This is a genomic window from Leptospira sanjuanensis (genome assembly GCF_022267375.1).
In the GTDB taxonomy this organism is placed as follows: Bacteria; Spirochaetota; Leptospiria; order Leptospirales; family Leptospiraceae; genus Leptospira; species Leptospira sanjuanensis.
This window is the reverse complement of sequence record NZ_JAIZBH010000003.1, coordinates 1-57,671: the sequence shown is the minus strand read 5'-3', so window position 1 is coordinate 57,671 and position 57,671 is coordinate 1. Positions and strand designations below refer to the sequence as shown.

Sequence of the window (57,671 nt, the reverse complement as noted above, 5' to 3'; positions counted from 1 at the left end):
TTAACGTCACGCCGGAACCTGAAAAAGATTATTCGTATTTAAAAAAACAGACCGGAACTCTCACGTTCCCCGAAGGAACAGTCTCTCGAGATGAACTTGAGAGCGCAGACCAAGAGATTTTTGACTTTCTCGCACTCGACTGGAACCGGATCTATCTTCAAGAAAGAAATAAAGCGTCGATTCTCGGATACGTTGCGGAATACTTGTTAGGAAAAGGAGTCGAGGAAGAAGAGCTAAAGGAAATGACCTTGCCTGAGTTCTCCGAAACCGCAGTCGCCCACAACTTACCCGGACTTGAAGACATTGACCTCCTTTCCGAAGAGGTAGGACTCACAAAAGAACAAACTTACTCTCTTCTTTACGCGCAAGGTCGGGGAGCTGAGTGGCTTGCAATATATGACAAGAATGGAGAGCGAAAAGGAAAAGCCTACGAACTCATAACAAAAATGTATCGCAGGCAAATCGCGGAGGCATTGGCAAGAAACGCAACCGAAGAAGAAATTCGTTCGTTGATGATCTCGCCGGATGATACGGAAATCAAAGAAGCACTCGGACTTTTTGAAGAGGGAATTTCGGATTCATTAAGACAACGTCGTGAACGCCGCTATGAGAAACTTGTAACAGATCATCTAAACAGAGATATGGCCCGGTTTGCATTTACGGAGGTTCAAATCAATTTTAATAACGGAAAACTTCTCTATCTCGCAAATGAAAGAACTACACCGTCGTATGTAGGTTTCGGCGGTGGTAACTACTAAACCACATTTGCATACTGACACACACTATCCGGTGACTTGCGACAAATGCCGGGAGTTTAAAAAACTCATTGCCAGAGTCTTTCCTTCCGAAGCGCATCTAAAAGATAAAAAATATATGGCAAGTCTTGGTCTTACCTATTTAGGTGGGGACAAGTTTTCCGGTGATCCATTAACGGACATTGCCGTTTGGCCCGGAAAGAACAACGCTAATTTAAAGTTTTCCGAATATACGTTTTGTTGTCCGGTTCATCCGAATTGCGGACATGAATATTATGAAATCAGTTTAGAGGAGATAGAAGACGAGCCGGACGATGAAATTTCAGAAATCTTTCGAGAAGGCCGCGCGAGAGATGCAAACCGAAGACTTGTAACGGACCAGCAGTACAAAGAAAACGTTGAGGCAAACGAGGAACGAATCAGGCTTGAAAGAAAATACGGACCGATAACGAAATCTGGAGTAATTTTTTCCGTAGGGGTCTGGGAGGAACCTACGTGTTGCCAAGAGCCGGAAGAAAGTTCCGAGGAATGGCTCACAAATTATATTCAGTGGAAAATACAGACTATTTAATCGGAACCATTAAAAAATACGTGCCTTGGAACAGAGACGAGAATAGAGGCGGATTCGGGTTTATCGTATCAAACGGACGCGAATATTTCTTTAACGCGAAATATTCCGAAATCAAAGACGAACACCTAAAAAGTGGACTCAATGTATCTTTCGAACTTCGTAGAGGCTACGACAAAAAACGATCTGAGTTTGTAACGCAAGCAACGCGCATTCAATACTGTTGAGAAGATCCGGCAAAGGGGGGCAAACCCCCTTTTCAATCACAACCAAACCCAACGTTTTAACTCCTCTAACAAACGAGGAGATGATCGATCGCAGAGGAGAATCGGCACTTTGGTTTAGGCTTACGCCCTGTCCTTGTCCGGTTGAGGAAAGAATTCCCGATTGCCGGTTTTGTTTTGAAGGTTGGATCCGGAGTTTTCAGGAAACGTTAGAAATCTCCGAAGAACTCGCATACAAAGTCGAAGGAAACAAAGTCTATACACGCTTTGCACCGATCCGGGAAGTAGATAGTGCAATTCTAATATCCCGCGAAACTCACAAACCTCTTTCGATTAAAAGAATCCATGACGAATTTATCGAAGTCGAAGAGACTCTAAAATATTGGAACAGTGTTCTATTAAAATACAAAGTGAGTATGCTGGAAGAGATATATCTCGAAGGAATTTGCGAAAACGAATACGAAGTTTTTCCAAAAATGCCTTTGGGGGCAATCGCTCACGTTCTCGAAGCATATTCGGCACCGGAAGGCCAAGAACCCGAAAAGTTAGACGTTACCGGAAACACATTTAACTCCGTTGTTTTTGCAAGAAGAGTTTCAGGACTTGTCCGGTTAAAGGTCTCGTTTTTTAACGCGGTAAAGGTCGGATACAAGACATACCGCGCGGAACCTGATTCGAGAAAGATATTCAGCGGCAGCCAAAACACTTTTTTTGACGGCGATCTGATGGGAGTCATTGGAGCCGGGTATCGTATGGGTGAGGGTGATATAATAACGCTTCTTGTTTCGACTCTCAGGCATTCCGAATTTATTCCGTTTCAAAACTCGACTCTCGATACAGTTTCCTACTCACCGATTCAAAACATCGATCAGGTAGTTTCAAAAGGCAGAAACGGCCTTATATATCACAAACGCGGAAAGGACTTTATTCTTTTTGGAGATTCAAAGATCCAGTGGCTTACCGATAAGCCGAGAAACGGTTATTCTATCATCTACGACTATCACCCGACGTTTCGAGTTTCAGGGTTTCTCGAAGGTGGTTCCGGAGAAGACCGGGACAAACCGAAGATTTTCAAGATGAAACCTATACCGAATCTAAACGCGCGCGGAATAGCCGGACAATAAAGGAAAGAAATCGAAAATGAATTTCAAAAAGATACTTAAAGAAAAACTCGAATATCTAAAAACAAACTTAGGGAAGAAACTCACTTACTACGCATACGTTTTCCTCTTTCATACAAGACTTAGGCTCGGACTACCAGTTTATCTTTACGGGATGATGAAAATTGCAATCGAATCTTGGAGATACAAAATTAAATTTCGAACCGAAGTTCCCGGTCAATTGATGGTTCTTCACTACAATCCGAATGCGGTGAAAGACCCAGTGAGCTTTGTAAAAAGAATCGAAGACATGGTTGTAAAACCGTTTCGCTTTCTTCACCGAGTCAACCCGGTAGTTGTGATTATTCCCTACGGATCAACATTTCAAGCAGGAAGTTTTAAGGGCTTTGTAAGATCCCTCGATCGCGATCAATTACAAGCTCTAAAAACTGCTCTTTACGAAGACAAAGTTCCGCCAAAGATCGAAATCATTTCCGGAAGTGAAGCGGCGTAATCGAAATTCTTGGAAGTCTTAGAAAAAGACGATATAAATTCCGAACTCGCTGAAACCATCCTTGATAAAGTTCATCTTGCCATGTCCAAGGAAAATCCGGACTGGCAAGACTGGGCAATGGAGGACGACGGAGAGGATTGGAAGGAATATGAACTCAACACTCTTTCAAGAAACGGACTTCTTTTTGTTCTTCGAAATTCAAAAAAAGAACTCACTCCCGAGGCATGTACAAAACTCGCAAAAGAGTTTAAAGATCTGGGTGCAAAATTTCTTTCTGATTTCCTAATCCAAAAATCTAAATTCTCAAAAAAGAAAGAAGCAGCCGAAGAAGAAATTCAGACTAAAAAGTCCGAAAGTCAAAACGCGTTTTCGAACGTTTTGAAAGCTAGACCTACACCGGCCCAGATCCTTGCGGGAAACTACAAAAAAACTCATATTTCGGTTCAAGGAATCCCGATTACGATCGAAAACAAAAAAGGATCTTACCGGACAGGGACCGATCCGGACGGAAAATCCTGGAGAACCAAACTCGTCTACGACTACGGATATATTAAAAGAACAACCGGAGCCGACGGCGATCACGTTGACGTGTTTGTCGGTCCTGACAGTGAGTCGAGAATTGTTTTTGTAATCAATCAGAGAAACAAGGACGGATCTTTTGACGAACACAAATGTATGATCGGTTTTCACGACGAGAAAGCCGCGCGAATCGCATACCTAAAAAACTATACCAAGAATTGGAAAGGGCTTGGATCTGTGATTGCTCTTACTGTTCCACAATTTAAAGAATGGATTTCATCAAACTATACAAAAAAAGAATTAAAAGAACCAAGAATCGAGTTTCTAAAATCAAAAATCTCAAACCTAAAAGATTCTTTGAAATTTATTTCAAAACCTCAAATCAAAAATGAATCCACAATTGAAGTACTAAAAAGTTATCTTCAATTTGAAGAACGGGAAACTTTATCTGAAGTTGAAGAAAATGACGAATCACTTTTACTTGAGATCAGAAAGTCGATTCAAGAAACTAAATCCTCATTTAAACAAATCAAAAAAGCGGATCTTGGGCGACCGAGTGAAATGGTAGGAACTGAACACCGTTGGAATGACGGAAAAACACACAGAAAGGAAATAGACGGCTGGTCTATCGTTTCCGAGAAAGAACTAAAAGAAAAAGATGAGATCAAGAAAAAACGAAAACGAGTTTCCGAGAGAAAAGAAACGACTCCAAAAAAAGGACACACGTTCCCGACAAAACTCCCTTTTTCCAAAATCAGAACGATCGCGCAGTACACGGATAAAAAAGACTATGATCGTAAAGAGATCGAAAAACTAAAAAACTTAATCAAGAATAACGGATATGATCCCGCGTATCCCATGTCTGTGGATCGAAAAGACGGACAATGGACCGTCGTCGCAGGACACCACAGATACGAAGCGGTAAAGGAACTGATTGCAGAGGGTGAACTTCCAAATCATTTCGAGATCCCGGTCGTCGAAAAAGAGTTTGCTTCAAAAAACGACCGGCTGGCCGCTCAAATATCTGAAAATCAAAGGCGTTTGGTCCTGGCAACCGACGAAGCTCGCGCCTATTCGGAAATGGTCAAAGAGGGATGGGACGCCAAAAAAATCTCTGAGAAATTAGGAGTGAAAGTCGGGGATGTGAATAAACGTCTCGCGTTGAATAACCTTGCACCAGAACTTTACTCACTTGTTCACAAAAAAGACAAATCACTCCCGCTCGGAATTGCAGAGGTGATCGGAATGTTTGCACTGGACGCAAACGAAAAACCGAATCATACCATGCAAATCCGCGCGTTCAAGTGGTATGTGGAAAACCGTTCGAAATATGGGACAAGAGGTGCGAGTGTTCTCCAAAACTATATCAAGGAACTAAGGTCCGGTGAGTTTGAAAACTTTGATTTTGATTCGGTCGCATCAAACATACAAAAAGAAGCTCTTAAAACGATCGGCTCCACAGAAAAAGCAAGTGCAAATCGTAAAATGCTAGAGGTGATGCTCGACAATCTTACAAAAACATACAACCGAGTGTTAGGAGACAACATAACAACCCTTTCCCCGGATGTTGCCAAAGAACTAGCGGCGTCACTTGCTTTGACCGCAGACAAAGGGGTGGAATCGGTTTCCGTACTTGGTCGACTCGGGGTCATTATACAAGATTTAACTCATATAAAAAATTCGATTCAAAATCAATTAAAGGGATTATCCGATGATTCAGAAATTCCCATGTTATTCGCAAGGGCTTATCTTTTGGAATTGGATAACGCGATCGAACTCACAAATGTATTGAAGTCATCGTATTCGACTGAAATAGCAGCATAACCAAAATCTAAAACCCTTTGTTGCCTGAAGGGAAAAGACACCAAACGAGAAGGACAGAAAGGAAAGTTAGAATCGCGAAATATTTGATTTTTACACCGCGATATTTTTCTTTCAAATCTATAAAAGTCGCAAAAATCGCAAAATTCAAAATACCAAGAAACGGGAACGAGTAAGGAAACGAAGAAATTTGTCTGTTTTCAAATTCAGACAAATTTAAATACAAAAATACAGGAAATTCAAGAAGTAAAAGAAATTCTAAAGGATAGGAAAAAATCGAATTCTTTTTTCTAAAAAATGCGTAAATTAAAAATATAAGTGAAATGGGAACATGGTAATAAAAGAAAGACAAGGTATATTCATTTTCGTTCATTCTAGTTTGATTCCTTTTCGAATCATCTCAACAGTTAGCATCAAAAAGATTTTCTAAAAAAAAACATTCATATCTCAAACAACGGCTCCGATACGTTTCTTTGTTTTATTCTCCGTTTGGAGATTAAGCCTTGAATCCTGAACCGTTTAGACATCATCCGGAAGTATTGAGACTCCGCGCGCTTTTTACCGAAGGACTCTATTTCCAAAAACTGAGTCACAGAGCCTTCGACGAAATATTTCAAAGCATTGACCGAACCTTTGTCGATCGGGACCGTTTATTAGAATTTATCGTTAAAGAGGATCTTTTAGGAGATTACGAAAAATTCCTTCAACATGGTAGTCAGGGGTTAGAACCCTGACTTGAGTTTTACTTACTTTTTGTAAAAAAAGAAGATAACTTCAAAACCTAAAAATGCGAATTTTAGCGAATCAAACGGCCTATTTTCGTTTCTCTTAACGATACTAAAACAAAATACAGGAATCTCCTCGAAACAAAATGACCAATAATTTCGAAAGATGATTCTCCAGCGCGAATTTCCAAAAAGGGAAATCGTTGAAAATCTTCCAAACCGAAGAAAAGAAAACGGAAGTGAGATTTTTTCAATCGCAGAAATCATACGGTAAATTCCTCCGCGAGCTTTTTGGACATTTCCACGTAATTCAAAACGGACTTGAAAACGGTTTCTAAAATCTCGTTCTGATTGTCGTTTGTGTGAAAAAGAGAAAATGCCTGGCTTGACATTTGGTGAAAGATAAGTTCCTTATTCGAAGTAGGATATGCCCGAACGACGACGTCGGCTTTTTTTAAAAGCCCTTTAACGAAATTAAACGCGTCTTTGGACGCATCTTCCTCTTTTTTTCCTTTGCTTCTAGATACTTGACTGAGTTGTCCGATCTGTTGAAAAATTAAATCTTGATTCAATGTTTTTGCGCCTCCGCAACAACTCATAATTTAACTCCAACGCCCTATCGGACAAGACTCTGACCTTACTTTTGTTTTGAGTCTTACAAAACAACTGCAAACAGAACACCTTTCGGATAGAAAACTCTTTACGAGAAGCGAACATGAAAGACAGTGATCAAGCCTTTCGTCTGAAAATTTCGTATTCTTCTTTTTAATCAGTGATTAACTCCATATTCTTCCGGGGACTTGGTAGGTTTGGACTAGTTTCCATTGGAAAAATTCATATTTGTAAACACGATAACGGGTAAACCAATTTGGAATCGTACACGTATTGCATGAGTTTAAACAACATGTTACCGTGCAACACGGAACAAATGCAGTGCCACCCACCCAGCAAAGACCAATACTAACCGAGCGAGAATAGCCACCCGGACAAGAAAGGCAGTCAAACCAAGGGCCGCGCTGGAAACAAGAGTTTGTCCCGCCGCAGGTGTTACAGTCTGTAACGGAAGAACCGAAATCAAGATGAGCATCAACGACATGCCAAAAGTCTCCAACAGAATAACTTCCCGAAGGGAAAACGTCGTATCTGTTGGAACCGATGTTCCCCGACCAGTGACCGCTTGCTCCTGGAACAGGAGAGGCAGGTCCACTAGACGGGGTTATGCGAAAGGGAGCCAGGTACCTCCGTTGTCCTTAGACCAATAGGCAAAGTTTCCTTGCGTCCTCACTCTAAAATTTGCGGCGTCGTATCCGAGTGATGGAGTTGTTTTAATAAAATCTTTCGTTTCAAGATGGTTGTAGATCCAGTTGATCGCGGATGCAAGGGACTCGTTATCTTCGATTCCTGGATTTAGAGCAACATCGATTCCGATAAGTTTCGGATCATATACGGGAAGAGTTCGAGTAACGTTTGCAAGTGGTCCACCAAGTGAAGATTTTCTGTATGATAAAAGACCGATCCGGTTTGAAGATACGGAAGAAGCTGGGCTTGTCGCAGACCAATTTTCATAAAGGTTTGTCCGATAGGTTTTTCTTGTAGGTTTTGCGGTAGGTTTAAATCGTTCCGTTACAGAATCAAAAATAGGAACTGCTTTCTCGTCTGTGAGAGCCGTTTCAAATTCAAATTCAAAATTCCCCTCAAGTGCTTCAAGGTTCGGAGAAAGATTTAGTTCGGGTACAATATACACCGCGTCCGTATCGATGATAATCCCGGATGAAACCTTAATTGTATTCGAATTGTCGAATGACGTTTCAAACCCGATCGCCGTTTTTTCGTTTCTTCCGATCGTTGCAAGAATGGAAGAAAGAATCGCAGGTATCGCAGAGTTTGAACTTTCAGCACCTGACATCCGGTTTATATCCTCAGCCGCAATTTTTTGAAACTGATTTTGATAGTAGAATTTTACCTCGTTGTTTGTGAGTGGGATTTGTGATTCAGGCATTGTTTCTTTCTCCGATGTAAACGCCGGTTCCGGCGGCAAGAATTCGATTGAGTTCGGTGATTTGTGTGTCAGAGATTTTTTTAAAATCATCGACGATGATATAGGTCACAAGACGGTCCGGGGTGACGATAGAGGAGACGGCCTTTGTTCCAGGGCCGGGAAGGGTAAGACCTAGGTCTGTCGCGGAAATCTCGGATGCAAAACCTAACTCATCGCACCGAAGAACGGCGAAGTCGGGAAGTGGAAAGAGTTCCGCAATTTTTGTAAGTGTGAGTTCGTTTGAAAGAACGTATCCTAAAATGTATCCGACAAACTCCGGATCATTCATTCCGGGAGGACGTTCGATTCCTAAAAACTCCGCCCACTTAACGAGGAAATGACCTTCGGCCTCGGTAAGAATCGCGCAACGTGTTGCAAGTTCTTGGTAACGGAGGTGCCATTCGATCGCGTTGTATGTCGCACCTTTGTTTATATCGTTGATATTCGTGACAGAAAGTTCAGGTCTATCCGTGTCACCAAAAAGAACTTTAAAAACCGGATCGGTTTCGTTAAACTGCGGAAGTCTTGAGAGAAGTTTGTTTGAGGTCACGCGGGATTTACCTTTGAAACAATACCTGAAATAAATCCGCCGGAGGTTCCTCCGGTTCTAGGAAGATAATTGGAAGGAACGGAAATGTCGGTTAGCGTTGGAACTGGATTTGGTATTGGATCGCTTGCAAGTTTTCCGTAGAATTCAAGAACATGAACCTTGTAAAAGTCGGGGTGCGCTTTTAGAATTGTTCCTTCGATTTGTTTTAAAAGTACATCGAAACCGACGGGGAGTGTATTCAGATAGTTTGTGATTTTGTTTGTCGCAATGGACAACGCATCATCCAAAGAAAGAAAGGACGTATTCAGAATTTCTAATTCGAATCTTACACTGATTCCGATAACTGGAATTTGAAATACACAAACTTGAGTTCCAGCCGCCGCGTATCCAGGAAAATTAACAGGGTCTTTTAGATCCCCTTCGATTGTTTTTTGAACCAAGTCTAGAAGCGTTTGCGGTGGGTTTGAAGTTCCGTCGGAAACAAAAATGTTAATCCAGCCGAGTTCTCGCTCACCCGAAACCGGATTCACGTTTGTTTTAAGTTGTGCTCCAGCGATTCCGGGAATCGAAATTACCGCGGTATAGATTCCAAGAGGTGTTGAACGACCCAAAGAAATAATAAAATCGCGGAATCTTTTTAGACGGGACTCTTCGGTTTCTTTGTTTGTACCTCCGGAGAAGTCGGACGGATTCCAGACTCTTGTATTAGGTGGGAGTTCAATATTTAAAGTTCCAAGTCCCTCCGTCGTGTTGATCGAAAGTCGTCGGATATTGTAGTCAACACCTGGCTCGGTTGCTCGTACTTCGATTTCTGCAAAACTGTCACCGAAAGGAATCGTAACAGGTGCAATGGATTCGAAACTAAGACCGAACAAGTCGAGTTTGAAAACCGGAATAGTGAGGTTTGAAATGTGACCTGAATGTTCAATACGAACAATGCCGACTGATTTTAAACCCGGTAAACGAGAATAGCCGAGAGTTTTGTACATTCCCTCAAGAGTGGAATACTCAAATCCCTCTTTGGTTCTTAGATCTCCTTCCGCAAGAACCGAAGCCACTGCGGAAATCCACGTTGAGATCCTCGAACCCGGATTGAAATTTGAAAGCCTTGATCCTTGTGAGATTAAATAATTTTGAATCGCAAGCCGGTACTCGAGTGCGGTTTTCGGAACGTACGGAGAAGCCACGTTTCGATTTACCAAGAAAAATTAGTATCGGAGAAATCCCCGATACGGGATCAAACGCGTTATATTTCACTGCGTGGGTGCACTTGATCTTGCTAAGTCCGGATTTAACTCGGTTACGAGTAACGCGTTTTCGGGAAGCCTCTCCCCGACGTATGAACCCAAAAACGTTTTTAGTTTCTCGTTCTATGAAAAATCAAAAAACGGATCATATTCTATTTCTGGGGGAGAGGAATATTTTTTTGTAAACGGCCCTCTTTCCTATACGGAAAATTTTAAATACCGCACGAATATAGAAAAAACGTTTGGCGGTGTGACCGTAATCGATTACGGACCGGACAATTCGGAAATTAAATTAGAAGGGGAGTTCCACATTTTTCACCTAGGATTACCGGGTGCACCAAAGAGTGGAATACCGGGCGATACAGGTTCCGGGTTTGTTCAAAGCGCGTTCTCCGCCGGAAAGGCGATTCTAAAAAACAAAGTTTCGAGTTATTACGACAAGGTAAGAAGCAGTTATTTGAGTCTCGCCGGAGGAGACTTTCGTTCGGGTCTTGGCGAGTTTCAAGATTTCATGTTTTTTCTTCACCATTCAAAAAGCCTTGAAAGAGTAGAATACAACTCAAATGATCCGCAAGCTTCAAAGATCACAAAGGTTTTCGCAGAAAAACGTCTTACCTGGAAAACTCATGCGTTTGTTTTTCGTGACTACGACCGTGGACGCACAGTTGAGGTAGTTGTACCCGCATCCGGATTTACGATTTCAAGATCGGTTTCGGATACCAATACTTACAAGTATTCCCTTTCTCTTACTGTCGTAAAAGAACTCGATTCAAAAATTTCAAGTCCGCTTGTAAGGTCCGGTTTCAATCCAATGCGATCTATCTCCGGGCTAATGAATGAACTTGAAAATATAATCAATCTTCCCTTAGAACTCTCTGGTGCGCTCCTTGGAGTTGCAAGAGGTGTTCAGGTATTTGCCAGTTCCGCAAAACGTCTTACCGGATCTTGGGAAAGGATGAAAGACCAGTTTGACTCACAAGGAAAACTCGCACGTAAAACTTTTGAATCTGCAAAGAAAGAATTAGGAATCACCAAAAAAAGAAGAGGATTCCATGCTGAAGAAATTTCAGAAAAAATCGATGAGGCAAACAGGAAATCCAGATCGAACGAAGCTGAGTTTCGACAAAATCTTGATACTTCTCTAAACGATTGTAGCGCGCTTATCTCTTTAATTTCGCAAGTTTTAATCGGCGTCGATGAGACTGGATCTATTGAGGCCATGGCACTGCAACCGAACGCGGACTTGTCTGTTTGGGTGGACAATGACGTTTACAAGTTTGCTGTTTCTGCAAATGAGATTTTAATAGAGACTAAGGCTGCACTCAATCAAGCATCCGTTGACAACGAATTTTCAATTCATCCGGTAAACTCTGGCGAGACCTGGGAGAATATTGCACAAACAAAACTAGGAGACGAAACTCTCGCCCAAGCACTCGCAAGATACAATGGAGTAGGGGACTTCTCTCGCGCGCTTCCTCGTGCGGTTATGATTCCGTACGGAACACATACGAACGTTTTTACAACACTTCCCGAAACTCCAAAACCTAAAGATTTAGAAATTGCGCTACTTGGATGCGATATTCGTTTGAATGAGAACAGAGGTATAGAGGTTTCCCCGACCGGAGATCTTGCACTCGTTGAGGGGGATGAGACTTTAATCAACGAAAAACTTGATTTAATCGATATAGAACAAGGCTCGCTTATTCAAGCTCCCAAGCTCGGAAACCCGTTCCCACCCGGTGAAACAATCGATACGATAGCTCAAAAAAAATTCATAAACGAATTTTTAAATCAATTCCATAGCGATCCAAGAGTAAAACGAGCGACTTACATAGGGGTTATCCAAGACGGTGATGGACTTTATTTTCAGTTTAAACTCGAAAGTATCTCCGGCGGAAGCGTGATACTTTCGGTATGAGAGGAAATTTTTCAAACGATTCTTTTGAGTTTGAAAATCGTCCAAGTTCACTGGATGCGCGTTTTGCACCTCCGGTTTTTGCAAGAGTTACGGAAGTTCTTCCTAGGTTTCGCGCGAACGTAATCACAACGTTCGGGGAACCGTTTAAGAATATCCGGTATTTCGGACCCGCGCTTTCCCAGAACGGTAACGCGCATGGGAGAGCTTTTTCTTTAAAGAAAGATCAGATGGTCTTGCTTGAATTTATTGGCGGGTCGTATCGCAGTCCCGTTATCACAAAGGGATTTTCTTTTCCGACAATGGATTCCGATCTTTCGAACTTGAATTCTTTTTGGGAAAAATATCCGTTCTTAGATCCCGAGAAAGATATAATCGATTTTCACGAGTCCGGTTTTTGTGTAAGGCAAACCACAAACAAAATTGAAGTGTATGACTCAGGCCAGCAAATCGTTTTTGAACTCGATTTCGAATCAAAAAAAGGAAAACTCAATCTTTCGAGTTTAGAAATTTCCGGAGATCTAAAAATAAACGGAAACGTCGACATCACCGGCGACACAACTCAGACGGGAAAAATCAAAGCAACCGGGAAAATTGAATCGGACGAGGGACTAGTTTCTTCCGGAACGGAATTCAACGAACACGGACACGCATATTCACCCGGTCCACTCGCGCAAACAAAGTCCGGCCCTCCGATTTGATGTTTTCTTGAATAGGATTTGGAAATGCCTTCCCTTCAAAACTCGAATGAAATTCTTTCCATTACTTCCCGAACGGATATTTCAACTCCACCAAAGCGACTTGCGATCGAAATTCGGCTTCCTGGATCTTCCAGAAATATTTTTTTCCCCGTTGAGTATGTTACTCAAATACGTTCTCACAGGTCTTTAACCGCCGGTCGTGGAGGGATTTCGTTATCGGTTCCTTACCGGGAAAGTTATTTCGTTCAGGTTGGGGAAAATGAACCTCTTAGATTAAACGAGATTGAGAACGGGGAGTGTTTACGATTCAAGGATATTTTCCGGGTAAGAAGTATCGTTTTTCTTTACTACGATAACGGATCAGAGAGTTCTAAAAAAACAGGATTTAAAAAACTAAACTGCGGGAAAATAAAGTCCGCACCTCGTGAATACTCAGCGGATGGAAAAACGTATGTATCGATAAACATATCAGCGATCGAAACGATCCTTTCTGAAACTGACTTTTTTATTGACTTTCAGAGGTCGGAAGGTCAACCACAAGCACGGACTCAAAATGCGTATACAGGCGTTATCACAAGCGCAGCCAAAGTCCTTTTACAAGGACAACTCTCCGACCTTTTAAAAAACTTTTGGGACGAGTTCTTTTGTAAACTTCTAAACGTTTCAAGATATGCAGACAAAAAAATTCTTTCTCTAACTTCAGAACAAGATCCGGATGCGCTTTTAACTTTTCTTCCACCGAAAAAAGCATACACGGAAAATTTCGTATATGAATCGCAAATTCTTAGTTCGTTCACAATCGGGCAGTATATAAACTTTTGGGAAATTCTTAGATCGTATCTTTGCGAACCTCTCTATGAACTCTTTGTCGATCCTCTGGAAACCTTTGAAATCGACGATCATTACGGAAAAGGAGTTACATTTGGTGAAATCGGTTCTTCAAGAATTGAAGAATACGAAGTCGGTAAGTATGAATCAAAAGTCGTATTTCGTCCGACACCGTTTTATATGTTTTCGGAAAACGGCAAATACAGAGATCTGAAAAGTTTCGGAATCGATGCAGGATACATTTTTCTTTTAGAGGACTTGAAGTATTTCAAAGCGGATGAGTCCGAAGAAAACGTAATCGCCGGTGTTCATGTTATTCAAAACACGTTTCAACAGTTTGGAACCGTTCTTTCCGAACCAAAATACGAAGACAAACTAAGAAGTATCTTCGGACCAAAACTTTTACACGTTAAAATTCCAGGACTCGTCTTTCGGGAAGAGAATTTAAGTTTAAAAAAGAAGGGTGGTTACAAGGACGAGCTTTCCAAAATCTGCGATCTTTTATTTAGAATATTCTGCGACATAGAAGAATTAAAAATTGGATATGGATCGTTTGAGATTCCTTTCATTCCGATTCGTACCGGAATGCCGTTTCAAATCGCAACATCACCGCGAAAATCCTATCCATTCCCGGAAGATGAAATTTGTAATTTTGGGTATATTACGGACGTAGTTGACGAGTTTTCAGAGGGTGCTGTGAAGGCTGCAAGTACGGTTTCTTTCAAATGGAGTCCGTCGGCTTCGAGCTTTGTAGAAGAATAATGAAAACGGCCTCCTTATTGTGCTCACCCTTAGGAGGCCGTTTTTATGTATGTTGTTTTGTCCCTTCAAGTGACTTGAAAGAACGGTAAGATATTGACTGATCTATTGTCTTTGTCGATCAGAAAAACTAATAAATAAATTGATTTCTTTTTCAAGATAAATGGAAATTATTTTTCACAATGATACATTTGCATTCTAATGATAAGAGTTGCCAATGCGAGAATTTATTCCCGTATCGGGACTTTAAAAATAATAAAATCCATTTAATTTGTAATGATATATGCAAGGAAATATTCTGCGATACATTCAATTTTCCACCTTTCTATATTATGGGGTCATTAGGAAACCTTTCATTCGATACAATTTTTGAAAAGTATAGTGTAAGCCAGATTTGCGAAGTTTGTCTTATAGAATATAAACTTAAATTCGATAATCTTTGAAATTATAACTTTCAGAAATGAATCATAGAATATGAATACTTTTTAAAGACATAACCAAATATACGAAATATTAAAATGAAGTAGACAAATTAGTAAACTCTAATATCTTTCCGCTGAAAAATTAGATGTGAGTCCTCCCTTTCAGAATATGGACGAGAGGTAAGAAATGAAAAAAAGACATTTAGAATCTAGTATAAAAAAAGAGATTCAGAAGCGCGAACAAAGAGACGATAATGAACAGATCTTTAGCGTTGTAAAGATCCAGGGTGAACCTAGTTTTCACTATTCGCGCACGATGGGAAAAAACGGAGAACTGAAAGAGGGCGTTACCCTTTGCGATCTTGATTATTCGAATCAAAAATATCGAGAATTTGGCCTTGTACAAGGATATAACGGATTTGAATCCTGGATTCGATGCTATTCAAGACAAACCTGCGGCGAGTGTGCAAAAACCTTCTTCTATACTCCTATGAGATCAATACGGCCGAAAATCAAACTCGCCGGATAATTCTCTTCCCGATACGGTAAAATAGCGGACATTCTTTTTTTGAATGTCCGTTGTTCGAGAATCCGTTTTAAACACCCTAAAAATTCTAAAAAGCCATGGATTGCCAATCGGCCATCCTTCTTATCGTTCCGACGGATCGATATGGAAAAAAGTCAAGCCGAGCGGCGAAGACGGGGCGTGGAAACGAATCCGTGCACCATTTTCAAAAAACCTACAAGCAGCGGTAAAAAATCAAAAAAGAAAACTAATCGAACGAAAACAAGGAGCTTTAGAAAATCCATTACACGATTTTGAAAATAATAAGGACAACCAGCCTTTACTTTTTCAGGAAGAATCTTTTAAAAATAAAAGACCTTCACAACCTGAATCGATTCGTTCCATCCAATCGCTCGTATCTGAAAAAATTCAAAATAAAAAACCTGTATTCATACCTGAAAAAATAAAAAACGTATCAGATTTTAGAAATGGGGTCTTTGAAAAACTTTTAGCGGAAGACGGTGGAGAGAAGGCAAATGAGTATTTTGAAAGATCGAAAGGAATTGAGAGTATAAATACTCTTCTAAATCTTTCTTACAGATACGTTTCCATTTCGAGTGAAGTTTCGAATCAAATTACTCGCGCCATTGTATCGAGCACCGTTAAAGAATCGAAGAGACGTTCCGAAGCGTTGCTTGGAAACAAAAACGCCGAAGGCAAACACGACGTAAATTCGTATAACGTAAAAGAGATACAATCAAATTCTTTAGTAAAAATTGTTAAAGAATTCGAAGAAATTCCGCTTTCTCCAAAGGACTCGGAATTCTTAGAGAAAATCCGCGATTCACTCGCAAAAAATTTAATCCCACCTGTAAACGCTTCTCTAATTACAGACACCCTTTCCAAAATCCCCGTTAAAGAACCTTCAATCGTTTTAAAAGTTTTAAAGAACTATATCTCCGAATCCTTACTTACGTATAACTCGAAAATTGAAGCTAAAAAAATCGATGATACAAATCCTTTAAAAAGAACGGTTCTTGCTACAAAATTTAGAAATCTTGCAAGTAACATGACCGCACAAATCGAACACAAAGAAAATCCTCCGATTTCAAAACAGAATCCTACAAGAAGACGCGCGGGAATTGCCTGGGCAATGCAAGAAGATGCGAAATCTTTAAGAAAAGTTCAAGCCGTCCTTAAAGGAATGGCAAAGGAAATCGAAATAGGTGTTTTACCGGAAAATTTGAAAACGATCCGGTCAAAAGCGGACGTCGAAACCATTCTTTCTAAGGGAAGTTATTTTAAGTATCAAGATAAAGAATCTGAAAATCAAGAGGACAAACCCATAACAGTCCAGATTCATAGATTCAATACCTTTGGATTATTTTCTAAAAAGAATGATCTGATCATACGAAGCAATGGGTCTATATACGGACACAATATCGAATTGGCGCACAAAGCGGGACTCATTTCAAAAGAGGATATGGAGTTTGCAAGGAAAAACATAGTAGATCCAAAACCAGGAGAAGAATGGATCGAATCGACCGATTTAAATGAAATTGAAAAATACAGAAGAGTTTCTGAACTGATTCATAAAATAAATGAGAACGTATACGCAAAACCTGCGACTGAAAAATGTAAATCAACAGTTACGATCGATGGAAAAAAATACGAATTGTATTTTAAAGGAAAAGTCTACGGGCATTGGAGTTCAAACAGTCATAACTTACTAAAATTAGGATTTAAAACCACCGGCGAAGTACAAGAGGCGGTAAATCAATTCTATCGACTCTACAAAGAATATTCAGAAGGGGAACCGAGTGAAGAACAGATTAAAATAAAAAAACTGGAACACAATTTAATCGGGTCCAAACATCCAGGCTTTTTCCCGACTCCTAAAAAAATCATAACTCAAATGATCGATTTAGCAGACATCAAACCGGGAATGGATGTTTTAGAACCGTCAGCGGGAAAAGGAGATATTGCAGATTTACTTGATAAGAAAAAATACAATGTCGATACGATTGAAAAAAACGGGACACTCCGTGAAATTCTAAATTTAAAAGGTCACACCTTAGTCGATTGGGATTTTCTTGAATTTTCAGGCAAACAATATGATCGAATTCTAATGAACCCGCCTTTTGAAAAAGGTCAGGATATAGATCACGTAAGACACGCGTATTCTCTCCTTAAACCCGGTGGTAAACTCGTTGCCGTCATGTCGGAGGGACCGTTTTTTCGATCCGATAACAAAGCCAAAAATTTTCGAGAATGGTTAGACGACGAGGGAGGATATTCTGAAAAACTTCCAGATGGATCTTTTAAAGGTCCAGGTTCATTTGTTCAAACGGGTGTTTCTACAAGACTTGTAATGATTGAGAAATAAGTAAGATGTCAACTTTTTTCGGTCCATTTTCTAACGATGAAATCGCGTCGGAAAATAGAATTAAGAATCTTTTCATTTCGAAAACGGAGATTGATTTTTCATGTCCGCTTGGAACGTATAACGTGGGCGATTTGCTTCCTCTCAATTCAATCGTATTGGAAGTTTTTTTGAAAATCGATGTACCGTTCGACGGAAATCCCTCTTTAACAATCGGAAATACGACAAATCCATCAGGTTGGTTTGATTCTTTGGGAATCGACTTTTTAGAAACCGGAATTTTTGTATCTTCTGTCTTTGAACAAAACTCATCGACTACGCAAGGTCGTGCCTACTGGAATCCGAATACTTGTACGAAAGGAAGATTCACAATATTTCTTCTCTACTCGGAGGCTTAAACCTTAACAGTCCTTTCTTTTTTCTTCCGTTGCTCTCAACGATATAGGTAGTTTTGCAATATACGGCTTTGTATGGCCGATACTGTTTTTCTTCACCCTTTTCAAATCCTAAAAGCTACCCCCGAAGATCGCACAGGGGCGATCAAAATTCTCGTTAAAGCCTCGACCGAACGCGAAGACAGACAAGGGGAAACCATTCTTAAATCCGCGTATGCGGATCAGGAAATGAGAAAGGATTTTTGCGAACAGGGATATTTTGACTACAACCATCTAACTGACTATATCGAGAAAGAAATCTCAACCTTAAAGAGAGAAGGAAAACTTACCGGTTCATTACTCGTCGATTTAGAAAAATCAAAAACCGAAGCAATTATCGGCTCACCCGAACAAATAGGACTACGCGACGATTTTCCGCAACATTTAGGAATCAAAGACGAGGGACTTTATATTCAAGGAAGACTTTTTCCGGGAAACAAATTCGCGGAAGAAATCAGAAAAGGACTCCAAGCCGGTTTTAACGGTTGGGGTGCGTCTGTGTCCGGTCGAGCGCGTCCACAGGACTTTAACGGAAAAACGATTCGAAAACTTTTCCTTAAAAAATGTGCGATCGCTCCTCTCGCCGAAGTGATCAATCCCGACACTTCGGTGCAACTTCTAAAGGGTGCGGTTTTTTTAAAAGACATTGAAAAAAGTATGTCGAGTAGTATGCAATCGGATCTTGAGATCCTTGAAGAACCTGAATTTGATCGTTTCGTTAAAATTGAAAGGACGATTGCCTTTTTAACCAAACTCATTCAATCCGACCCGGCAATTCACGATCGTTATATCAATCTAATCTTTTCCGATTTTGAAAATCGTATTAAAAACTTAGAACAAGAGTTAAGGTCTTCCTGGGTTAAAAGTATCCTCGCTAACGAATATTATATCGAAGGCGATGATCTTGAGTCTTTGTCCGACCTCCTCTTTTTAAAATTAAACGAGGATACAGAATGCTCACGGACGCTATCGCACGTTTGACGGAACGCATAAAAAACAATCACATTCAAAAATCAAGTGGGGCAAGTGTAGATTCTCCCGATCTTCAAAATCTTGCATCCAAGGTTACGACCCTTCTCGATCAGGGAGCCGTAAAACCGGAATCGGAAAACGTTAAAGATTGGGCAATGGCTCAAGGAGTAGGGGAGGAAGATGCGAAAACCTTCGCAAACGATGTAATCGATGCGTATTTCGAAGATACATCCAATACGGATGTATCTAAATCGGAATTCGGATCGGCTGAAAATGAAGAAGAGAAAGAAGAAGAGGAAAAAAAGAAAAAAGAAAAAGCCAAAAAAGAGGAAGAGAAAGAGATCGAGAAATCAAAAACGATTTCTGAAATTCAATCCACATTAGAAATCCTAAAAGCAGGTCAAGAGACACTTGCCGCAGCGATCGAGCATCTTTTAGACAGAGCCGAAGATACGGCAAAAATCAAAAAAGATTTCCAAACTCTAAAGTCCGAACTTGGACAACTCGCATTAAAACCGGGAACCGAAAAAACACCTGTAACGACCCAGGTTCAAAAATCAAATCCAGTTCAATCAGGCACCAGTCAGGTAGCTCCCCAAGACAGGGACAAAGTCGGGGATTTAATCATCAAAGGAATGGAACAAGGAAAATGCCAGTTAGAAGACATGGCATACTTTCAATCCACGTACAGCCTGTCGGAACGCGCTTCCAAGTTTGTAAATGAACAAAGAGAGGTATTGAAATAATGCTTGGACCTTATTCACTCGACCAACTCATTGAAATTCAAAAAAGTTTTCAGGCAAACACCGCTAATAACGGAGCAAGCCCTTTCATCGACTTCAATTCTTCTGGTGCGACCCTCTCCATGCAGCTACTTGACAAAGTTGAGGTTGCTCTTGTTTCTACAGATAAAGATTTCAAGTTTCTAAAAGAAGTACCAAGACGCTCGATCACTCAAACACTTGCTGAATACAACCGGTATAAAAGTCACGGTGGTGCGTGGTATCATACATCTAATATCGGTCAATCCGACGAACCGACTTTTCGTGATGCACAACTCGAACGTCTTTACAACGAAGTGAGCTACAGCGCGGAAGGATTTTCTTTTAACAAAGTCGTGGATACGGTCACGAATTCGCAAGATCCGGAATTGATCCAATCGAATTCCGCTCTTCGCCGTTCTATGGAAAATCAAATGCGTAAAATTTGGTTTGGAAAGAAAAAACTAAACCAAAACGAACAAGACGGATTTGCGACCCAAGTTTCTGCACTCGGTAAAGAGTATTTTCACGATTGCCGTGGTTCTCTACCTTCAATCGATCAAATCAAATATTACTCTTCAAAAATTAGAACGAAAGCATTCGGTCAGGTCAATTACGCAAAAATGCACCCGGCGACCAAGGCGTTGTACGATCAGAATTTCGACCGGTTAGGAAGCGGTGTTGTTTTACAAAACTCCAGCCATTCACCTAACCAAACAACGATGTCAAACATCGTCTATGGAATCGCAGACTCCAATTCCAAAGATAATATAATCGCTTTTGATGACGATATTTGGATGGATCGCCACGAGTGGGGCGTTCCTATGCGAAGAAACCAAGCAGGGGATTGGGTCGAGGGCGCGACAAGCGATACCGAAGCTCCTCCAACTCCCATTTTAACGATCGATCCAGTCAATAATGTTCCTGGTTCCCTTTTTACGGGAAGTTATGTCGGTGATTACAAATACAGAGTGTGTGCCGGAACTCTTAGACACTATTCTTCTGCATGTAACGAAGTAAACGTTTCTATTCCGAATCTAGGGGCGGCAGAACTTACAATCACACCGGGAAACGGTGGAGTTCCCGAAACGCGCTATGTGATCTTTCGCGAAACCGCACCTGATTCAAACTTAATTCTGTATATGACCGAAGTTAGCCGAAACCTTCTCGGTGCGACAACAATCATTCAGGATCTTAACGAGACTCTTCCCGGTACGACTATTATGATTATGGGTGATTTCAATTCGAAATCTTCCAGCGATTCGACAAGAACCCTCGTCCTTTCCGAACTGCTTCCGTATACCAAAACACTTTTTCCGTATGGAGCGGGAGGAAATTTCCGCGCGAGGTATGGGATTGTCGAGGCATACAATGTCCTTCAAATCTTGGCACCGGAAAAATTCAGGCTATTCACAAACGTTCCTGTAAGACTCTAAATAAAAATCGAAAAAACTAACTCTTGGGGTGGAAACACCCCTTTTTTTTATGACTTCACTCGAAACACTTTACAAAAAGGGAAAGTTTCCTCGCACTCAAGGACTTATAGAAAGAATCGCGGTCGCGGCAAAAGACTCCTGGTCTCATAACGTTTTATCGGCAAAACCTTCGTGGTGGGGTAGAATGGCTATGTCGAATCGTGCAGGAGGGGGAGGGGGAATTCTTCTAAAAAAAGTTCCGGGTGGTTTTCGTGTCATTCATCCAAACAAGGGAAAATACAATTATATGAAAGTCATTGAAAATGGAAGAGGTCGTTACGATATGCGTCCGGCGTTACTCGGTGGGAGTCGTGCGAGAATGGGACCACACGGTCCTTATGTTATCGTTCCAATTTTTAAAAACGAAAACGGGACTCCCGTTTCTCCGCAACACAACGAAATCAATTCGGTTTTAATAAAGACCGGAACTTACAAAGAAGCAAATGCACATGGTCAAATGGTTACCCGAAACAAATACAAGTATCGAAGAGATCCCGGAATGACCGGTAAGGGAAACGTTTTTGCAAGAGAACAGGTATACAAGAACGGAAACGTTCAAAGATCATTCGTAAAATTCGTTGTAGTAAACAATTTCAGTCGAGATTTTTTTCAACCAGTGATTCAGGCTCAAAAAGTATTCTCTGGAGTCAAAGAAGACGTTGAACGCGCCTTTAAATCAAAACAATTCAAAAGCGCGGTTGCCGCTGATACAAAGGATTTGATTCGGGAACTACTTAGTAAAAAGAAACGTTAGGAAATATTATTTAATCTATAGGGTCTTTCAAAGTTACACACTTAGATGAAGGAAAAGTTTTTTCAATTAGGGAATTCGTATTCTTATCAAAAATCCATGATTTTATAATCACATTTTTATAAATTATATTTCCCTTGTTGTCATCTTCGGGAACGCCCTTCTTTAAGTCTACATAGGAGACTTGTAAAATCCTTTCATTTGCATAACAGATCATACCGTCGGGTCCAAATTGATCGATTGCAAACCCTTTTCCGTTTCCCATAGGGTATTTGTGTGCTTCTATTACATTCAAAATGTAATTTTCTGGATTGTTTGTTACATGTCTCAAAGTCTCATTGAAAATAATATAAAGCTTTTGATTACAACGAATCTGATCTATGGTGTAGTTATCTTCGTATGGCTCTCCTTTGATTTGCATGAGTGTACCGATTTCCGTTTTGCAGTTAGGAATCTCGTGTAAATATGTCATTCCGACGAAAGGGGCTTTTTGAATTTCTTCTTTCGAATAATGAACTGTTGTAAAATCATTTTCTTGGACAAACCCTTGAACGGTGTCGACTTTTACATGATTATAAAAATATCCATCTCGTTCAGATTGAAATCCTTCTGCATCAAAGGTAATTTTTTTCCCGTAGGGAAGAACTCCAATCACTTTCGATTTATGAAATGGAGATTCAAAAATATTAGCTCCCTCTAAATTAGAAACGAATAGGTCGTTCAATAAAGATTTTGTTTTTTTAAAATTATAAGGATTTACCAAAATCCAACCAATCTGTGAATCTTTCTCAATTTTTATCCAAGATTCGCGAGACTCTTTTGGTTGTTCTTCCAAAATTTTAACATAATTCCCAATTAGGATTTTTCTTATTTCCTTTGAGTCTCTATTCGGTTCTTCTAATAACGAAATCCCATTTATATCGATAATGATTCCACGGTTCATTTCGGTGGTAGGATGTTTACATTCAATGATAAGGAAAATGGAAATGAGTAAACTCGTGAACTTGAGAAAAATTTTAAATTTCATATAGATAATAAAATGAGATAATGTCCATTTTGGCAATTCACTAAACTTCCCTCTTTTCCGATTTCTAAATATTTGAAAGTGTCTGTTTTCAATGGACATTTCAATTCGTGAAGAGGAACAAAGACGTCAAGACGGACGCGATAATGGAGCGATTCTTTTCACTTATCCAGCTCCACCGGAAGACGTAGTGGTCGAGTATTTTAGGAATTACCTTCCTTTAACCGGAATCGAAGAAAGAAACTTAAACGTTCCGATCTCACACGGACACCCGCTTTATCAAGAAGGAGTTTCGTCTAAAGGTCCGAATACCAAATTTCCTAAAATTGGTGTCGAGTGCGCGACCGAAAAACACACTCAATTCTTAGGTCTGAATGAACATCACTTCAAAAATTCTGAAACGTTTATACAGCATTTGGAGAAAATCGCGGAACTTCCGGATTCAAAAAGACTTTCTTCGAAAGCCTTTCTTGATTCATTCTCAAGACAAAAACAAATCCAACAACTTCAATTCAATTGCGAATCTGACGTAATCATAACCGGATTTGTAACCGGAAACGCAGGAAGAAAAATAAATCAGTTCCTTTACGACTCCTCCCTTGCAACAACTCTACTGCTTGCAAACGATCTTCCGATCCTTTATCCCGGAACGTCCGTATTTCTTCCGGAAGATACTGAGCCAAATTTAACAACCACCGATTTCGCCGAGCCTTTCTGGGGTTTTGAAATTCGGGTAAGAATCGTTCAGACAAAATCGATCTTTAGAACAAAACCGGCCTTTCTTTTTCCCGATAAAGTGAAATTCGATGTAAGTTTGCGAAACAGCAGAACCCGATTTGAAAATAATTTTGGGTTCAAGGACTTGTCACTTGGATCAAGAACTAAACCTTAAAGGAAAGGAGAAACCTCCTCAAAACCTTTTAAGAAAAGAAACTCCAGAAGAATTTCTTTTGAAAAAAGAATCAGAACTCGGCAAACCGATCTCAGACCGGTTTCGCTCATTCTTTTACCGTGAACTAAACGCAATTCCTAACCGCTCCTTTGAGCAGGTTTGGGAGGTTGTGTTTGGGCGTAAGAGAAGCTGAGTTTTTAGGGAGAGGATACATTCAACCGGGTGCGAGGGGTGCCTTTCGCACTAAACCGGAATCCACCGGAATATCTCCGGACTTCACAACGCTCATTTTAATCGGTCCGGCCGACAACGGGTTTGATTCAAACGATTCAAACCTTCCGATTACAAAAAGATTTCAAGAATTCAGTGGACCAGACGAAGTAAGATCGGTCTTTGTTTCCGGTGACTTGGCAGACGCGGTAATAAACGCGTTTTCTCCTTCCAAAGATACAAGATTCGCGAACGGTCCTCAACTCATTCGCGCGCTGAATATTTCGAAGAACGTCACGGCAAACGCAAACGCTCCAACTGCTATATCAGGAATTCAGAATGTCTTAAAGGCTAGTATTCCCGGTCCGCGGGGAAATCAAATCAGGTTTCGAATAACTAACGGCGGAACCGTTATCCAAGTAGGTGACAAAGATGGGATTGTAAACTCCGCACCCATAGAAGCTAACGAAGTTCGAATTCAATACACGGGAAATGCTTCGAACGCGACTCTTTCCGTAAATGGAAATGAGATTCGAATTATTCTTTCGGGGAGTGCGGCCACCGATGGAAGTGGTGATCTTGTAGTTCCGGTTAAAGATTATCCGACTCTTTTAGAACTCGTCGGTTTTATCAATTCGAAACCCGGATATTCTGCGACTTTACTTTCACAACCCGATCGAAAAACTTCTTCCCTTGATTACATTGCAGAAAACGAAAACCAAGATGTTAAGTCGGCTCCTGTCGTTTTAAGATCTCTTCTTTACTGGCAGGAAACTTTTTTTCTTACGAACGGACTCGCAGAAATTGTTTCAACCCCCGAAAGAAAACCTCTTTCGGACACTCTTTCATTTACATATCTCACAGGTGGAACGACCGGGGTCTCCACTGCACAAGACTATCTAAACGCGATCGATACGGTTTTTGAAACCGAGGTCGCCAAAGGGTTCTATGTAAACGTTTGTACGTCTCTCGAAACGGTTCGGTTGTATCTCGCGGACAAACTCGCGGTCGGAAATTCTCCGGAAGGTTCAGACGAAAGATTCGGCGGTGCCGGTCTTGACTCTTCTAAAACGATCGATCAAAGAATCGACGATATAAAGACCACGAACTCCGAATACATGGTTCTCGGGCTTTCTCCTGTAACCCGTTACCAGGCTGACCGTGTAACTTTAAAAACATATCCGGGGTGGATGCTTGCGGTTCTTCATAACGCAATCAAAGCATCCGGTAACGTTCGTGAAACCGCGACTTACAAAGATCTGAATATTGTCGATGCTCCGGAGATTCTTTCAAAAACTCAAATCAAGAAAGTTTTACGCGCGGGTGGGCTTGTAGTCACTCGTAAACCGAATAATGGACCGTTTAAGATCGAGTTCGCACTTACTTCGTACCAAGCGCAAAACCTTATCAAAAACCAAGCCTCAACTGTTTGCACTGCTCTTGCACTGGTTAAAGATTTTCGGGAGTGGTTAAACGTAACTTTCACAGGAGAAGTTCCAACCGATCCGAACGCACTTGGAACCAATCTCACCGACGCAGATATACGAACAGCAGTTACGCAACGATTCCGGAACGTGTATATCACTCAATTTGGTTGGCTTACACGTAACATTTATACAGGCGAGGACGCGTTCGACGAAAATTTTGATATTCGTCGGGATGGTGACGTTCTCTATTTCGTTTTTCCAAATGGGCTGATCGTTACGCCGATCAATTTCATGTTCTTCCTCTTGCAATTAGACGTCGTCAGGGGCGTCGGCAAGGGCGAGTAACGTGGCTAAAAGTTCAAGACCGAATCCAAACATTCTAACAGGTAACGACGCGATTGTAAAAATAAACGGGCAAGCTGTCGGGTTTATGAAGTCAATCCGTGTGAACATAAACAACCACGTCGAAAGAATTCAAGCCCTTGGAGTACGAAAACCGAAAGGTTTAAAGTCCCTTGATTGGCAGGGCACCGCATCGGGGGAGTTTCATATCCTCACGACTCCTCAAGAGGGTGTTGTAAAAATCGACACTTATTCGGACGATCACGCAGACGACCTTTATGATATTCTCGTAATTGACAAAAGAACCGGAAAACGAGTCGGGCTTTTGATCGGTGCGGTAAACACGGAAGGGTTTAGTATCGTGAATAATGAAATGTCTGCGAGAGAACTTGAATTTGAACTTGTAGACTGGGAACCGATGGAGGCGTTTAATTAAACGCTTCTATTGCTTTAATTTCCAATCGTCGGTAATCATAAGAGCATTACGAATTTTAGATTGGACGTTATCCGGAACAATTGGATCGCTTTCTATGTAAAACGAAATCGGACATTTAAGTTCGGTTCCGTTTTCAAAAGTTCGACGGATAAGAAAATTTATTTTTTTACTTCCGCGTGCAATCGTATAGCCTCTGGTATCAGGACTAATTTCCAAACCAAGAGAATCTAAAATTCCCCTCAAATCACTCAAACGCATATTTATGAAGCGTAAGAGAAGTGCTTTTCTGTTTTATTTTGAAATTCTTCAGCTTTAGGAAGATTGAATGAACTTAAATAAACGACTTTTTGTTCATCGGATAATTTTGAAATGAACAGATTTATTTTTTCAATATCGGAGGGTACAACTTTCGTTTTTAAGGATGATTTTGAAGTATCATAGATAAAGAGATCAAAGAGTTCGACTACATCCTCTTTTGCTTCTTCAATACTTCGACCATAACCTAAAATTCCGCAATTTAAAATCTCAGCGTAGAAGTTATCATCAGACGCACCTTTGACTTTATAAATCAAAACCGGATAGGGCAAATGTCCTCGAACGGTTTTTGCTAATAGGAACGTTGCGTCAATTGGCTGGATATTAAATTGAGTGTCCATAGAAAACTAATGGTCCTCTCCCTACTAATTAGTCGGCTTTTTTACCGACTTTAACAATCTTTGTAAATCATTTTTGGGCCGAGGAACCCAGGCAAGTGGTTAATTTTACATTATTTTACTTTTTAGACCGACTCCAGTTCCTAATTCTTTACCTTTCGAAAAATTTCGAATTTATCTGCAAAAAGTACATTTTTGATAAAAAACGAAAAATTATGAAAAATCCAGGAGTAGCTTATGTATCTTTAAAACCTTTCATTCTTCCGATTTTCGTAAAAGATTTAGACTCTTTGCATGAGAATTCTAGAACCCGATAAACGGGTGACTCTTAACGTAAACTTAGACAGTGAAAACTTTTCCTTTCTTGCTGAAATCGCCGATCCTTCTACAGAACTCGATATTGAAATCGCAGTCGCCAAACGCCTAAATGGTGCAAGTCTTGAATCGATTCCGAATACGGTGTACGGATACCTTCTTGCAATCGCAACCCTCAACCACGTAGTCAAAGAAATTCCCGAGAGTTTTCCTCATAAAATAAAATCCTTCGAAGAGATTAGGGACAAAGAGTTCGTCGTAAAACTTTTTAACGAATATAAAAGAAAAGAACTCTGGTTTCATGCAGAGTTAAAAAAAAATCGGGACACTCAAAGAGGCACTTTCAGACGAGAAAAACATTCAAGACCTGATACTCATGAAAGAGTACAGGATTCTTCCGAAAGGGGTAACGAATCTTTCGAATCTCTTTCCGGAACAAAAGAGATTTCTAATCGAAGCGATGTCCCGATTCGACGAAGAGAAATACCTCAAGAGAACGAGACTTTTGTCGGAGAAGAAACAAGTCGAGGAAATGGAAGCAACGGAATTCCTCGGGAGTATCAGCCCTCAATTAGAAAATATCCTCGCACAAGAGGCCGGGTTTACGAAAGAACAAATCAAAACTCAAGGTGAAATAAAAAAGTCCGAAATACTTTCTCGAATTGAATCGGAACTAAAACTCCATGTCTGAAAGTTTAGATATTACGATAAACGGAAAAGCCGACTTTTCTAATATTGATAAAGAATTTGAACGCATTGCGAATAAAGGCAAGAAAGGTTTTAAGTTTTGGGGTAAAGGCGAGGGGAGTCTTTACGATAAAGGAAAGAAAGCCCGAAAAAAAATTGAATCAGCATCCAAATACGCAGGAACGAAATATGGTTCGGGAAGCGGATATGCGAATAAACTCGGTGCGGACGGATCGGATTTAGACGAGACCGGAAGCGGTGGTTTTTTTAACACTCTTGAAAAGAAATATTCTGCGGCCAAAGACCTAATCGCCAAAAAGAAAAAAAAGAAAGGCGAGGATTTAGACGAAGAAGAAGGAAAAGGAAGTTTTTCTCCTTTAGGAAACTTGAATACACAAAAGCCTGTTTCCGTTCAAAAAGCAGAATTTAAAATCCAACACGCCAATTTTGACAAAGGCGGTTTGGGTGGAAACGGTACTGGGGGAGGAGGTGGATCCGGCGGAGGAGATAACTCCGGTGGAAACGTAAGAGGAAGCGGATTTTCAGCAATGGGTATGGCGATTCCCGTTGCTGGTGCGCTATTTGCCATCGCCGGAGGAGTACTAAAAACGATCTCTGCGATCGGTGAGCAATATCACGCCTCTATGCAATCCCAAGCAACAACGATCGGAGCAACCGGCGGATACGTCGGAGGTGGGGGAGGGCTTTTTTCCAATTCCGAACTTGCACAAGCCAATGTAATTCGAGGTCGCGTAACGGGTGCGGATATTTTCGGAAAAGGAAATGCGATCGATTCCGAGACCATGAAATTTGCGGCGTCACAAGGCAAAGGAATCTCCGAAGTTGTAAAAGAACTCGAAACGATCAGGAAGGATTCCAAAAACGCAGACCTCGGTTTTTTAAGGGGCGGTGCAAAAGCATCCGGATTTTCCAACCTCCGGCAAGGGGAATACATTACAAAACTTGCAAATATCGCGGAGAATCTAAGAGCAAAAGGGTACTCCGGAGATATTTCCGATTATTCGAAATTCTCCGCCGGGATTTCAAGGTCTGACGGTAAATATATGGACGGGTCAAGGCGTCTCGGTCTTGCGGAGGAACTATCCAACCAAGGAAGAAGTGGTGCGTTTGGCGGCGGGATCTTTGGTTCTCTCTCAATGGCGCACGCCCTAAACGAAAACGGCGGCGATATTTTTCAGGCAATTCGCGACTCCGAAGCTAATCCAGGAAAATACATGTCTTCTGCTCTTTCCTCTCTTGATCCAAATACAAGAGGGATCATTCACAAAATGAGCGGCGGAAGTTATTCGGAAATGTCAGCTTTAAATTTTGGATACGGTGATTTCGCAAAAGACAATTCTTCGATTCACGCGGGATATAATAAAGGTTTGGAACTTGATAACAAAAAGAAGGAGACGTTTGCGACCGACATTGGACAAAACGCAGCACAGATCGGATACGATTTGAATAACGGAATGCTGAATATTTTTAAAGAAAACAAAGAAGTCATGCTGAAACTTACAAATGTGGTTTCCGGCATTGAAGCAAAACTTTTACCCGTGGTTTCGAACTCCGTTGGAGGAATCGCAACTGGAATAGAAAAACTGATCGAGTATACAGGTCCGGTGCTTGAAAAGTTAGGAACGATCGCATCCGTAATTTCACCGGCTGGACTTCTCATTCGACCTAAATAGAATTTTTACCGATTTTAACTTTTCGCATTAAATTCAGTTTAATGGAAATCCACAGAATTTTTTTTAAACTCTTTCAAAGAAATGGAATTTCAATCGAGCGGGAAGTTGAAGACTACGAAGTAGAATTTCAAGTTCAGCAACCGCAAAAACTAACCAAAGCAATCAGACAGTCGGACAACCTTGTTTCGATCCCGATTCCAACGGGAATATCATTTAAGTATGTCGTGATCCTTGCGAAGTATCTTGCAGACGATACGGCGATCGGTGTGAAGAAAGACGACCCGGCTCCTCTTGTTTGTAGAATCAACGGTTCAAACCAAGATCATCCTACTTCTCAAGGGTTCGTCGGATGGGCGGGTGGAATCAATACGCTGCGGGTTGCGACAACCTACGACACGAATCAAATTCTTGTCGAAGTGTATCTGGGATAACGTTTGAATTCGATCTTTAACTTTCTTTTAAAAGGGATCGGGGGAAGGGTTCGTCTTGGAAAAGGCGGACCGATCTTGTCCGCGACCCCTTCCGGAATCGAAGCGCGTCGCCCCGATGATGCAGGTCTAACCAATTTGAAAGTCGCTTTTCCCATTGAAAATGCGGACGCTGTAAATCTAGAATGGGTACGAAACGAAATTCTAGCCAACTGGAATACACCGGTTCAAAACCTTCTAGAATTAAAAAATATTCCCGCTAACGAAAGACGGGACAAACAAGTTCGGGAGGTAGAGGACGAACTCTCATTTTATCAATTCGATACTGAATCTCTTGCTTTAGTTCCTGATCAAAGTGATCCGGTACGGATTATTTTACCGAATGACTTAACTCCACAAAATCCGGGGCGATGGTTAAAAACAACAGCAAGGTCACAGCTTCACGCTCAACTTTTAGGTCTTTCTTCAAATGACCATCCACAGTATCAGCTTCGGAGTGAAAAAAATTCTTCCGGTGGTTTTCCCGGTCTTTCTACGGATTTGGATGCTCCAGGGATAGAGATTCTTTCGGCGGGGAACATAAAAAGTTTACTTAAATCTTCCGCTACCTCTAACCGCGATTTTCTTCTTCCTGACAAGTCGGGCGTTGTCGCACTCGACACTGAGTTCGTCGGTTCTTCACTGTCTTCAAACGGACAAAAAGGTCTTGTTCCAACTCCGCTAATTACCGACCGAGAAAAGTTTCTTGCGGGTGACGGGAGTTGGAAAACAAATTTCGGATCTTTAAAAAATTCCTCCGTGGTTTCTTCATCGTATACCGCAAACAAATACGAAAGAGTTCTTTGTGACGTTTCAGGCGGTCCGATTTCTATCTCTCTCCCTTTCCATCCAGACGACAATTTTGTCGTCGGAGTATTAGATGTTTCGAATAACGCTTCGACAAATCCTATTACGATTTTACGTAACGGAAGTTTAATCGAGGATTTCGCGGAAGACTGGCAACTTGATCTTGAAGGTGGATCTTGGGAACTCGCGTATTCGAAAGAAAGGGGATCATGGTATTTTCTTGGGATAAAGGCATACAACAATGTCGCACCTTCGAATAGTTTCCTTACAAATACTCCGACTTTCAACGAAACATCTCTTGCACCCTCCGCGAACGCGGTTAAAGAATACGTCGGTATTCAATATATTTCACTTTTGCAGCTTCTTTACTCGGTCGGATCGATCCAATCCGGAGGAGGTTATGCTCCTCCCGGAACTTTAATTAAAAATTCATACTTCGAAGGAATGACGAACGCAAGCGGATTGTGTGTTATACACACGGGTCTAGCAAATTCCATTTTGTCTGTATTTGTTTCCGTTTCGGATAACGCGGGCAAATGGTATTTTCATTTTCCAATCGGTACGACTGTGGCCGCCTACTTTGACGATGAGGGGATCGTTTCCGTTCAGTTAAGCGGTAGTCCCGCGTTTAACAACAGAAGTGTTCGGGTTTGGGTTGAATACAAGTGAAATCTTTCAAAAACGATTTTTTAAAAGACAATACTCTCCGTTCTTACATTGATTTAAAAATATCTGAAGAAGCCAATTTGCGAACTCAATCTGATTCTAATCTTCAAACCTCGATCCAATCTAAAATCAATTCTTCCGAAAAAGGAATCTCCGGAGGGGTCGCAACACTCGATTCAAACGGAATCCTTGTTACAAGTCAAAGACCTTCCATTTCCTATTCCGGGAACGTTTTTATTTTCAGACCCGGTGAGACGTCACCTTACGGAAATATTTTTAGAACCTGGTCAAGTCTCACGACGGCGGTCATGGCTCAAAAAGGAATCAAATACATTGAGTTTGACGATTCACTGCAAGGGGTCACGGTCCCCGTAGACAATTTTAGTTTTTCTGAATGTATTCTATCCCCCCGATTTAAAAAATCAACTCCGACGATCATAACCTTTTCATCCGGATTTTTAGTTTCAGCATGGCCGCTCGATGTGCAGAGTCTTAACTTACGATTCTCTTCACACTTTTTCGATAACATTGGTACAACTGTACTATCACTTACGGATTCAATTTTAGAATTTACAGGTTCAACCGGCAACGGAATAGATTTTTCGGGTGGCTCAATGTCCGTTTTTCTAAGGAATTCCTCAATCGTTGGAAACGGTAAGACGGTTTTTTCACTCGCCGGAAGATCTCTTCAAATCTATTCCATATATGGACTTTGTAGTGTAGATCAAGAATCAATCTCCGGGGCTGCCAATTCTTCTTTATCGGTTACAAATTACGGTGCAAATTTTGGGAATGGAAATTCCTTAATCGGTTCACAAAACGGATTTCTTGGAATCAGAACGACAACAGATTACACTCACACTTTAGAAAAGACCTTAACGCAAAAAGGTCAAATTCTCACCCGCGACGGGGGAAGTGGTTTTGTTTCCGTAAATCCAGGGCAAGACAATGATTTACTAATATACGATTCTACTTCAAACACGGGTCTAAAGGCGTCCTCGATCGCCGAGCTTCTTTCACTTCCCGGAATGAAGTCAATTTCTGAATTTGTTCGTCAAGTCTCACCGTTTACAGGATTATACTCCGCTGGTTCAAGGACTCTTGACTGCTCTCTTTCAAACCTATTTCGAATCACCGGGGGAAACGCAACCATTACACTTTCGAACATGACTGAAAACCAGGTTATCAACGTCGTTTTTGAATCTACCGGTTCTGCGTATTCGATCACCTGGACGGGGGGATCTTTTTTGTGGCCTGGTGCGGTTGTGCCTACTCCGACAGCGACGGCTTCCAGACGCGATCTTTACACTTTTATAAAAGTCGGTGGAAATATATTCGGCTCTTGTGTTTTGAACATGGGTTAGTTGTAATATATGTTTCTTCCGTTTTCTTTTTTCCAATCGAAGAACCAAAAACCGTATGTCGATCCGGTTGTAGTTGGTGCGTTAAATTCTGGAGCGGAAATTTATTCGTTAGTTCAAATCGGAAATATTCTCTTTTTAGGTGGATATTTCACTTCAATTGGAGGTGTATCAAGAAACGGAATTGCGGCGATCGATGCTAATACCGGAACCCTCCTATCTCATTTTCAATCCGGAGGGCTTGGCGGAACGAATCCGGTCATATCTTCTATGGTTTATACAGGAAACATGCTAATCGTTGGTGGAGGATTTAACTCTATAAACGGTGTTTCCCGTAATGGAATCGCAGCGATTGACCCCGATACAGGAAACGTTTTATCTTGGTATCCTCAAGGAGGTCTAACGGGGTCGCTTTATTCGATTATGACTATGTTACTAAAAGGTAATATTCTTTATGTTGCCGGATCATTTTTAACGATTGGTGGAGTTTCAAGGGTTAGAATTGCGGCGATTGATATTTCAACGGCAGGAGTTACCTCTTGGTATCCTTTCGGGGGTGTAAGTGGCGGCCTTTCTTCTAAATTTTGTCTTTCAGAAGACGGGAACACAATTTATTTGGGTGGTTCATTTTCAATGATAGGGGGTCAAAATAAACCTAAAATATCGGCACTTGATCCGATTAGCGGTTCGGTTAAAACAAGTTTTAATCCTCCGACTGTAAATTCAAGTTACACTCCGAATATAGATTCAATCTACCAAGTAGGAAATAATTTAGTGATCGGATCGGCAACGTCCAGTTTTACCGCAATTTCCGGTCAAACGAGATCAGGTTTTGCAATTTTGGATTCTACGAACGGATCTCTCACTTCCCTTTATCCAACCGGAGGATTTTCCGGAATAAGTCCGTATACAACGGGTTTTACAAGTATTGGTAATTCGTTATATGTTTTCGGTCACTTTGATTCAGTCGGTGGACAAACTAGAAACGGAATCGTTTCATTAGATTTGAATTCGATGCAAATTCTTTCTTGGTATCCTCCAAATGGTGTTGGCGGGAGTGATTTTTCAATTTTAAGAGCATTTCCATCTGATTCGAATTCCATTTGGGTTTACGGGTGGTTTACTTCCATAGGCGGAGTTCCTCGAAACGGAATCGCAAAATTAAATCTTTTCTAAAATACTAAATCCTTGTCCGTTTCTTCTTCAGCTTCATTTTCCAAGTCATATCCGTTTTCATTTTCTTCATACTCTTCTTGTGTATCGTCGTAATCTGAAAATTGATTTTGCTCAATGGATTGTTTGAGACTTTGAAAGTTCTGTTGAAAATACGGATTTAAAATAACAGCTCCGGCCATTTTGTAATCTTCTTCACTAACCCCGTAAAGATCCGCGAGCGTTTCCGCTATTGTCGGATCATCTTGAGCAATTCTTACCTCATCGACAAGTTTCCAATTGGCAACCTCGTCTTTGAGTTTTGAAAGTTTCTCTTTTTCGTCCTCTGGGTTTTTGCCTTGAAACTCGCAAATTATCCCGGCGAAATCCTCTTCTCTAAAATCTTTGATTCGGTTAAAAGATGATTCGAAATACGTTAGTAGAGAAAGGTTGGCCCGAGTCATCGAAAGTTTACTTTTTTCGACCTGATTCCCTTCAGAGAACGTTGCTTGTGAACCGATGAGTCGTAACCCAAGTTCGGCTTGGTCCATGCCGTGTCCCATGAGGACAAAGGATGTACACCACTGCATTAGTTCTTTAAAAATCATGTCGTTTGGAATGTTAAGTGGAGTCCAGCGCACTTCTCCGACGGATGTTCCGATAACGGGTATGTTATGAGAATCATCCATTCCAGAGACCATTTCTCTCCATTGGTGTTGAAGCGACTCCATGACTTCTGGAGTCGCGTCTCCTTGAAAACTAATAAACCCTTGCGGGTGAAGACGTGAGAAATTGTTTCGGTTGAATTGTAAGGATTTGATTACAGCGACTAGATCAAGTATGCAGGCTTCGAGTGGAGAAAATCCGAAACCTCTCATTGCAACGTCGCTTAAATGGTTTTTATGAAGCCAAAGAATTTCAGATTTTGAAAATGTTTCGACGATATTGTCGTCTATGATTTGAACGAAAGAAATGCTTTTATCTCCCCTGTATCCTTTTTGTGGATCAACCGGAAAAATAGTCGCTGGATCAAGATACCGTATCTCGATTAAGTTTCCAAGAGAATTGTAAATTAGAAAAAAAGCGATTGAATCAAGAGTTAAGGTATCGCGCGTCATCATCTCGATTACGGAACCGATGTGGTCGCGATTTTGCCAACCAGGAACGAGGTCTCCCATTTTGTCTAGGAAGCGTCCGAGCTTTTTCATTCTAAAAAATATTTCGTCATCTACAGTATCTTCTTCGTTTTCTGTTCGAAACCAAAGCCCTTGTTTTTGATTGATTTGTGCAAACCTAGAAATGTCCTCGACCCGAACTGTGTGGATTGCTGAAATTAAAGAAGTTCCGTAACTTGCGTTTCTTAATTCTTGGTATGGGATTCTCCAAGTGGGGCGAAGTTGGATTCCGTCGCGAATCTGTTGAAGTTGGTCGTAGTTATATACTGGATTACGTCCGGCGACTCTTTCCGAATTTACCTGATTGAAAAACGATTTTGCGAGGAAGGAGAGTTTGTCGTTTATGATTTTCGAACTTATATTCTTTTGGTCTTGTTCGTTTCGCTTTTGTCTTTTCGCTAAATTCTTTTCATAAAACTGTCCACGAGGTCGTCCGTTCTTTTGATTCACGGATATTAAAATATATTTTTTGAAACTATCGGAAGCGGGGTTTTACCTAGGTTTTTACTGGGTAAAACCCCGGTTTCGTGAAATTTTATCGGGTAGGAGAGTACGTTTATCCTAGTTTCCGATATTAGGATCTTGATTTTAAACTCCTTGCATGTCTCGAAAGTCGTTTACATTTCAAGATTTTTCACGTCTTGAATTTCAAAATCAATTCACAGCTCCGGGAAGCACGCTTCTAAATTCAAAAGACCGTCTTTATTTTATCACGGAAGTGATCGCAAATGGAGCTTGGACCATTCATGTGAAAGGAAACAATGAGGATCAGGAATTGCGGGACTACTCGAGAACCGGTACAGGAGACAAACAGTTCTTTCGACCGATTTGTGCAAGCGAAGCAAGTTTTCAAGGGATTTCGGAGGTAAGCGGGTTTTGGATCAATGCTTCCAAAACTTCACACTAATTTTATGTTTTCAAATTCAAATACTACTCTTGTAAAAAAGAAAGTTACGGTTCACGGTAAATCCGGAGATTATCAAGCGTATCGAAATACAAAAGCCGGTGAGGATATTCGTACACCCCGCGAGAAAAAAATTGAAGAGGCTAAAAAAGCACGAAATCGCGTCTCTTACAGTAAAGAAAAATCTGACGCTGAAGTTAAACGCGAGAAAGAAATCGCAGAGAGACATTTAAAATTCGAATCTGAAATCAAAGAACAAAGACGAACCTTTGGAGCTGGTCCAAAACTTCCAAAACCCGGTATGATTATGCGAGTTTACGCGAAAGGTCGGGCAAATGTAGGCGGTATGCTTGCAAAAATTAAAGAAGTGGCCGCCGACGGGAAGTCAGTAGTTTGTGAACTCACGTCCGGTATGACCCATACACTTCCGATCGAACATCTAGAATTTGCGAAATCCCAAATCTTTTCCGATTAAGTCGAAATTTGTACATTAGAAGAATGAAATATTCTTCTATCAATTCTTGTATTTATATTGCTCGCCTTTGACTTACGGTTACGGCGGAGATTTAAACAGGCAATCCGAAGACTACGAGTATCACGATCTTTCCGCACGCATTTATCCCCAACTTGAAAAGTCAGGCGCGCCCCTCCCAGGTTGGGGAACGCTCATTCATCCGGACGAGCTTCGCCGGATCATGTTTTTCGGAAACGAACCGCTTCTTACTACGCGCGGTACTCAAATGGAGGATTTCCAATTAAAAAATTGGGTCGATCAAACGGTTCGGGCTTTCTCGCAAGAAATCGAATGGGACGTATATCCGAGACTTTTCCGTTCCCGGCCACTTCCCGGTCAGTCGGGCAGATTTGATCTTGAGCCGCGACTCGGAAATATCGAAGAGTATGCTGAGTGGGATGACACCTACGATTACGATCCTTCTAAGAGTACGAATTTTTTCTTAAAACTACGAAGAAAGAATCTGTGTAAAGTCCATCGTTGGGTTTTAACCCTTCCGTGGTCCGGATCAACGGTCTTTGATTTAACGTCGCGCGCTTCGATCCAATACAAAACCGGGATTCTACGCGCTATCTATACCCGAATTCCTTGGGGTAGCACAGGACTTCCGCAAACCGGTATTCAAGGATTTCGTGCGCTCAACCAAGGAATGTCAAATCTTCCTGGTGCGTATCAAGTTGATTATACAACCGGTTACGATCACGCTTCCCGAGTACCGAGAGAGTTAAAAGATCAAATTCTAAAATACTTTATGATTTGTTTTCTTTCCTCTTACGGCGAGGGGATCATCGGTGGGGTCGCGAATTACTCGACTTCGGTCGGTGTCATTTCGGAATCAATTGGTACCACGATGTCAGCAGAAAACGCTTTTTTCGGTGCGAGGATCAAACAGCTTTCAAATGAACTCAAAGAATGGTGGAAAACAGGTAAACTTCGCTACACGGGTATTTCTTTCGGAGTTTTGGGATAATGGATGAGTTTTCAAAACTAAACGAAATCAAAGACGAGAACTTTCACGGTGTTGTCGGTTATCTTGCGAGTATAATTCTTTTTCTTTCGCAGTTCGCAATTTGGATTTTAAAGAAGATTCGGGAACTTCGCATATCAAAAAGTTTCGAACCTATCTACAAAGTCAAAAGTCCTTACTTTCACTCATTTGGCGAGGTTACTCGGCTCGATATTTTCTTAAAAAGAAACTTGTCCGTTTCTACTTCCGAAATTTTGTACGAAGACCTTGTATTTCTTTATAATACGGCCAAGGAAAGAAACTTAGAATCGATAAAGATTGAATTCGCACACTACGGAACACTATCTCACGCTTGCGGTTTTGCAGTTTTAAGATTCCTCGATCACGTCGCAGAATACAACGGAATCCGCGTTGTGATAAAGTTTCCGACGAACTCATCCGACGCAGTAAAACTTTTTCTTAATTTGCAAAAACACCGAGCAAAATCCGATTCCGGAAGAATCGAACTTTATCTAAACGATTATTCGGAAACGCATACAAATAATTCTTAAAATCCCACTCCGATACTTTTTTACTTCGTATGAATGGATGAGTGAAATACGAAGAGTTCATTCCTGCGCTTATCGAAGAAACAAAGAACAAGTTTTCTAAAAATGGAAAAGATTTCCCAAAACTTGATTTCGAAAATGAGAACGTTCTTATCGGCGTCCGAGGTATTTCCGTTATCAAAAACAAAGTCGTATTGAACAACGACTCGTTCGATCAGTTTAACGATGTTCTTTTCAACATCTATCCCGGCGGGAAATCGTGGGGATCGCGAGTGGTTACGATGGATCCCGGTCGTGTTTCCGAAGAAACATTAGTTAAATATGGTGTAAGGGGCGGGGAAGCGCGCACGGAGGAAGGACTCTATCTTGTTAAAATCGGGATTCATCACGGACACGAGGCTTTCGTTCAAGGATCGGATTTTTCTTTTCGTCGTGACAAAGACGGAAATCACGTTTGGGAGTCTTCAGATCCTTTATATTCGGGTCGAGTGGGTCTAAACATCCACGCGCAAGGAACCGCAAAGGACTACGTCGGCGTTTCTTCGCTTGGTTGTACGGTTACGAAAGCAACCTGGCAAGATTCCGAGTGGATCGAACTGATCTCCATCTTTAAAGGCGCGGAACTTCGCACGAAAAAACTGAATCCTCAATTTGCCGGATTTTGTTACGCGGTTCACAACCAAGACACTGCAAGAAAAATTCTTTCAAGGTAGGATCATTTTGAAAAAGAAAATCACTGCAAAAGAAATCTTAGAAATCCATCCGGAGTCCGAAGAGGCTAAGAAACTCAGCGATACTTTATCTAATGCGATAGTGGTCGAGAAAAATATTTTACGGCCTTCGAATCAGACTTTTTTTCTCGGTCTATTTTTCTTATTCATTGGATTTTATCTCATCAAGTATTTCCCGGATGCAATCATCTCGGAAGGTTTAGGGGGAATCCGTGCTTACGGTTTGTTTTTAACAAGCGGAGCCGTTCTCATGTCCTGGTTTAAAACGGGTGAGATTTTAAAAGTCGTCGGCGACTTTATTGCAAAGATTCGCGGTGCGGGAGGCTAGTCAAACTCTTCTAAAAAACCATAAACGTAATTCTTTTTTAAAATCTAAAAGGACTTACACATTTGAACGATCTCTTTTCAAAACTTAAAACTTACTTTTCAGAAAACAAAATTTTCTTTATCACAAGACTTTTCTTTATCTTATTCCTTATCCTTTTTATAAAAATCAACCGGATTCAGATCAGTATGAATCCTCCGGAAGAGACTTTCGAAAAAGTAAATCCAGTTGATTACTCCCAAGACCGCTCTCGACTCATCTGCTACGCGCGCCGAATTCCGAAAGAAATTCATAAAGTCTGCGAAGGTGCTTTTCCAGAGAAAAAGGAGGGTAAATAACCATGAGATTCTTTTTCTTACTTTTTTTTACATTTACAATTTCTGTAAATTGTGCGAGTTCAACTAACTTTAAAAATGAACCAGGTCCGGAGCCTACCAGGGAACTCGGTTGCAGTAAATTCAAAGGGAGCTCTTGGTTTCGTTGTTTGGAAATCCAACATGCAAGGTGGGAGAAAATCGAATCAACAGCCGCAGCCGTAACGATTCTTTCGGAAACGAGAGAAGGGGAGTATATTCGGACTAAAAAACGAATCTGTTGGACTGAGAATTTTTGTCACACATTCGATCAGGTTACGTACAACCCTTCTTATTGGCAAACTCTCAGACAAGTTTTAGAAATCGCAGCTCCTTCGTTTGTAGTAGGGATTTTAATCGGTTTGAGTTTCTGAAAAAGATGACTGAGTTTCAAATCGCAGAACTTATCCTTTTTTACACGGCGATCGGAACTCTCGCAGGTTGGGGATTATTCGGGATACTTGCAGGAGTAGTCTATTGGTTTGTAAATAAATAAGCGATTACACACCGTTTCCATTCATCACCTTTCATTCCAGAAATCAATACCGCAATTACGCTTTGGGCGAATTGAATCGATTCAAATCGAACTTTTTGTAATTTTGTATGATTCTTGAAAAGAAAATTTGATTTGCGAAATACTCAGAATCTATCGGAACGAAAGAGTTTATTTATTTCATATATAATTTTCAACCGATTGAAACCTTCAAGGAATCTCCCCGGTCTGACCGAAAGGAAATTATATATGAAAAGTATTTTAATATCGATAAATTTTCTTTTTTTTCATATTAGCTGCATTTTAGATCCATTTTATTCCGCAAAAGATCGAATTGACCCTTCACAAGTATCAAGGGAAGAGGCCGAAGAAAAAATTATTGCAACTGCGGCTTTGAAAACGATCACTTGCGGAGAAGTAAGCCAAAAAGGGATATTATCAAGAGTATTTTTAAGCATCGGGGACAATCTTTGTTATGAAGAGAAGTCATCATTTGGAATAGATAATAGCAAAAATCTTCAAAGTTGTAAAAATCAATACAGTTATGTATCGAAGGATAATCTGGAATCCTGTGTGAGTGAAATTTTATTATCTCCGTGTGAAAGTTATTCCGACTTAAATCTAGCTTTTAGTATCGGTTATCACGCATGTACTAGTATGCTCAATACAAGGGGCAGGATAAGTTTTTACTGATACAATTCTTATATTTCTAATCTGCTTACTAACATTCAATTTTATTATCAAAGTTTCGTTGTGAATACGGGTTATATTTCTTATTTTTAATATTGATTTTATTTTGTTAAATCAAAGAATGTTTTTATGAAATTGTTTTTTATTGTATTATTTTATTCTTTATCTATAATGTTCGCGTTCGGATGCGAGAACCTTCATAAACCCCATTCTACTGATGACGATTTATCTTTCACTAATCTATTTTTGATCGGAACCACAATTAAAACAAATACTTATGTTAGAATTATTAACGAACGAAGTGTTCCGATCTCAGCCGCGATATACGACAACTCCTCTTGTGATCCGAATTCAGCTCCTAGATACACAGGTCAGCAAGTCGTTTACGATTTCGGAACTGTTCCTGCAAATTCAAAATCAGAAATTAAAGCCCTGCCTTTAATGAATTATCCGATTGAATCTATTATACCGCAATCAGAAAGAGTTATTGAATTCTATACGAAAGTAAATTTCCTCTGTGAAAGAAATTCTTTTTATATTAGTACAATTTCTGATCAAATAGGATACATTTGGAGAGTGGTCGCGCCGTCAGCTACTTCTTATTATTCTTTATTTGAGATTAGAAAAGGGTCTTTAATCACACCGTATTTGGAATGAATTTATAATTTCATGGCTTGGAGTAGATTCTTATGTGATGCAACAGGGTACTTCCGTTAATGCCATTTATGTTCTTTCAAAAAGATCAATGATATTGGCGTCAGAATAATCTATAGTTTCATCCGAATTATTTTCGTTAAATAATTCATCTTGCGCTCTATAATTCATATTTTTTTCAATAATTTCTTCATAATTACACTTGGAGACGAGTTTATTGATTTTATCAATATCAAAATCAATTCCTAATATCTGTATTTCATCTTTTATAAATTTAGTAACGTTTTGTATCGCATCATCGATCTCATCATCATCTCTAAAATCAATAAGCACTTCATTATCTAATACAATTTCTGTTATATTATTTGAATAACTTTCAAATATTTTATTTTTTATCTTTTCCCAATATTTTTCCATATCATGAATATATATTTTTCTTAATATTTTCATTAGCACATTCAGGTCATCTGGATGTTCATATTCATCGATATACCTCTCATAAAATACTAAATCTGCCATTCCCGTTCCAGTTATAATATTCTGATCGATGGCAAAAGACATAATTACTACCTTATTATATAAGTCGCGTATGTCTTCCCTGCACAATTTCTCGATAACACATAACGACGCCTTATTTTTAAGTAGATATGTAAATCCTTTTTGTATAATCATCGAATATAAAAAAGCGGTGTAGTCAATTTCAGATTTTAAATCGCAATTTATGATTAGCTCGTCTAACACTGAGTTGATCGTTTTCGAATCAATTTTTCCCGATGAATATAAATTAAACAGGGTAAGTATAGAATCTACAGTATGGAGTGAGCGAAATACATAAATCAATAATTCAGAATTATCTCTTAATCTTTCTAAAACATAGTCCGATACAGACGGATTGTACAATTCATATTTTATATTTCCAAATACTCCAATAGTCCTATTTATTACCGTCCCCATCGTTATTCTAATTGTTTTTTCAAAATTAGTGTCTGAAGATATCCTACTATGCAATTTTTCCAAATTAGATATTCTAAAGAATGCACTTCGCAAATTGGATTCTCCAATATCCCCTCCATTAAACGTAATTAAGTAAGGAATAAAGCGCGAGATTTCATCTAATTGATGGTTAAATACGTCTTCCCAAATATACTTTGGATTATTCAGCATTTTTTGAATGTAATTCCAGTAAAGTTCTTTCTTTACATTATGAACCCGATGGGAGTCAGTGATAAATGAGATGAGCCTCGGATTAAAATTCTTGTGTTTGATGATTTGCAAATATCTTAAATTATTATAGAGCTCAGTTATAAAATCAGAATTCAACAGGTTATACCAAATATGGTTATATAATATTTTTGCCTTATCCATCAAGGAATAATTATTTATTCGAAGCTCATATTCATTTTTTCCAATATTATCAATGCGAAACAAATCACTTAGCTCTTTACCTTGCTTTAGAATTACCGTCCGCGAGGTTAAGATGAATATTTTGTCTTTGCTACGTCTGACTCTGTTAATGAAATTTAATATTCTTGAATCTTCTTTTCTCTCTAATGCCTCTAAATAATTCCTGCCTAAAAAATCGTCAAAATAGAAGATTTGCCTTTTGTCCTCAAAGTAAACACTTTCTGCTTCATTTATTGCTTGATCTATGTAAATAAATTCATAGCCCATTTTGACAAAATACAAACTAATTTGATCTGCTAACGTAGTCTTTCCTATACCGGCTACACCAGTAAGTATTAGCACCCTGGTTTTGGCTAATTTCTTTAATGCTTCAGAGTGATCCTTTGTCTCAGCATATTTGGGTACACTTTGATATATTTCTTGTAGTTTATTTTTACTTCTTCCAGTGATTGAATTATTTAATATACTTTGAAGTACAGTTGTGCTGCTAATCCATAATTTATAATGTTTCTTTTCAATTTCTGAGTATTTGGACAATAAGTCATTTATATCCTCGTTGCCATATATATCCGATTCACTTTTTAAATAAGGGGATAGTAACTTAAATATTTCTATCTTGTTCTGTCTAGAGAGGGGGACTGAAGTTAAAAGTATGTATCTTTTAGGATTCAATTTATGTATTGAATTTAATTCAGTAGATTTCAACTTTTGGTAAAGTTGTTTAAATCCAGATTTATAATAGTGTTTACATTGTATTACAATTTCATCATGTCCTGATTTATAAAATCTTCCATCAACACCATGATCCTTTCCCTCTTTAAATCTTTCTATCCGCGCATCAAAATACCTTGATAAAATATCAATTGCGAGAATTTCGAATTCTTTATCATTGATTGTTTCAAAACTATAATTCATTTCATTTTTAAGCTGAATCCATAATTTCAGCACCTGAATGTATAGATAACTCGATATAATAAATCAAATATACAATGTATTTTAACGATCTGTAATCAAAGCTTAAAAGCTTAATTCATACTTAATCTTACGGCGCAATAAATATTTTAATAGGAGATGGTGTTTTCTTAGATAAGGAATATTTTCATGAAAAGTAACGAACTAAGCGAAGTAGGCTTAGAAGGAATGTAATTTGATAACTCTTAGTAGTATTTCCCATTATACTATTTCTTAGTAAGTTTCAATTCCTTTTAGTCCATTTTCTCTATCGTGCTATATATATTCCTTAAATCAAATTCGTTTTGCAGATTAAGCCAAAAAGTATCCGACTGTTCAAAGAACCGTCCAAATCTTGCCGATACCTCTGCGGATATTTCTCGCTTCCCTGAAATTATTGCATAAATGTTTGAAGATGAGACACCTGTCTCTTTGGCTAATCGATACGCTGAGATCTCCATTTCTTTTAAAATATCACCAAGAATTTCCCCTGGTGGTGGGTTTATAATTTTTACCATCAGTATAACTCATGAATTTTTAATGATAGTCATAATATTTCCGACCGCAACGCAGTTCTTAATATTTTGATCTTATTACGGAACTTGAGCGAGCTCCTTTTTACCTTTTTTAAAAACAATCTCGCCACCTAATGCTCCAATCAATTTAGTTAAACTTTCAAAAGTGGGGTTTTCTCTCTTGCCGGTTTTCATTTCTTGGATTACAGTCGGTGATAGTTTAGTCATACTCGCCAACTTACGAACAGAAACTTTTTCAATTTCCATGAGTTCAGAAATTAACTCTGAAAGCAAAAATTCTCGGTATTTTTTTTCAAAACTTTTACGTTTCTTCGGATCTTGAAGAACGCGTTCGATCGTAGATTTATTTTTCATAATAGATACCTTCCTTAATCCTCCTTAAATATTCTTTCCGATAGGTTAGCGCGCGCTCCTTTTCCGTCGGAGGCAATTTATTCTGATTTTTATAGAATCCGTTCGTGATAATAATCTTTTTCCCTTCAGCAAAAAAACAAAGAAATCTATTAGGCTTTGGCTTAAATGCAAATATTTTATCACCTTCATTCCGAAATTTTTCAGTGTTGAAAATTTTCCCCCGATCGCCAAAAATTTTAACTAAGACTAATAAGTTCTCTTTTTCGTCGTCCGTAAGGGTTTCAAAATACTCAAGAGCGGGGGATTTATTTTTCGAATCGTAATACCACTCGATTGAAAATTCTTGGCCCTGATAAACGGAATATTCTAAATTTTTTGATTTTCGCATAGTAACACTATAATGTTACACACGGACATGTCAATTGGAAAAAGCGCGCGGGGGAATCACATATAAACATTTGTTTGCTTAACTTCCGATAATGGTAATTCTGTCTCATACAGATTATGTCTCATTATACTTACCACTATACGCCTTATTTAAACAATGGTATTTGTTCAACACAGAGTCATGATGTAACTTTTCAAAATTTATCAATCAAATGTGCTAGTGATAAATTCCATTGCATCTGACTCATGATATTCTACATTCACATTATGAAATATATTTTTAATTCTTAATTTCAATTTCTCATCGATGTTTTTATTGACAATGTGCATTTCTTTCGTTTGATTCATAAACCCCGTACTGCCGGCGTCCCTTAGCATACGCTCAAAAAGGAGATCTGATTCAGGGAAGGAATAACCAATAATATAAACTTTTGTACTAAATTTCATTCTATAAGTCGCTCTGTACCAAATATCATGGACAATTTTTGAATCCAATTTTTTTCCAAAAACAGGCGGGATAATATAAGGAATATAAGGCCAATTCATTCCTATGCTTTCCCGAAAGAACGCAGTTTGAGTAGCATCTAACCACGAAAGACTCCCCTCTGTATTTGGTGGATTCAAATAACATTCATTCATTTTCCAAGGAGCTTGATGAACTGGAACAGCCCAATTCAGAGAGCCGTGTAACTTGAGCAATTTTATTCTCGACTCCTGATAATAATTCGAACTTTTGTATTGGCGTTCTATATTCCTTACAATGTGTGGAACAGGATCCATCAAGGGACCATAGCCTGTTCCCGGGAACCAGTTTCCTGATCTAAAGAGCATATTGTCCATTATCAAATCATAATTTGTAGTAACAATTTGCGCATCGCTTCGCACAATATAACGTATTAATTTTTCTAGAATTTCCGAATTCTTATGAGTTCCATTTGAAATCGATTGAGATATTTGTTTATTAACGATTGAAGATGTAATGAGGCTAATTAATTCATCAAAAATAATCGAATAAATTGCGGTATTTTCTCCTTCCAATGAAAATGGTGAGCTATGTAAAAATGTTGCTACTTTTTCAAAATTAACATTCTCCCAAACTTCTCCAAAGTATCCATTTATATAATCAACAAGTAGCTTCCCTCGAAAATCATCTGCTATAAGATTTTTCTTTTTCGCTTCAGATAACAACTCATTCGCAAGAGGAAACGAATTATCAAATGAATAACTAAACCCAGCTCCTAAAACAAATGTGACAATATTATTCATATTAACTATACTTAATAATTTACTCTGCTTTTAAATATAGGGTTCTTTTCGTTTCCAATATAAATAAATCTCAAAAACGCAACGTGTTCAACTTTCATAAAATCAGCCCTTATTATTTGGCCTATAACAATGAATTTCTTTACGGACTATTTTATTTTTTTTTAATTTTTTAGATTGCTGTGTATGTTCGAGGTCAGAGAGAGCTTCAGTTAAATAGCAAGATTCAAATATATTGCTTTTCTGAACATTATTTTTAAAATGTAATGATAGAATTAACCCGAAAACGGAAATTGAAAAGTAAAATAGTCCGTAAAGAAATGAATGTTGACCAAGTATAATACTATTATTTCTATTTCGTATGTAGTCTTGAGTTTGTATTGCATAGGCAATATAATTCGCAATCATTTCCTTATAATATTTAGAAGTTAAGTAACCTCGAGAATCTTCAACGATTATACTTGACGGGGGGATTGCAATAAACTGTTCACGGGTAATCGACTTAGCTGTGAGATACAAAGACCGTATTAGATGTATAGTTGATAATAGAAAAAAAACTGAAATAATAATTATTAACCAATTAGGCATTTGCTCTTTTAAAGTCGCCAATTGTCCAAATATTCCCATAATAACGGCCGAAACGAATGAAGATGCACTGAGAAATACTTTGGCCTTGTCTCGGGTAACATTCATCCTATCTATAGTGTTATTATAAAATTCCTTTGCATCATGGTGCATCACTTCTAATTTTTTCTGATCTAAAATTTTTATCTTCTTATAATTAATTTCATTATTTCGATATCCTAGCGAAATATCAGAATCTTTAGTTTTTCCAACTGGCGATTCAGTTACAAAGAGCCAATCTCCATTTAAACAAATCTTTGATTTAGTTTTGGTAATTAATTTTATAACTTTATTCATTTTTACAAAGCAGTCGAGCTATTTCATCACTAATACTTAAATTTAACTCTTCTTCTAACCAAGCCCATTGACCATTGGGATTGATTTCTAAAAAATACAAATCACCTTTGAAATCTTGAACAAAATCAATTGTGCCAAAGTTTAGATTTAGTTGCCTAAGCAATTCTATACATTTTTGTTCAAGTTCGGACGTTAATTGAAACTTAATGTATTTTATATTTTCCAAGGGAGATTCGCGCCAATCTATATAATTGCTTTCAATAGTAATTTTAACTGCAAATATTTTATCACCAACTATCGTACATCTTATATCGGCTTTCTTTTTAATTCTTTCTTGAAAAATTGAAGGGCATAAAGATAAGCTTTCTATATCATCTAAATCTTCACGAGTAATTAGGCTTGTAAATATAAAGCCCGGGTTTGAAGATTCGTAAAATCCGGAATGAATGGATTTTATAACTATATCCTGTTTAGAATTCTCAAAAAACTTCGTAACTTCAAAAGGGTCATTGGTAATAAGAGTTTTCGGCAAAAGAAATCCAATACTTTTAGCTTTCTTAAGTTGCACAATTTTATGTTCGGCTCGAAATATTGATTCTGGGTCGCTAACCCAGAATGCATCGCTTGAATACCAGAGACCTCGAATAAATTCATAACTTTCATGTTGAGCATATTTTAAGGCTGAAGCATCAGTAATAGCATTACTAATTACAGGAGGCACAGGTCGCCTATACAAGACAGATTTAACTGAGCCGAAATCGACTCCTTTATTTCTATCTATTAGCTGAATTTTAGCTTTAACGTTTTCATAATTACTTACTGAAAAAATACCCTTCGCATTTTGAGGAAATTCATCTGTATTAAATCGGAAATATTCTTTTCCCAATTTATGTAATTTTCTTATGACAAAATCAGTAGTTAAATCAGTTCGATTTGATATAATTAAAATCAATGTCTTTCACAATAAAGCATTCACCTACGATCAGTCAATTCGTCATTCGTGGGATCTGTTCTGGCCTCAGTCATATAAGAACCTGTTAATAAAATATGATTATGAGAATATAAGCTCTTTTCATCAGCAGTCTCAGTTTCAACATTGTAATTTATTTCAATTGGCTCTCTTACATTGCCTCTACTTAACTTTCTTAAAATAAACGGATGCTCTGATCTCATTAATTTGTCTCCATGAATGTTATTTACTTTGATTGCAATAAATACAATTGATTTCGGCATTCGGCTAATAGGTTATTACCGATTTTCAAATAAGCGATAAGCTTCTATTATATACCATATCCGTCATATTCTTACAAATATGATGCGGAGTAGACTATATTACAAGAGCAAATTGGTTGATTCTCATAAGAAATTTGATCTTCAAAATAATTTGGCGCTAAATACCCTTCTTTCGCACACTAACTTTGGCCTTTTTCGACTTCCGATAATATGTAATTCTGTCGCGATTCACACTGTCCTTATTATTGTGTATGTTCTGGTAAGTATTTCAATGAAACATACTATCCCTTCTCGGAAGCGAAAGGCGGCCTCTCCAGTTCTTAAATCTACCAGATTTCTGGAAAATGGATTTATTTTTTGACTTTCTTAGGATCCTTCTTTTCTTCCTCTGTGACTGTCCAATGTGATTCTGTTCGATCGACTCTATCGATATAAACCAATTGATACAAACAGCCAGATAGCATTTGTGATAAAATAAAAATGATGACAATATTTCTAAATTTCAATTTGCGTTCTCCGTAAATTAAGATTCCTCATTCAATACTTTGATTATTTCTGGAACCGATTTCTTAACAAAATCTTCCAGAGACTTTTTAAGAGATATTTCATAAAAGTGATCCACCCAAACAATCGTCCTGGATTCGCCGATTCCTTTAAATCTCCTTTTATAAACTTTCCCACCCTTCTTTAGAATTACATCCGCGTCTATTATCGTTACAATATCTCCAGCGAAAAATCCAACTTCCGGTTCCATAAATATATGAATCAATTCAACCTCCAATTGCGGAACGTTCGTTGAATTTGAATTCTCGACCACGTCAATACCTGAATTTTTTAGCTCCAAGGTTAAAATATTCTTAATAAAATCCGGACCCTTCGGATCCGTAAACATATTCGCAGTTTCCATTCCTAGGCTGTTCTTACGAATACCTTCCCGATTAAACCCATCTATAATGGATACCGGAGAATCATCCGATTTACGAAATACCAAAGTTGTTTTTGACTTTATTTTTTCGTTTAAAATCGGATTAGGATAATTAGGCTTTATCCTACCTTCCGAGAACGCGCAATTGGAAACAAATAGAGAGACGAATAGCAAAGCAAATGCCGTGACTGTCAGTTTTATCATGTTTTCCTTTTATTTGAATTTATGATATTCTATTCGCTCTCCTAAATTAGTGTATTGCAAGTTGATTTTGATAAATCATCGATAAATGTGTGAAAATGTTTGTGGTTCAAATTGATCGGCATTTATGGAGCGGGATTATTGAAATCTGTATTCATTACATTAACAGTAAACCAAAGTCGAATTGGCTTCACTGATTTATCTGGCTCCGTAACTTGGTAGATAGTGGGTGCAAAGCCTCTTTCTTTTAAAAGTTCAATAGAAACAATGTCGCCAGAGTCATTTGGATCAATTAAATCGAACACTTTTAAAAAAATAGGAACCAAAGGAATCCACGGAGCAACTTTCGATTTAAAAAAATCCAATCCTTTTGGTGGATCTTGAAGTTCCTTTACATATCCCCCCATTCCTTGGGAAAACTCTACTAATGTCTCTTTTTCGCTTCGCGAAAAACCGTCCTCGTCGTATAGACGCATCGTACATTCTAACTTTGTGAATTCTTTATTTGCATCGATTGAAAGAATTGTAAGATTTTTTTTAGAAACGGTCAAATCCAATGTTTTACTTTCGTAACGAATCGGTTCATTCGCATTGATATACCCTGTGCAACCATAAATAAGTTTTAGCTCATTACTTCCTAAAAAATCTAACGACCCCGTAACCTCAACATGCCCTTCCACAACAACCGAAACATTTTCTTTTTGACCGAAAGAATATTTTACTTTTTCTTTATGCATTAAAGCACGCTCTTCATACGTCTCGTCTATTGAACCAACCGCAAACGTAGCTCTATTATTTAGATTGCTTTTGGGATCGATACTCGGGATTGTTTCTTCCGCTCCTCGACAACGAGTCACAAAGCGATTCGATGGGAGACCGCCTTTATTTATCCCGTTTATTATTTTTTTACCAATTTCATTACAATATTTCAAGAGGACGTCTTGTTCAACTCCATCTGCCGTATTGATATTTATAAAGATTCGTTGTTTCAAGTCCATCTGACTTAGGATCTTATTAAAAGTGTCTTTGTTCCGAATTAACCATGTGGAAAACTTAGATTCATCGAATACTGGATTAACAAGTGCAAATCCATTTGTTTCTGGAAACCTTAGTTTCGCAAGCGCGACTGTTAGCGCAATATCATATTCTAATGCATTACTTCTTATACTAGACTTCCCGACATCAGTCCTATATACAGTTGCACAAGCGAGCAAATCTAATAGAATAACCCCAAGAACTAAAATTCTAAATTTTATCATATCATTCCTCTATAGTATTCTTTTTAGATTTAAATAACCGCATGTTTTCCCTAAAGACCTCTCGATGCACGGATTTCGTTAAACATGTCAAATGCCTTATTCCGCAAAACGTTACTACAGATAAATTTTGAATATTAAAGTATATTATTAAGTAATCAATTAAAAATGTAGAATACTTCTTTAAATTTGTAAATTTATTGATAAATCCGTAAACTCGCAGAACGCGCATTGGGTGCAATTTCTTCTTCGAAGGAATTTTTCTAAAATAACTCTTGTTGGCTCAATTCTTGGTATTCGACTTTTTTCAAAATGTCCGGGTTGTTTTGATCGCCGGGTTTAAACTTTCGAATCGGATAAAAATCGATTTTGTCTTCCGGATAGATTTGAATGAGCGGTTCGATTTGATCTTTTCTTTTGAAATCAGGGTCTAACCAGACGCTTTCCAAAGACCTCGGAAGAATCATCGGCATTCTGTTATGTATTTTTGAAAATTTTGAATTTGGCGCGGTCGTAAGCATGGAATACGTCAATTTGACTTCACCGGTCTGCGGGTCCGTCCACTCATCCCAAACACCCGCTATACTAAAAATCTCCTCCTCTTGGACAAATACTCTATACGGAATTGTCAGTTTTCCGACTTCCCGGCTGTCATAGAATCCTGTACTTGGGATTAAACAACGCCTCTTTAAAATAGATTCTCTAAACGACGGAGTTTCAAAGATTGTTTCGGACCTTGCGTTCAAAGTCTTGTTCTGATGCTTTAATGCTTTCTCGTAATTTTCTACCCACCTCGGAATCAATCCCCACGCGATCGGTAAAAATAAATTCGGTTTGTCGCTTGTTAGAATCGGTCGCGGCTTATGCTCAAATCCATTCTCCCAAAAAAAAGGAGTATAGTTCTCCGGTTCCACAAGAGCAGCACTGAATCGATTGCTCAATGCCTGCGCCGACGCAGTCAGCGCGTTATGATAACACATGCAAAATATCCTCCCAACGTGTCGTATACCGCGGTGAAAGATTCTCTTGCCTTAACGACCAAGAATTTTGTTTAGCAGAGACCGCAAGTTTTACTTTGTCTTTGCCAAATCGGGCGTTGACCGCATCGATCGCCAAAGTTAAGCGGGCTTCGCGTTCCCGGTCCACCGGATCAAAGAAGTTCGATTGCATTGATTTTTCGGTTGTGATCCGATCGAGCACGATTCCGGCTTTTTTGTATTCGTATCCCGGCTTAAAAATAGTTCTAAGTCCTCTAAGCGCGTAGTGAACGATTTCTCTTGTGTCTTGCGTTTGAACCGGAAGGGGAATGGGAATATTACTTCCGTACGGCGCAGAACCAGTCGCGAACGGGTCAGTATGAATGAAAACTCGGATTAGATTGGTATATCCGTTTTGTTCCCTTAGCTTCCGCGCTGCGCGAGTAGCGTAAGTCGCCACCGCTCCTTCCAATGCTTCAAGTGTGTTTTGTCTTGAACTAAAAGAACGGGCTATCGCGATCGTTTTCTTAGCTGGCTCAACCGTGACGAGAGTGGAGCATTCAAATCCGTTTAGTTCGTAAAGTATCCGCGCTCCGACAACTGTAAGATTTTTTCGAACCCAACTTGAATTGAGTTTCGAGAGCTCCCAAGCGTTTGTAACCCCTACTCCTTGAAGTTTTTTTGAATATGCCGGGCCGATTCCCCAAACGTCCTCGACTGCGATTTGGCGGAGTGCTTCCTTGCGGGTTTCTTCGGAATCGATTATGAAAACACCGGAGTATTCGGGTTTCTTCTTTGCAAGGTGATTGGCGGCCTTTGCAAGAACTTTCGTGGGACCAATTCCAACGGAAACCGGAATCCCTGTATTTTTTGGGATTCGCTTCTTAATTGTCTGTGCTATTTCGAGTAGTGCTTCACGCGCGAATCCGGCAAACCCGATAAACGCTTCATCGATCGAGTAAACTTCGATCGCGGGGGAAAACTTCCCGAGTTGGTTCATGACGCGCCGGGACATGTCACCATAGAGTGCGTAGTTCGAAGAAAAAACACTCACGCCTTTCACCGCGAAGAAATCTTTTCTAAGGAAAGCTGGTTCCCCCATTTTAATTCCAAGTTCTTTCGCCTCCGCGCTCCGGGATATTACACACCCGTCGTTATTTGAGAGTACAACTACGGGACGATTCCACAGCTCCGGACGAAAAACTCTTTCGCAGGAACAATAAAACGAATTGCAATCAACGAGGCCGTACACCCCATCCTCCGAGTAAATTGTGACAGCTCCACGAAGCCACGCCCCAGATTTGAAATTCGTTTTCATTTGTGATCGGAATCGGTCGATAGAGCGGGTTGCCGGAAACAAGGATTCGCCTTCGTCCCTCGATTCGAAGAATTTTCGTTAGAAATGTCCCATCCAAAGCGCAGATTACGACATGTCCATTACGCGGTTCGAGAGAGCGATCTACGATTATGAGATCACCATTGCGAACAAAAACGTCCTCCATCGAATTTCCAAGAACCTTGGCGCAAAATGAGGAGTCAGGATTTGGTATCATCAAATCGACGGGGTTCAAAACACTTTCGATGTATTCGGCTGCGGGTGACTGAAAGCCCGCACGAACTGGATTTATAAAAGGGTATACTCGGCCGGTGCCGAATTCGCTCCGAAAAGAGCTGTATTTACGAAAACTCACACCTACACATTAGTTTAGGTAACGAACGTTGTCAATTCGGGAATCAAATTAGTCCTTCAAACGATCAATTTTTTTCGAAGTTTGGAGAACATAATTGAGCAAGAATGAAATTCAATTCTGAAATTCTGGAATTTACTAGGAATGAAAATCAATATCAGCAAAGAGTATTTAAAAGTAAACTTTTGGGAGATTATTTTAAATCGCAGCTTAATGATTTCTTAATATAGCTTTTATCTAGAAAAATTTCGACACGACGCACTTTTACCCTTCCAACAGAAAACAGAAAATTGTGTTGAATTTGACTTTTATGAGACATAATTCTAACTATGAACATAAAACAAACTCAACAATTAAACAATCAAACTAAAGAAGAAATCGATTACGTTACCTGCTGCTTCAGCAAAGAAAAACCTTTGATCGAAAGAGCGAGGGCGTTTATCCAAAATCAATATGCTAAATTAGGATACGTCGGCTACAACGCAGATTTTGATAGAATGTTTGATGAAGACGATGCAAGTAGATATTTTTTAGCGATCAATTCAAAGGAAGAAATTCTCGCGACCTCTAGGATTGTCATGAGAGGTGCAGTGGGTTTACCAATCGAACACGGCCTTTTTTACGGAAGTAACGAAAAGGTCATTCTTGAAGACGGAAACATTGCAGAAATGAATTCTTTTGCTTCGACTAGTTTTAAAATTGGAAATAAAGTCTTATCTATGAGCACCGATTTTATTTTAGAAAAGGATTTCAAGATAACTTACGGACTTTTCGATCTCGAAAAGCCCTCGATTGGAAAACTTTATTCCCGAATCGGTGCAGTTCATTCGCCAAAATATGCCGTTCCAATCTATTTTCATGGGTACGGAAAACAATTTCAAAACAAAATCGTTTCCACAAAATGGGGAATAATGGTGTCAGATAAGTCAAAAATAATTGCAATAAAGACACAGATGTAACGTTATGTTTGGAGAGGAATCTCCATTGGAAACGTTATTTTTTTTCATCGCAGCTGCCGCCCATTTCTATATTGGATTCTACGTTCTACTAAGTAAGAAACGCAGAGAAGAATTTGAAGTCTTCGGGTGGCTCTGCCTTTGTTTTGGTATATGGGATGCCCTCTACTCCGCTCCCTTTATTACTTCTAGGGAAGATACTTTGTTTTGGACAAGAGTTCTGACTTTACCGATGTTTGTCGCACCTTACCTTCTCCTTGAATTCATCTACTCTTATGTTAAACTACATCCAGTGCCGAAAATTTGCAAATTAGCAATTTTAACGTTATACACGCTGCCCTTATTTTTGTTTTGTTTTTCTAACTATTACATAACATCCGCACAAATCATTTCCGGAAAACTTCATTTTTCGGCAAGTTTTCTATACGACTATTTTGTAATCGGCGGCCTTGGAAGCATGATCTTATCGATCGCGATTCTTATCGGAAGTTTTAAAACAAAATTTGGACAGGATAGACTTCGTATCGTCTATCTAATGAGCGGAATCGTTATTTGGCTGCTTTTTATCGGGACATTTACTTTTCTGCTACGAGCATTCGGCTTGCCGGAGTACAATTTTATTGCACCGCTCGGTTGTGCTTTCGCTACAATTATTTGGGCTATTGGAATTCTTAAAGTGAACCTATTTGAAGTATTGGGAAGTGGACTCTTTGCAAACAATAACTCGCTTTTTTCTAAAGCGAATATTCAACTTTTAAGTATCGTTGATTCACGATCGTATGAATTAGCAAAGTTCGAATTACAGAAGAACTTTATTAAAAATGTTGTCGTGGAATTTCATCACTTATCCGAAAACTCAAGCAAACCCTTAGAGGAAATTTTCACTATAATCACTTTGCGTGCGAGAAAGAAAAAATAATTATTTCTTTGCCGACCGGAAAACCAACTGTGCGATTGCTTTTCTATCTTTAGCATTTAATTCCAATATAGCCTCTATCAATAATTTGTGTTCTTTGAATTGTTTCAATTTTCGAAGCAATTCCATATCGGCTTCAAGTTTTTTAAGTTTTTCTTCCGGGACTTCCATTAGAAAATCGAATCCTTCGCGTTCTTCATCTTCAATGAAAAACCTTAACGGATTTATTCCGGCATTCTTATATAATCCATCGACAAATTCAAATGTTGGAGTGCGGTCACCTTTTTTTATAATTCGACTAACATACCCCGTGCTAACACCTGCCGCAGTCGCAAGTTGAACCTGATTCCATCCTTTTTCGTGCATGATATTTTCTAATAATTTTTTAAAATTCATCTATATTTATAATAGTAAATGTATTGACTTATTTACCGTGGTAAACTATACAAATCATCAAGGTTCCGCCAGATCTCGATAAACGGGATATTGAAACAGCCGGAACCATAATTGCAACTAAAAAGGATCGTAGATTTGTCGCGGATCCAGTGACCGACCTCGCCTTTTTGAACATTTAAAATTCTAAAGTTAGTTTAGATAGTCTCCATAAATTTTATGCGGAGGAAGTACCGCGGGAAATAGCAGACCGCAGTTACTTGAACCAATATGGATTTCCAAAATATAATCAAGAAAATCCCAATTCTTGGGAATTTACAAGACTCGGAAGAGAAGTCGTCTAGCAAGGAACAGAATTATAATTCTGCAATTGATTTACAGCTTCATGGCGATGCTTTGATTCAAGCATGCAAAGAGGTGGGATTAAAGAAACCTATCGCGGAAATTTACAGAGCCGTAAAATCAAATGGAGTAACGTATACTTCCGTTTATTGTGCATTTCACAAAGACATTTTCAATCATGCAGTTTTCGAAACTTTGGACATGTACGGAGTGAAACACAATAGAAAGCCGAAAAAGAAAGGTCGCCCTTCCAAATCGGAAAGAAAAGGAATTCAGAACACTTAATTAACAAAGAATATAGGGAGCCAAAGAAAGAATATGTTTTCAAATTTCAAAAATTCAACACCTCCAGAATTGTCCGATGATGAAATACGCGATATTGAAACCAAGCTAAATAGATTTTTCACTCCGGCAGAAATTCATGCAATTCACAATTCAACTTGGCTTCGGAATGCTGTTGAATTTATAAAGAGAAGACATAGCTGCGGCGCGTCGATTTCCGTTATTGAACCTATAAGCCGATCAGATAAATGATTTCTGTATTTCTCATTAGACCAAAGACGATCCATATTATTTACTATATCCGTATCGATTTTATGTAAACCGGTGCATCACATTTTTCTTTATAGTCAAGAATACAGTAATCCCGACACTTCCCTTGTCTAAAATCTCTTCGATGTGGATATAGCCGTAAACATTCTGCCTGACATTCATCTAACTTCTCATTACACAGTTTTAATTTCTCTTTAATTTCTATTTCTGAACTTTGGGCCATCAAGCTTTGGCCGCTATAATTTTCTTCAAAGAAATTAGAAAATAACACAGCAAAATAGAATATTATAAATCCTTTTTTTCTCATTTCAATTTGAACATCCTAAAGCATAAACAGGCCAACAAGCATCATAATAGTCTATGGTCTTCGGAAACGAAAAAAACGACTACCCTACGTGCGACACATTCGATAAAGCAAATTCTTTTAGCATAAGCATTGCCTCTACCGTCCGATTTATCAAGAATGTCTTTCGTAACATTGCAGCGCACAGTTCGAGTTGAGAGTTTTTTGGAAGGTCCGGATATCCGGACTTTCCTTTTAGCTTTCACAGAGAAGGTGCACTGGACAATATGTTCACCGGTAATTTTTCCACCGGTTCAAATCCGATTTCCATCGTCACACCGTTCCCTCTTACACGCCGCACGGATGGAACTCCGTTCGCGTTTAAATACGGCCCTTGATAGCTCACGACCGTATGTCCAACGCTCGTCCCATCCGCCGAGTAGTTGTTGTGGAGTTTCGTTCCATCCGGTAACGTTTCCGTGATCGGGCGTTGCCGCTACGCTGCCCGGGCTCTCCGCTTCGGTCAAGTTATTGTGTTTATTCTTTTTCATCGCTTCTCAGAAATCCAATAACTTGACCACGCATCGATCCCTAACGCGGCGATCGGCGTCACTATAAACAATCTTATAAATATCAATGGAGATCCTTGATTCAAATTGACGAACACTCCATATCAACG

At 39.3% G+C, this 57,671-nt stretch carries 56 protein-coding genes and 1 pseudogene (1 of these 57 running past the window's edge); 35 read left to right on the top strand and 22 right to left on the bottom strand.

The genetic code is table 11. The features are described from left to right. From LFX17_RS20625 to LFX17_RS20595, 7 genes are all read left to right on the top strand, one after another. Positions 1-758, top strand: partial view of a hypothetical protein gene (locus LFX17_RS20625; protein ID WP_238748817.1) — the 3' portion only. The gene continues 220 nt to the left of window position 1, outside the view; only the last 758 of its 978 coding nucleotides appear in the window; its start codon lies beyond the left edge, outside the window; its stop codon occupies positions 756-758. Between the two features lie 7 nt (positions 759-765). Continuing rightward, positions 766-1,326, top strand: a complete 561-nt coding sequence (locus LFX17_RS20620) for a hypothetical protein (protein ID WP_238748842.1) — start codon at positions 766-768, stop codon at positions 1,324-1,326. Then, positions 1,284-1,550 carry a cold-shock protein gene (locus tag LFX17_RS20615; RefSeq protein WP_238748816.1) on the top strand — a complete coding sequence of 89 codons (267 nt, stop codon included), beginning with the start codon at positions 1,284-1,286 and terminating at the stop codon, positions 1,548-1,550. The genes LFX17_RS20620 and LFX17_RS20615 overlap by 43 nt, the downstream gene beginning before the upstream one ends. Further along, entirely contained in the window at positions 1,547-2,671 is a 1,125-nt protein-coding gene (locus tag LFX17_RS20610; protein ID WP_238748815.1) for a hypothetical protein, read from the top strand. Before LFX17_RS20615 ends, LFX17_RS20610 begins: the two co-directional genes overlap by 4 nt. 16 nt (positions 2,672-2,687) lie before the next feature. Then, positions 2,688-3,161: an SGNH/GDSL hydrolase family protein gene (locus tag LFX17_RS20605; protein WP_238748814.1), complete on the top strand. Its 474-nt coding sequence runs from the start codon at positions 2,688-2,690 to the stop codon at positions 3,159-3,161. A gap of 9 nt (positions 3,162-3,170) precedes the next feature. Next, a complete protein-coding gene (locus LFX17_RS20600; RefSeq protein ID WP_238748813.1) occupies positions 3,171-5,504 on the top strand; it encodes a ParB N-terminal domain-containing protein in 2,334 nt (777 codons plus the stop codon). Positions 5,505-6,004: 500 nt separating this feature from the next. Next, positions 6,005-6,235 (top strand): hypothetical protein, encoded by a 231-nt coding sequence (locus LFX17_RS20595; RefSeq protein ID WP_238748812.1) that lies wholly within the window; start codon positions 6,005-6,007, stop codon positions 6,233-6,235. A gap of 254 nt (positions 6,236-6,489) precedes the next feature. Here LFX17_RS20595 and LFX17_RS20590 read toward each other — a convergent pair whose 3' ends face one another. The 5 genes from LFX17_RS20590 to LFX17_RS20570 form a co-directional block, all read right to left on the bottom strand. Next, a complete protein-coding gene (locus tag LFX17_RS20590; protein WP_238748811.1) occupies positions 6,490-6,798 on the bottom strand; it encodes a hypothetical protein in 309 nt (102 codons plus the stop codon). A 30-nt stretch (positions 6,799-6,828) separates the two neighbouring features. Then, a complete protein-coding gene (locus tag LFX17_RS20585; protein WP_240009342.1) occupies positions 6,829-6,999 on the bottom strand; it encodes a DUF6171 family protein in 171 nt (56 codons plus the stop codon). Positions 7,000-7,442: 443 nt separating this feature from the next. Next, positions 7,443-8,225: a hypothetical protein gene (locus tag LFX17_RS20580; RefSeq protein ID WP_238748810.1), complete on the bottom strand. Its 783-nt coding sequence runs from the start codon at positions 8,223-8,225 to the stop codon at positions 7,443-7,445. After that, positions 8,218-8,814 (bottom strand): hypothetical protein, encoded by a 597-nt coding sequence (locus LFX17_RS20575; protein ID WP_238748809.1) that lies wholly within the window; start codon positions 8,812-8,814, stop codon positions 8,218-8,220. Before LFX17_RS20575 ends, LFX17_RS20580 begins: the two co-directional genes overlap by 8 nt. After that, positions 8,811-10,001: a baseplate J/gp47 family protein gene (locus tag LFX17_RS20570; protein WP_238748840.1), complete on the bottom strand. Its 1,191-nt coding sequence runs from the start codon at positions 9,999-10,001 to the stop codon at positions 8,811-8,813. Before LFX17_RS20570 ends, LFX17_RS20575 begins: the two co-directional genes overlap by 4 nt. A gap of 73 nt (positions 10,002-10,074) precedes the next feature. Here LFX17_RS20570 and LFX17_RS20565 point away from each other — a divergent pair, with 73 nt between their 5' ends. The 8 genes from LFX17_RS20565 (at position 10,075) to LFX17_RS20530 (ending at position 21,970) form a co-directional block, all read left to right on the top strand. Beyond that, positions 10,075-11,979 carry a hypothetical protein gene (locus LFX17_RS20565; protein ID WP_238748808.1) on the top strand — a complete coding sequence of 635 codons (1,905 nt, stop codon included), beginning with the start codon at positions 10,075-10,077 and terminating at the stop codon, positions 11,977-11,979. Beyond that, complete coding sequence (locus tag LFX17_RS20560) at positions 11,976-12,677, top strand: FapA family protein (protein WP_238748807.1); 702 nt, start codon at positions 11,976-11,978, stop codon at positions 12,675-12,677. Before LFX17_RS20565 ends, LFX17_RS20560 begins: the two co-directional genes overlap by 4 nt. A 24-nt stretch (positions 12,678-12,701) precedes the next feature. Then, positions 12,702-14,267, top strand: a complete 1,566-nt coding sequence (locus LFX17_RS20555; RefSeq protein ID WP_238748806.1) for a hypothetical protein — start codon at positions 12,702-12,704, stop codon at positions 14,265-14,267. Between the two features lie 991 nt (positions 14,268-15,258). Beyond that, positions 15,259-17,577, top strand: coding sequence for a methyltransferase (locus LFX17_RS20550; RefSeq protein WP_238748805.1), 2,319 nt, complete (start codon positions 15,259-15,261; stop codon positions 17,575-17,577). Positions 17,578-18,044: 467 nt separating this feature from the next. Then, positions 18,045-18,989, top strand: a complete 945-nt coding sequence (locus tag LFX17_RS20545; RefSeq protein WP_238748804.1) for a hypothetical protein — start codon at positions 18,045-18,047, stop codon at positions 18,987-18,989. Further along, the gene (locus LFX17_RS20540) at positions 18,962-19,726 is read left to right on the top strand and encodes a hypothetical protein (RefSeq protein ID WP_238748803.1); all 765 of its coding nucleotides are present in this window, start codon (positions 18,962-18,964) and stop codon (positions 19,724-19,726) included. The genes LFX17_RS20545 and LFX17_RS20540 overlap by 28 nt, the downstream gene beginning before the upstream one ends. After that, on the top strand, positions 19,726-21,177 hold the full coding sequence (locus LFX17_RS20535) for a capsid protein (RefSeq protein WP_238748802.1): 1,452 nt from the start codon (positions 19,726-19,728) through the stop codon (positions 21,175-21,177). The genes LFX17_RS20540 and LFX17_RS20535 overlap by 1 nt, the downstream gene beginning before the upstream one ends. 49 nt (positions 21,178-21,226) lie before the next feature. Then, entirely contained in the window at positions 21,227-21,970 is a 744-nt protein-coding gene (locus LFX17_RS20530) for a hypothetical protein (RefSeq protein ID WP_238748801.1), read from the top strand. Positions 21,971-21,980: 10 nt separating this feature from the next. Here LFX17_RS20530 and LFX17_RS20525 read toward each other — a convergent pair whose 3' ends face one another. Then, complete coding sequence (locus LFX17_RS20525; protein WP_238748800.1) at positions 21,981-23,093, bottom strand: SH3 domain-containing protein; 1,113 nt, start codon at positions 23,091-23,093, stop codon at positions 21,981-21,983. Here LFX17_RS20525 and LFX17_RS20520 point away from each other — a divergent pair. Genes LFX17_RS20520 through LFX17_RS20505 form a run of 4 tightly spaced genes read left to right on the top strand, consistent with a single transcriptional unit; the run spans position 23,086 to position 26,298 of the window. After that, on the top strand, positions 23,086-23,883 hold the full coding sequence (locus tag LFX17_RS20520; protein WP_238748799.1) for a hypothetical protein: 798 nt from the start codon (positions 23,086-23,088) through the stop codon (positions 23,881-23,883). The genes LFX17_RS20525 and LFX17_RS20520 overlap by 8 nt on opposite strands. Further along, a complete protein-coding gene (locus LFX17_RS20515; RefSeq protein ID WP_238748798.1) occupies positions 23,861-24,076 on the top strand; it encodes a hypothetical protein in 216 nt (71 codons plus the stop codon). Before LFX17_RS20520 ends, LFX17_RS20515 begins: the two co-directional genes overlap by 23 nt. Continuing rightward, positions 24,057-25,865 carry a hypothetical protein gene (locus LFX17_RS20510; RefSeq protein ID WP_238748797.1) on the top strand — a complete coding sequence of 603 codons (1,809 nt, stop codon included), beginning with the start codon at positions 24,057-24,059 and terminating at the stop codon, positions 25,863-25,865. The genes LFX17_RS20515 and LFX17_RS20510 overlap by 20 nt, the downstream gene beginning before the upstream one ends. Position 25,866: 1 nt before the next feature. Continuing rightward, complete coding sequence (locus LFX17_RS20505; protein ID WP_238748796.1) at positions 25,867-26,298, top strand: hypothetical protein; 432 nt, start codon at positions 25,867-25,869, stop codon at positions 26,296-26,298. Between the two features lie 260 nt (positions 26,299-26,558). On the opposite strand, the gene LFX17_RS20500 is transcribed toward LFX17_RS20505, so the two are convergent. After that, a complete protein-coding gene (locus tag LFX17_RS20500) occupies positions 26,559-26,954 on the bottom strand; it encodes a hypothetical protein (RefSeq protein ID WP_238748795.1) in 396 nt (131 codons plus the stop codon). Between the two features lie 291 nt (positions 26,955-27,245). On the opposite strand from LFX17_RS20500, the gene LFX17_RS20495 reads away from it, so the two are divergent. The 6 genes from LFX17_RS20495 to LFX17_RS20470 are packed head-to-tail and all read left to right on the top strand — an operon-like array spanning position 27,246 to position 34,124. Next, the gene (locus tag LFX17_RS20495) at positions 27,246-27,899 is read left to right on the top strand and encodes a hypothetical protein (RefSeq protein WP_238748794.1); all 654 of its coding nucleotides are present in this window, start codon (positions 27,246-27,248) and stop codon (positions 27,897-27,899) included. Positions 27,900-27,949: 50 nt separating this feature from the next. Next, on the top strand, positions 27,950-29,647 hold the full coding sequence (locus LFX17_RS20490; RefSeq protein ID WP_238748793.1) for a hypothetical protein: 1,698 nt from the start codon (positions 27,950-27,952) through the stop codon (positions 29,645-29,647). Positions 29,648-29,688: 41 nt separating this feature from the next. Then, positions 29,689-30,078 (top strand): hypothetical protein, encoded by a 390-nt coding sequence (locus tag LFX17_RS20485; RefSeq protein WP_238748792.1) that lies wholly within the window; start codon positions 29,689-29,691, stop codon positions 30,076-30,078. A 3-nt stretch (positions 30,079-30,081) separates the two neighbouring features. Continuing rightward, positions 30,082-31,590 (top strand): hypothetical protein, encoded by a 1,509-nt coding sequence (locus LFX17_RS20480; RefSeq protein ID WP_238748791.1) that lies wholly within the window; start codon positions 30,082-30,084, stop codon positions 31,588-31,590. After that, positions 31,587-32,951: a hypothetical protein gene (locus tag LFX17_RS20475; RefSeq protein ID WP_238748790.1), complete on the top strand. Its 1,365-nt coding sequence runs from the start codon at positions 31,587-31,589 to the stop codon at positions 32,949-32,951. Before LFX17_RS20480 ends, LFX17_RS20475 begins: the two co-directional genes overlap by 4 nt. Positions 32,952-32,960: 9 nt before the next feature. Further along, positions 32,961-34,124 carry a PQQ-like beta-propeller repeat protein gene (locus LFX17_RS20470; RefSeq protein WP_238748789.1) on the top strand — a complete coding sequence of 388 codons (1,164 nt, stop codon included), beginning with the start codon at positions 32,961-32,963 and terminating at the stop codon, positions 34,122-34,124. Here LFX17_RS20470 and LFX17_RS20465 read toward each other — a convergent pair. Beyond that, positions 34,121-35,725: a portal protein gene (locus LFX17_RS20465; RefSeq protein WP_238748788.1), complete on the bottom strand. Its 1,605-nt coding sequence runs from the start codon at positions 35,723-35,725 to the stop codon at positions 34,121-34,123. The genes LFX17_RS20470 and LFX17_RS20465 overlap by 4 nt on opposite strands. A gap of 151 nt (positions 35,726-35,876) precedes the next feature. On the opposite strand from LFX17_RS20465, the gene LFX17_RS20460 reads away from it, so the two are divergent. The 8 genes from LFX17_RS20460 (at position 35,877) to LFX17_RS20425 (ending at position 40,803) form a co-directional block, all read left to right on the top strand. Beyond that, entirely contained in the window at positions 35,877-36,182 is a 306-nt protein-coding gene (locus LFX17_RS20460; RefSeq protein WP_238748787.1) for a hypothetical protein, read from the top strand. A 4-nt stretch (positions 36,183-36,186) separates the two neighbouring features. After that, a complete protein-coding gene (locus LFX17_RS20455; RefSeq protein ID WP_238748839.1) occupies positions 36,187-36,654 on the top strand; it encodes a hypothetical protein in 468 nt (155 codons plus the stop codon). A gap of 67 nt (positions 36,655-36,721) precedes the next feature. Beyond that, the gene (locus tag LFX17_RS20450) at positions 36,722-37,663 is read left to right on the top strand and encodes a hypothetical protein (protein WP_238748838.1); all 942 of its coding nucleotides are present in this window, start codon (positions 36,722-36,724) and stop codon (positions 37,661-37,663) included. Further along, positions 37,663-38,211 carry a hypothetical protein gene (locus LFX17_RS20445; protein WP_238748786.1) on the top strand — a complete coding sequence of 183 codons (549 nt, stop codon included), beginning with the start codon at positions 37,663-37,665 and terminating at the stop codon, positions 38,209-38,211. Before LFX17_RS20450 ends, LFX17_RS20445 begins: the two co-directional genes overlap by 1 nt. A 41-nt stretch (positions 38,212-38,252) precedes the next feature. After that, on the top strand, positions 38,253-38,921 hold the full coding sequence (locus LFX17_RS20440) for a hypothetical protein (protein WP_238748785.1): 669 nt from the start codon (positions 38,253-38,255) through the stop codon (positions 38,919-38,921). Between the two features lie 7 nt (positions 38,922-38,928). Beyond that, complete coding sequence (locus LFX17_RS20435) at positions 38,929-39,267, top strand: hypothetical protein (protein ID WP_238748784.1); 339 nt, start codon at positions 38,929-38,931, stop codon at positions 39,265-39,267. A gap of 337 nt (positions 39,268-39,604) precedes the next feature. After that, positions 39,605-39,991: a hypothetical protein gene (locus LFX17_RS21090; protein ID WP_406600727.1), complete on the top strand. Its 387-nt coding sequence runs from the start codon at positions 39,605-39,607 to the stop codon at positions 39,989-39,991. Positions 39,992-40,359: 368 nt separating this feature from the next. Continuing rightward, positions 40,360-40,803, top strand: a complete 444-nt coding sequence (locus LFX17_RS20425; protein WP_238748782.1) for a hypothetical protein — start codon at positions 40,360-40,362, stop codon at positions 40,801-40,803. A gap of 720 nt (positions 40,804-41,523) precedes the next feature. On the opposite strand, the gene LFX17_RS20420 is transcribed toward LFX17_RS20425, so the two are convergent. From LFX17_RS20420 to LFX17_RS21085, 12 genes are all read right to left on the bottom strand, one after another. Continuing rightward, complete coding sequence (locus LFX17_RS20420; protein WP_238748781.1) at positions 41,524-43,806, bottom strand: nSTAND3 domain-containing NTPase; 2,283 nt, start codon at positions 43,804-43,806, stop codon at positions 41,524-41,526. 257 nt (positions 43,807-44,063) lie between these two features. Continuing rightward, positions 44,064-44,327, bottom strand: coding sequence for a HigA family addiction module antitoxin (locus LFX17_RS20415; RefSeq protein ID WP_238748780.1), 264 nt, complete (start codon positions 44,325-44,327; stop codon positions 44,064-44,066). A 75-nt stretch (positions 44,328-44,402) separates the two neighbouring features. After that, on the bottom strand, positions 44,403-44,699 hold the full coding sequence (locus LFX17_RS20410; RefSeq protein ID WP_238748779.1) for a helix-turn-helix domain-containing protein: 297 nt from the start codon (positions 44,697-44,699) through the stop codon (positions 44,403-44,405). Continuing rightward, complete coding sequence (locus LFX17_RS20405) at positions 44,689-45,087, bottom strand: type II toxin-antitoxin system RelE/ParE family toxin (protein ID WP_238748778.1); 399 nt, start codon at positions 45,085-45,087, stop codon at positions 44,689-44,691. The genes LFX17_RS20410 and LFX17_RS20405 overlap by 11 nt, the downstream gene beginning before the upstream one ends. A gap of 203 nt (positions 45,088-45,290) precedes the next feature. Next, positions 45,291-46,352: an SIR2 family protein gene (locus LFX17_RS20400; RefSeq protein ID WP_238748777.1), complete on the bottom strand. Its 1,062-nt coding sequence runs from the start codon at positions 46,350-46,352 to the stop codon at positions 45,291-45,293. A gap of 102 nt (positions 46,353-46,454) precedes the next feature. Continuing rightward, complete coding sequence (locus tag LFX17_RS20395) at positions 46,455-47,270, bottom strand: hypothetical protein (RefSeq protein WP_238748776.1); 816 nt, start codon at positions 47,268-47,270, stop codon at positions 46,455-46,457. Then, complete coding sequence (locus LFX17_RS20390; protein ID WP_406600726.1) at positions 47,263-48,222, bottom strand: MvdC/MvdD family ATP grasp protein; 960 nt, start codon at positions 48,220-48,222, stop codon at positions 47,263-47,265. Before LFX17_RS20390 ends, LFX17_RS20395 begins: the two co-directional genes overlap by 8 nt. 804 nt (positions 48,223-49,026) lie before the next feature. After that, complete coding sequence (locus tag LFX17_RS20385) at positions 49,027-49,632, bottom strand: YajG family lipoprotein (RefSeq protein WP_238748774.1); 606 nt, start codon at positions 49,630-49,632, stop codon at positions 49,027-49,029. A 122-nt stretch (positions 49,633-49,754) separates the two neighbouring features. Beyond that, positions 49,755-50,888 (bottom strand): hypothetical protein, encoded by a 1,134-nt coding sequence (locus LFX17_RS20380; protein ID WP_238748773.1) that lies wholly within the window; start codon positions 50,886-50,888, stop codon positions 49,755-49,757. A 260-nt stretch (positions 50,889-51,148) separates the two neighbouring features. Next, entirely contained in the window at positions 51,149-51,865 is a 717-nt protein-coding gene (locus LFX17_RS20375) for an SOS response-associated peptidase (protein ID WP_238748772.1), read from the bottom strand. Then, positions 51,852-53,180 carry a Y-family DNA polymerase gene (locus LFX17_RS20370; RefSeq protein ID WP_238748771.1) on the bottom strand — a complete coding sequence of 443 codons (1,329 nt, stop codon included), beginning with the start codon at positions 53,178-53,180 and terminating at the stop codon, positions 51,852-51,854. The genes LFX17_RS20375 and LFX17_RS20370 overlap by 14 nt, the downstream gene beginning before the upstream one ends. Beyond that, a complete protein-coding gene (locus tag LFX17_RS21085; protein WP_406600725.1) occupies positions 53,098-53,553 on the bottom strand; it encodes a LexA family protein in 456 nt (151 codons plus the stop codon). The genes LFX17_RS20370 and LFX17_RS21085 overlap by 83 nt, the downstream gene beginning before the upstream one ends. A gap of 326 nt (positions 53,554-53,879) precedes the next feature. Between LFX17_RS21085 and LFX17_RS20365 the strand changes: the two genes are divergently transcribed. After that, positions 53,880-54,509 carry an LBL_2463 family protein gene (locus LFX17_RS20365; RefSeq protein ID WP_238748770.1) on the top strand — a complete coding sequence of 210 codons (630 nt, stop codon included), beginning with the start codon at positions 53,880-53,882 and terminating at the stop codon, positions 54,507-54,509. Positions 54,510-54,534: 25 nt separating this feature from the next. Continuing rightward, entirely contained in the window at positions 54,535-55,425 is an 891-nt protein-coding gene (locus LFX17_RS20360) for a histidine kinase N-terminal 7TM domain-containing protein (RefSeq protein ID WP_238748769.1), read from the top strand. On the opposite strand, the gene LFX17_RS20355 is transcribed toward LFX17_RS20360, so the two are convergent. Beyond that, positions 55,426-55,818 (bottom strand): helix-turn-helix domain-containing protein, encoded by a 393-nt coding sequence (locus tag LFX17_RS20355; protein ID WP_238748768.1) that lies wholly within the window; start codon positions 55,816-55,818, stop codon positions 55,426-55,428. A gap of 1,445 nt (positions 55,819-57,263) precedes the next feature. Beyond that, positions 57,264-57,482 (bottom strand): annotated as a pseudogene (locus tag LFX17_RS20350) (hypothetical protein); the annotation flags it as partial. Positions 57,483-57,671: the final 189 nt, after the last annotated feature.

Excerpts from the sequence above, each read along its gene's own strand:
- LFX17_RS20380 (WP_238748773.1), bottom strand. The coding sequence starts at position 50,888 with ATGATAAAATTTAGAATTTTAGTTCTTGGGGTTATTCTATTAGATTTG.
- LFX17_RS20400 (WP_238748777.1), bottom strand. The coding sequence starts at position 46,352 with ATGAATAATATTGTCACATTTGTTTTAGGAGCTGGGTTTAGTTATTCA.
- LFX17_RS20530 (WP_238748801.1), top strand. The coding sequence starts at position 21,227 with ATGACTTCACTCGAAACACTTTACAAAAAGGGAAAGTTTCCTCGCACT.
- LFX17_RS20365 (WP_238748770.1), top strand. The coding sequence starts at position 53,880 with ATGAACATAAAACAAACTCAACAATTAAACAATCAAACTAAAGAAGAA.
- LFX17_RS20490 (WP_238748793.1), top strand. The coding sequence starts at position 27,950 with ATGTCTGAAAGTTTAGATATTACGATAAACGGAAAAGCCGACTTTTCT.
- LFX17_RS20395 (WP_238748776.1), bottom strand. The coding sequence starts at position 47,270 with ATGAATAAAGTTATAAAATTAATTACCAAAACTAAATCAAAGATTTGT.
- LFX17_RS20500 (WP_238748795.1), bottom strand. The coding sequence starts at position 26,954 with ATGGACACTCAATTTAATATCCAGCCAATTGACGCAACGTTCCTATTA.
- LFX17_RS20405 (WP_238748778.1), bottom strand. The coding sequence starts at position 45,087 with ATGCGAAAATCAAAAAATTTAGAATATTCCGTTTATCAGGGCCAAGAA.
- LFX17_RS20470 (WP_238748789.1), top strand. The coding sequence starts at position 32,961 with ATGTTTCTTCCGTTTTCTTTTTTCCAATCGAAGAACCAAAAACCGTAT.
- LFX17_RS21090 (WP_406600727.1), top strand. The coding sequence starts at position 39,605 with ATGAGATTCTTTTTCTTACTTTTTTTTACATTTACAATTTCTGTAAAT.
- LFX17_RS20580 (WP_238748810.1), bottom strand. The coding sequence starts at position 8,225 with ATGCCTGAATCACAAATCCCACTCACAAACAACGAGGTAAAATTCTAC.
- LFX17_RS20540 (WP_238748803.1), top strand. The coding sequence starts at position 18,962 with ATGCTCACGGACGCTATCGCACGTTTGACGGAACGCATAAAAAACAAT.
- LFX17_RS20425 (WP_238748782.1), top strand. The coding sequence starts at position 40,360 with ATGAAAAGTATTTTAATATCGATAAATTTTCTTTTTTTTCATATTAGC.
- LFX17_RS20605 (WP_238748814.1), top strand. The coding sequence starts at position 2,688 with ATGAATTTCAAAAAGATACTTAAAGAAAAACTCGAATATCTAAAAACA.
- LFX17_RS20485 (WP_238748792.1), top strand. The coding sequence starts at position 29,689 with ATGGAAATCCACAGAATTTTTTTTAAACTCTTTCAAAGAAATGGAATT.
- LFX17_RS20455 (WP_238748839.1), top strand. The coding sequence starts at position 36,187 with ATGTTTTCAAATTCAAATACTACTCTTGTAAAAAAGAAAGTTACGGTT.
- LFX17_RS20550 (WP_238748805.1), top strand. The coding sequence starts at position 15,259 with ATGTCCGTTGTTCGAGAATCCGTTTTAAACACCCTAAAAATTCTAAAA.
- LFX17_RS20445 (WP_238748786.1), top strand. The coding sequence starts at position 37,663 with ATGGATGAGTTTTCAAAACTAAACGAAATCAAAGACGAGAACTTTCAC.
- LFX17_RS20415 (WP_238748780.1), bottom strand. The coding sequence starts at position 44,327 with ATGGTAAAAATTATAAACCCACCACCAGGGGAAATTCTTGGTGATATT.
- LFX17_RS20615 (WP_238748816.1), top strand. The coding sequence starts at position 1,284 with ATGGCTCACAAATTATATTCAGTGGAAAATACAGACTATTTAATCGGA.
- LFX17_RS20370 (WP_238748771.1), bottom strand. The coding sequence starts at position 53,180 with ATGAAAACGAATTTCAAATCTGGGGCGTGGCTTCGTGGAGCTGTCACA.
- LFX17_RS20375 (WP_238748772.1), bottom strand. The coding sequence starts at position 51,865 with ATGTGTTATCATAACGCGCTGACTGCGTCGGCGCAGGCATTGAGCAAT.
- LFX17_RS20525 (WP_238748800.1), bottom strand. The coding sequence starts at position 23,093 with ATGTCCATTGAAAACAGACACTTTCAAATATTTAGAAATCGGAAAAGA.
- LFX17_RS20545 (WP_238748804.1), top strand. The coding sequence starts at position 18,045 with ATGGCCGATACTGTTTTTCTTCACCCTTTTCAAATCCTAAAAGCTACC.
- LFX17_RS20495 (WP_238748794.1), top strand. The coding sequence starts at position 27,246 with ATGAGAATTCTAGAACCCGATAAACGGGTGACTCTTAACGTAAACTTA.
- LFX17_RS20385 (WP_238748774.1), bottom strand. The coding sequence starts at position 49,632 with ATGATAAAACTGACAGTCACGGCATTTGCTTTGCTATTCGTCTCTCTA.
- LFX17_RS20355 (WP_238748768.1), bottom strand. The coding sequence starts at position 55,818 with ATGAATTTTAAAAAATTATTAGAAAATATCATGCACGAAAAAGGATGG.
- LFX17_RS20535 (WP_238748802.1), top strand. The coding sequence starts at position 19,726 with ATGCTTGGACCTTATTCACTCGACCAACTCATTGAAATTCAAAAAAGT.
- LFX17_RS20520 (WP_238748799.1), top strand. The coding sequence starts at position 23,086 with ATGGACATTTCAATTCGTGAAGAGGAACAAAGACGTCAAGACGGACGC.
- LFX17_RS20555 (WP_238748806.1), top strand. The coding sequence starts at position 12,702 with ATGCCTTCCCTTCAAAACTCGAATGAAATTCTTTCCATTACTTCCCGA.
- LFX17_RS20410 (WP_238748779.1), bottom strand. The coding sequence starts at position 44,699 with ATGAAAAATAAATCTACGATCGAACGCGTTCTTCAAGATCCGAAGAAA.
- LFX17_RS20560 (WP_238748807.1), top strand. The coding sequence starts at position 11,976 with ATGAGAGGAAATTTTTCAAACGATTCTTTTGAGTTTGAAAATCGTCCA.
- LFX17_RS20460 (WP_238748787.1), top strand. The coding sequence starts at position 35,877 with ATGTCTCGAAAGTCGTTTACATTTCAAGATTTTTCACGTCTTGAATTT.